General features: G+C 54.2%; 51 protein-coding genes and 4 pseudogenes (1 of these 55 running past the window's edge). 32 read left to right on the forward strand and 23 right to left on the reverse strand.

What is annotated here, in order from left to right:
* Positions 1–210 (reverse strand): Glu/Leu/Phe/Val dehydrogenase dimerization domain-containing protein (locus QFZ34_RS01620; RefSeq protein WP_307276029.1); only part of this gene is annotated, 210 nt, incomplete at its 3' end.
* Between the two features lie 141 nt (positions 211–351).
* Between QFZ34_RS01620 and QFZ34_RS01625 the strand changes: the two genes are divergently transcribed.
* The 4 genes from QFZ34_RS01625 to QFZ34_RS01640 all read left to right on the forward strand — a co-directional run bounded on the left by QFZ34_RS01625 (position 352) and on the right by QFZ34_RS01640 (position 4,366).
* Entirely contained in the window at positions 352–795 is a 444-nt protein-coding gene (locus QFZ34_RS01625) for an Lrp/AsnC family transcriptional regulator (RefSeq protein ID WP_307276031.1), read from the forward strand.
* Between the two features lie 470 nt (positions 796–1,265).
* Entirely contained in the window at positions 1,266–2,159 is an 894-nt protein-coding gene (locus QFZ34_RS01630; protein ID WP_307276033.1) for an MBL fold metallo-hydrolase, read from the forward strand.
* A gap of 12 nt (positions 2,160–2,171) precedes the next feature.
* Positions 2,172–3,164, forward strand: coding sequence for an alpha/beta fold hydrolase (locus QFZ34_RS01635; protein WP_307276036.1), 993 nt, complete (start codon positions 2,172–2,174; stop codon positions 3,162–3,164).
* A 266-nt stretch (positions 3,165–3,430) separates the two neighbouring features.
* Complete coding sequence (locus QFZ34_RS01640) at positions 3,431–4,366, forward strand: LysR family transcriptional regulator (RefSeq protein ID WP_307276038.1); 936 nt, start codon at positions 3,431–3,433, stop codon at positions 4,364–4,366.
* Between the two features lie 128 nt (positions 4,367–4,494).
* Here QFZ34_RS01640 and QFZ34_RS01645 read toward each other — a convergent pair whose 3' ends face one another.
* Entirely contained in the window at positions 4,495–5,997 is a 1,503-nt protein-coding gene (locus tag QFZ34_RS01645) for an FAD-dependent oxidoreductase (protein ID WP_307278819.1), read from the reverse strand.
* A 47-nt stretch (positions 5,998–6,044) separates the two neighbouring features.
* On the opposite strand from QFZ34_RS01645, the gene QFZ34_RS01650 reads away from it, so the two are divergent.
* From QFZ34_RS01650 to QFZ34_RS01695, 10 genes and pseudogenes are all read left to right on the forward strand, one after another.
* Positions 6,045–6,530 carry a MarR family winged helix-turn-helix transcriptional regulator gene (locus tag QFZ34_RS01650; protein ID WP_307276041.1) on the forward strand — a complete coding sequence of 162 codons (486 nt, stop codon included), beginning with the start codon at positions 6,045–6,047 and terminating at the stop codon, positions 6,528–6,530.
* Between the two features lie 527 nt (positions 6,531–7,057).
* Positions 7,058–8,320 carry an MFS transporter gene (locus tag QFZ34_RS01655; RefSeq protein ID WP_307276045.1) on the forward strand — a complete coding sequence of 421 codons (1,263 nt, stop codon included), beginning with the start codon at positions 7,058–7,060 and terminating at the stop codon, positions 8,318–8,320.
* 63 nt (positions 8,321–8,383) lie between these two features.
* Complete coding sequence (locus QFZ34_RS01660; RefSeq protein WP_307276047.1) at positions 8,384–9,685, forward strand: patatin-like phospholipase family protein; 1,302 nt, start codon at positions 8,384–8,386, stop codon at positions 9,683–9,685.
* 170 nt (positions 9,686–9,855) lie between these two features.
* Positions 9,856–10,083: a hypothetical protein gene (locus QFZ34_RS01665; RefSeq protein WP_307276050.1), complete on the forward strand. Its 228-nt coding sequence runs from the start codon at positions 9,856–9,858 to the stop codon at positions 10,081–10,083.
* 30 nt (positions 10,084–10,113) lie between these two features.
* A pseudogene (locus QFZ34_RS01670) lies at positions 10,114–10,308 on the forward strand (GNAT family N-acetyltransferase); the annotation flags it as partial.
* 463 nt (positions 10,309–10,771) lie between these two features.
* Positions 10,772–11,080 carry a hypothetical protein gene (locus tag QFZ34_RS01675; protein ID WP_307276053.1) on the forward strand — a complete coding sequence of 103 codons (309 nt, stop codon included), beginning with the start codon at positions 10,772–10,774 and terminating at the stop codon, positions 11,078–11,080.
* Between the two features lie 58 nt (positions 11,081–11,138).
* A complete protein-coding gene (gene ligD / locus QFZ34_RS01680) occupies positions 11,139–13,802 on the forward strand; it encodes a DNA ligase D (protein WP_307276057.1) in 2,664 nt (887 codons plus the stop codon).
* A 26-nt stretch (positions 13,803–13,828) separates the two neighbouring features.
* Positions 13,829–14,710, forward strand: coding sequence for a hypothetical protein (locus QFZ34_RS01685; RefSeq protein ID WP_307278820.1), 882 nt, complete (start codon positions 13,829–13,831; stop codon positions 14,708–14,710).
* A 253-nt stretch (positions 14,711–14,963) separates the two neighbouring features.
* The gene (locus tag QFZ34_RS01690) at positions 14,964–15,272 is read left to right on the forward strand and encodes a hypothetical protein (protein WP_307276059.1); all 309 of its coding nucleotides are present in this window, start codon (positions 14,964–14,966) and stop codon (positions 15,270–15,272) included.
* Between the two features lie 512 nt (positions 15,273–15,784).
* Positions 15,785–16,318 carry a DUF4142 domain-containing protein gene (locus tag QFZ34_RS01695; protein ID WP_307278822.1) on the forward strand — a complete coding sequence of 178 codons (534 nt, stop codon included), beginning with the start codon at positions 15,785–15,787 and terminating at the stop codon, positions 16,316–16,318.
* A 726-nt stretch (positions 16,319–17,044) separates the two neighbouring features.
* Here the strand turns inward: QFZ34_RS01695 and QFZ34_RS01700 are convergent.
* Positions 17,045–17,428 carry a hypothetical protein gene (locus tag QFZ34_RS01700; RefSeq protein ID WP_307276061.1) on the reverse strand — a complete coding sequence of 128 codons (384 nt, stop codon included), beginning with the start codon at positions 17,426–17,428 and terminating at the stop codon, positions 17,045–17,047.
* A gap of 216 nt (positions 17,429–17,644) precedes the next feature.
* Between QFZ34_RS01700 and QFZ34_RS01705 the strand changes: the two genes are divergently transcribed.
* The 5 genes and pseudogenes from QFZ34_RS01705 (at position 17,645) to QFZ34_RS01725 (ending at position 21,287) form a co-directional block, all read left to right on the forward strand.
* Entirely contained in the window at positions 17,645–17,836 is a 192-nt protein-coding gene (locus QFZ34_RS01705; protein WP_307276064.1) for a hypothetical protein, read from the forward strand.
* Positions 17,837–18,420: 584 nt separating this feature from the next.
* A pseudogene (locus QFZ34_RS01710) lies at positions 18,421–19,246 on the forward strand (manganese catalase family protein).
* A gap of 140 nt (positions 19,247–19,386) precedes the next feature.
* Positions 19,387–19,896 (forward strand): ferritin-like domain-containing protein, encoded by a 510-nt coding sequence (locus tag QFZ34_RS01715; protein WP_307276067.1) that lies wholly within the window; start codon positions 19,387–19,389, stop codon positions 19,894–19,896.
* Between the two features lie 35 nt (positions 19,897–19,931).
* Positions 19,932–20,384 carry a hypothetical protein gene (locus QFZ34_RS01720; protein WP_307276070.1) on the forward strand — a complete coding sequence of 151 codons (453 nt, stop codon included), beginning with the start codon at positions 19,932–19,934 and terminating at the stop codon, positions 20,382–20,384.
* An 81-nt stretch (positions 20,385–20,465) separates the two neighbouring features.
* The gene (locus QFZ34_RS01725) at positions 20,466–21,287 is read left to right on the forward strand and encodes an MBL fold metallo-hydrolase (protein WP_307276073.1); all 822 of its coding nucleotides are present in this window, start codon (positions 20,466–20,468) and stop codon (positions 21,285–21,287) included.
* A 619-nt stretch (positions 21,288–21,906) separates the two neighbouring features.
* On the opposite strand, the gene QFZ34_RS01730 is transcribed toward QFZ34_RS01725, so the two are convergent.
* The 5 genes and pseudogenes from QFZ34_RS01730 to QFZ34_RS01750 form a co-directional block, all read right to left on the reverse strand.
* Complete coding sequence (locus QFZ34_RS01730; RefSeq protein ID WP_307276077.1) at positions 21,907–22,269, reverse strand: low affinity iron permease family protein; 363 nt, start codon at positions 22,267–22,269, stop codon at positions 21,907–21,909.
* A gap of 16 nt (positions 22,270–22,285) precedes the next feature.
* On the reverse strand, positions 22,286–22,519 hold the full coding sequence (locus tag QFZ34_RS01735) for a DUF6894 family protein (RefSeq protein WP_307276080.1): 234 nt from the start codon (positions 22,517–22,519) through the stop codon (positions 22,286–22,288).
* A gap of 125 nt (positions 22,520–22,644) precedes the next feature.
* Positions 22,645–22,959: pseudogene (locus QFZ34_RS01740) on the reverse strand (YciE/YciF ferroxidase family protein).
* Between the two features lie 347 nt (positions 22,960–23,306).
* The gene (locus QFZ34_RS01745) at positions 23,307–24,479 is read right to left on the reverse strand and encodes a zinc-dependent alcohol dehydrogenase (RefSeq protein WP_307276083.1); all 1,173 of its coding nucleotides are present in this window, start codon (positions 24,477–24,479) and stop codon (positions 23,307–23,309) included.
* A gap of 53 nt (positions 24,480–24,532) precedes the next feature.
* A complete protein-coding gene (locus QFZ34_RS01750; RefSeq protein WP_307276086.1) occupies positions 24,533–24,730 on the reverse strand; it encodes a hypothetical protein in 198 nt (65 codons plus the stop codon).
* 262 nt (positions 24,731–24,992) lie between these two features.
* On the opposite strand from QFZ34_RS01750, the gene QFZ34_RS01755 reads away from it, so the two are divergent.
* Positions 24,993–25,244 carry an HAD family hydrolase gene (locus QFZ34_RS01755; protein WP_307276088.1) on the forward strand — a complete coding sequence of 84 codons (252 nt, stop codon included), beginning with the start codon at positions 24,993–24,995 and terminating at the stop codon, positions 25,242–25,244.
* A 177-nt stretch (positions 25,245–25,421) separates the two neighbouring features.
* On the opposite strand, the gene QFZ34_RS01760 is transcribed toward QFZ34_RS01755, so the two are convergent.
* Positions 25,422–25,847 carry an ester cyclase gene (locus QFZ34_RS01760; protein ID WP_307276091.1) on the reverse strand — a complete coding sequence of 142 codons (426 nt, stop codon included), beginning with the start codon at positions 25,845–25,847 and terminating at the stop codon, positions 25,422–25,424.
* Positions 25,848–26,467: 620 nt separating this feature from the next.
* Between QFZ34_RS01760 and QFZ34_RS23400 the strand changes: the two genes are divergently transcribed.
* The gene (locus QFZ34_RS23400; RefSeq protein WP_442439615.1) at positions 26,468–26,656 is read left to right on the forward strand and encodes a hypothetical protein; all 189 of its coding nucleotides are present in this window, start codon (positions 26,468–26,470) and stop codon (positions 26,654–26,656) included.
* Positions 26,590–27,021: a hypothetical protein gene (locus QFZ34_RS01765; RefSeq protein ID WP_307276093.1), complete on the forward strand. Its 432-nt coding sequence runs from the start codon at positions 26,590–26,592 to the stop codon at positions 27,019–27,021. The genes QFZ34_RS23400 and QFZ34_RS01765 overlap by 67 nt, the downstream gene beginning before the upstream one ends.
* A 2-nt stretch (positions 27,022–27,023) precedes the next feature.
* On the opposite strand, the pseudogene QFZ34_RS23405 reads toward QFZ34_RS01765, so the two are convergent.
* The 3 genes and pseudogenes from QFZ34_RS23405 to QFZ34_RS01775 all read right to left on the reverse strand — a co-directional run.
* Positions 27,024–27,158: pseudogene (locus QFZ34_RS23405) on the reverse strand (GFA family protein); the annotation flags it as partial.
* A gap of 548 nt (positions 27,159–27,706) precedes the next feature.
* The gene (locus QFZ34_RS01770) at positions 27,707–27,982 is read right to left on the reverse strand and encodes a DUF982 domain-containing protein (protein ID WP_307276098.1); all 276 of its coding nucleotides are present in this window, start codon (positions 27,980–27,982) and stop codon (positions 27,707–27,709) included.
* 309 nt (positions 27,983–28,291) lie between these two features.
* Positions 28,292–28,483 (reverse strand): hypothetical protein, encoded by a 192-nt coding sequence (locus QFZ34_RS01775; RefSeq protein ID WP_307276100.1) that lies wholly within the window; start codon positions 28,481–28,483, stop codon positions 28,292–28,294.
* A 1,280-nt stretch (positions 28,484–29,763) separates the two neighbouring features.
* On the opposite strand from QFZ34_RS01775, the gene QFZ34_RS01780 reads away from it, so the two are divergent.
* Genes QFZ34_RS01780 through QFZ34_RS01815 form a run of 9 tightly spaced genes read left to right on the forward strand, consistent with a single transcriptional unit; the run spans position 29,764 to position 45,821 of the window.
* Positions 29,764–31,539 (forward strand): alpha-1,4-glucan--maltose-1-phosphate maltosyltransferase, encoded by a 1,776-nt coding sequence (locus QFZ34_RS01780; RefSeq protein ID WP_307276101.1) that lies wholly within the window; start codon positions 29,764–29,766, stop codon positions 31,537–31,539.
* Positions 31,529–31,774: a hypothetical protein gene (locus QFZ34_RS23275; RefSeq protein WP_370878669.1), complete on the forward strand. Its 246-nt coding sequence runs from the start codon at positions 31,529–31,531 to the stop codon at positions 31,772–31,774. Before QFZ34_RS01780 ends, QFZ34_RS23275 begins: the two co-directional genes overlap by 11 nt.
* Before the next feature lie 2 nt (positions 31,775–31,776).
* Positions 31,777–35,043, forward strand: coding sequence for a maltose alpha-D-glucosyltransferase (gene treS / locus QFZ34_RS01785; protein ID WP_307276103.1), 3,267 nt, complete (start codon positions 31,777–31,779; stop codon positions 35,041–35,043).
* On the forward strand, positions 34,989–37,238 hold the full coding sequence (gene glgB / locus QFZ34_RS01790; protein WP_370878670.1) for a 1,4-alpha-glucan branching protein GlgB: 2,250 nt from the start codon (positions 34,989–34,991) through the stop codon (positions 37,236–37,238). Before treS ends, glgB begins: the two co-directional genes overlap by 55 nt.
* Complete coding sequence (gene glgX / locus QFZ34_RS01795) at positions 37,239–39,326, forward strand: glycogen debranching protein GlgX (RefSeq protein WP_307276109.1); 2,088 nt, start codon at positions 37,239–37,241, stop codon at positions 39,324–39,326.
* On the forward strand, positions 39,319–41,121 hold the full coding sequence (gene treZ / locus QFZ34_RS01800) for a malto-oligosyltrehalose trehalohydrolase (RefSeq protein ID WP_370878671.1): 1,803 nt from the start codon (positions 39,319–39,321) through the stop codon (positions 41,119–41,121). The genes glgX and treZ overlap by 8 nt, the downstream gene beginning before the upstream one ends.
* Positions 41,118–42,962 carry a 4-alpha-glucanotransferase gene (gene malQ, locus QFZ34_RS01805; protein ID WP_307276115.1) on the forward strand — a complete coding sequence of 615 codons (1,845 nt, stop codon included), beginning with the start codon at positions 41,118–41,120 and terminating at the stop codon, positions 42,960–42,962. Before treZ ends, malQ begins: the two co-directional genes overlap by 4 nt.
* Positions 42,963–42,965: 3 nt before the next feature.
* Positions 42,966–45,557, forward strand: a complete 2,592-nt coding sequence (gene treY / locus QFZ34_RS01810) for a malto-oligosyltrehalose synthase (protein ID WP_307276118.1) — start codon at positions 42,966–42,968, stop codon at positions 45,555–45,557.
* Positions 45,558–45,617: 60 nt separating this feature from the next.
* The gene (locus tag QFZ34_RS01815; RefSeq protein ID WP_307276121.1) at positions 45,618–45,821 is read left to right on the forward strand and encodes a DUF2934 domain-containing protein; all 204 of its coding nucleotides are present in this window, start codon (positions 45,618–45,620) and stop codon (positions 45,819–45,821) included.
* Between the two features lie 782 nt (positions 45,822–46,603).
* Here the strand turns inward: QFZ34_RS01815 and QFZ34_RS01820 are convergent.
* The 8 genes from QFZ34_RS01820 to QFZ34_RS01855 all read right to left on the reverse strand — a co-directional run bounded on the left by QFZ34_RS01820 (position 46,604) and on the right by QFZ34_RS01855 (position 54,421).
* The gene (locus tag QFZ34_RS01820) at positions 46,604–47,107 is read right to left on the reverse strand and encodes a DUF2243 domain-containing protein (protein WP_307276123.1); all 504 of its coding nucleotides are present in this window, start codon (positions 47,105–47,107) and stop codon (positions 46,604–46,606) included.
* 127 nt (positions 47,108–47,234) lie between these two features.
* Positions 47,235–48,242 (reverse strand): zinc-binding metallopeptidase family protein, encoded by a 1,008-nt coding sequence (locus QFZ34_RS01825; RefSeq protein ID WP_307276126.1) that lies wholly within the window; start codon positions 48,240–48,242, stop codon positions 47,235–47,237.
* A gap of 300 nt (positions 48,243–48,542) precedes the next feature.
* The gene (locus QFZ34_RS01830; protein WP_307276128.1) at positions 48,543–49,016 is read right to left on the reverse strand and encodes a DUF2269 family protein; all 474 of its coding nucleotides are present in this window, start codon (positions 49,014–49,016) and stop codon (positions 48,543–48,545) included.
* Entirely contained in the window at positions 49,016–50,305 is a 1,290-nt protein-coding gene (locus tag QFZ34_RS01835; protein WP_307276131.1) for an SDR family oxidoreductase, read from the reverse strand. Before QFZ34_RS01835 ends, QFZ34_RS01830 begins: the two co-directional genes overlap by 1 nt.
* Positions 50,302–51,813, reverse strand: coding sequence for an FAD-dependent oxidoreductase (locus QFZ34_RS01840; RefSeq protein WP_307276135.1), 1,512 nt, complete (start codon positions 51,811–51,813; stop codon positions 50,302–50,304). Before QFZ34_RS01840 ends, QFZ34_RS01835 begins: the two co-directional genes overlap by 4 nt.
* 5 nt (positions 51,814–51,818) lie before the next feature.
* Positions 51,819–52,352 (reverse strand): hypothetical protein, encoded by a 534-nt coding sequence (locus tag QFZ34_RS01845; RefSeq protein WP_307276138.1) that lies wholly within the window; start codon positions 52,350–52,352, stop codon positions 51,819–51,821.
* Between the two features lie 43 nt (positions 52,353–52,395).
* Positions 52,396–53,001, reverse strand: coding sequence for a DUF4142 domain-containing protein (locus QFZ34_RS01850; RefSeq protein ID WP_307276142.1), 606 nt, complete (start codon positions 52,999–53,001; stop codon positions 52,396–52,398).
* A gap of 22 nt (positions 53,002–53,023) precedes the next feature.
* Positions 53,024–54,421, reverse strand: a complete 1,398-nt coding sequence (locus QFZ34_RS01855) for a cytochrome B6 (RefSeq protein ID WP_307276145.1) — start codon at positions 54,419–54,421, stop codon at positions 53,024–53,026.
* 367 nt (positions 54,422–54,788) lie between these two features.
* Between QFZ34_RS01855 and QFZ34_RS01860 the strand changes: the two genes are divergently transcribed.
* On the forward strand, positions 54,789–55,037 hold the full coding sequence (locus QFZ34_RS01860) for a hypothetical protein (RefSeq protein ID WP_307276148.1): 249 nt from the start codon (positions 54,789–54,791) through the stop codon (positions 55,035–55,037).
* A gap of 73 nt (positions 55,038–55,110) precedes the next feature.
* Here the strand turns inward: QFZ34_RS01860 and QFZ34_RS01865 are convergent, their stop codons facing one another.
* The 3 genes from QFZ34_RS01865 to QFZ34_RS01875 form a co-directional block, all read right to left on the reverse strand.
* Complete coding sequence (locus tag QFZ34_RS01865) at positions 55,111–55,494, reverse strand: response regulator (protein WP_307276151.1); 384 nt, start codon at positions 55,492–55,494, stop codon at positions 55,111–55,113.
* Positions 55,495–55,506: 12 nt separating this feature from the next.
* Positions 55,507–56,970 carry a sensor histidine kinase gene (locus QFZ34_RS01870; RefSeq protein ID WP_307276154.1) on the reverse strand — a complete coding sequence of 488 codons (1,464 nt, stop codon included), beginning with the start codon at positions 56,968–56,970 and terminating at the stop codon, positions 55,507–55,509.
* 436 nt (positions 56,971–57,406) lie between these two features.
* On the reverse strand, positions 57,407–57,671 hold the 3' end of the coding sequence (locus tag QFZ34_RS01875) for a protein adenylyltransferase SelO (RefSeq protein ID WP_307278824.1). The gene runs 1,238 nt beyond the window's last position; only the last 265 of its 1,503 coding nucleotides appear in the window; the start codon falls outside the window, past its right edge; it ends in the stop codon at positions 57,407–57,409.

Genomic DNA, 57,671 nt, shown 5'->3' on the forward strand with positions numbered 1-57,671 from the left:
AGCATATTTATAGCTCATTCCCCGCGAGAGTCGAAGGACATCGCTTAAGGCTTCCGCATCGTTCTCATAGGCTCTCATCCGACATCCACCCATACCGGGACCGAGACTCGTGTTGTGGACAGCGATAAATGCGCGAAGACGTGTGGCTTTATCTGTGCAAAACACAACCATCTCATGCTCATCGAAATCCGGGTGTGCTGCGATGTCCATACTTGCTCCTTTGCAGTACAAAATTTGATAATGTGGGATCTTAACGTAATATTATTCGGTAGATCTCGAGGGAGCAAGGAATTGGGTAAAGATACGAAAAACGTTCGGCGAAAGCGGCAACCTGAGGACGGGTTGGACGCAATGGACCGAAAATTGTTAGGTCTTCTGGCTCAAAACGCGGAGTTAAGCTACGCGGAGCTGGGCGATGAGATTCATTTATCGCCGCCCGCCGTTCATGAGCGGGTGAAACGCCTCAAAAGAGATGGTTTTATCCGTGCAACAGTTGCCTTGCTTGACGGACCGAAAATCGGCAGGAATCTTCTCGCTTTCGTGCATCTGGAGACTAGCAACTGGGATACAACACGCAAAGTACTGGAAATGAGAACTTTCAGCGAGATCGAAGAAATCCATACCGTCGCGGGCGACACAGCAATGATTCTGAAGGTAAGAACGGAAAGCCCCTCGACACTTGAAGACCTTCTTGGGATGTTCCACCGCCTTGAAGGCTTTAAAAGCGTTAAAACCTACGTGGCTCTGGGTACCTATCTGGAGCGTGGTCCGCTGATGACCGATCGTGACTCCTAAGTGACTTTCGTTCTTCCTTTATCGCGACGTCCAGCTTGCGCGTAAGGCGCACAGGTTCATTGACGTCACGCTCCTCCTGTGGAGAACGGACCATGCATATCCATCTGCAGCGGGCCGTTGGCGCTTACCGGCTCTGACCAGGGCTCGGGCAATTTCCGACGATATCATACACGAGCTCCCGGGCGACGAGGACATTTGCCGTTCTTTGGGGACGGTGTTGGCCGTCGCATTGCAGTATTTCCAATGATGTTTGATACCCGGCTCCGCTGGCGATGGTGCCTCAAATAAACACCTTTATTGCTTTTAGTGACATCGCACGGACCACACCAAAGATTTCACGGTGAATTGAAATTATCGATAGCAACTATGCCATCCATCGATTTGATCGTTTCATGTACGGATCGTAGAGTTTCAGCATATCGGCCCACTGAGTAAGGGCCTCTGCAATAATTCCAAGAGGATCCAGTTCGATGAGCGATCATGTGAAAGAATATCGCGTTGGCGATAGCACGATTGTGAAAATAACAGAGCAGCTGCTGCGAAACGTTGCTCCTGCTTTTCTCTATCCAACAGCCGCGCCAGGTCAATTTGACGACATCGCGGCGTTTCTGGACGCTGCGGATCTAGAAGACTCCGGATCCGAAGTTCCGCTGAGCATTCACACCTGGCTTATTAGGACTCCCGAACACGTCATTCTTGTAGACACAGGTTCCGGCAATGACAAGGAACGGCCACTCAATCCGATGTTCCATCGTCAGTCCATAGAATACATCGAGCGCCTACAGGCGGCGGGCATCGCGCCGGAGGACGTTGACTATGTTTTCAATACACACCTCCATGTCGATCATGCAGGCTGGAACACCGTTTGGCGCAATGGCAGGTGGGTACCTACTTTTCCGAACGCGCGATACGTGTTTCCGTTGGCCGAAGAGCAGTACTATTCTAGTACGGCGAGCCATAACGAGGCCAATATTCCTAGCCGTGGCGTCTATGAAGACAGTGTGCTGCCAGTCATCGAAGCGGGATTAGTCGACCGGATTGCGCCGGAGGGCGGTAAGTTCCTGGATATTTTTGAGTTTATCCCCACGACCGGTCACAGCATCGGCCACATGTCGATTAAAATGTCATCAAACGGCGAAGTAGCTATCTTTGCCGGTGACGTCATGCACCATCCGGTCCAGGTTTTGCGGCCGGAATGGAACACTGTGTTCTGCGAATTTCCCGATGACGCAAGGAAAGCGCGGAGACGTGTCCTCGAATATGTTGCCGACAACAACGTCCTTTATTTTGCAACCCATTTTCCAGGTAGCTCTGCCGGCCGCGTGCAACGCAACGGTGAAGCCTTCCAGTGGACCTACGAATAAGCGGAGAAAGACATGAGTTCTACCTCAATCAATAACAGCGTAATTGTTTTCAGCGAACATCGCATCCCCAGCGATACTCCTGGAATTGATTTGTACGTACGCAACAAGCGACTTAATGGTCATGAGGTTTTCACGGCCGAGAAAACAATCGTGATGGTGCACGGCGCAACTTTCTCGTCAGGAAGCCTATACGACGTTCCGCTGAGTGGGCTCTCATTCATGGACTATCTTGCCACTGCCGGATATGATGTTTTCGCCGTTGACGTAAGGGGCTACGGTTTGTCCACGAAACCGGAAGCAATGGAAGTGGAGGCTAATCTGAACCCTCCTCTCGTCAATACTGACACGGGCGTGGCCGACTTTACTGCGGCTGTGAACTTCGTTCTCAAACACCGCGGGTTGACCAAGGTGAATATATTCGGAATGTCATGGGGCGGAACAGTCGCTGGCGCTTTCGCTGCCCGCAACCAAGACAAGGTCGTTAAGTTAGCGTTATTGGCTCCGCAATGGCTGAGCGATAAACCGATACCAATTGATGGTGGCGGCCATCTGGATTCCTACCGACTTGTTCCGGTCTTGGACAGCAAGGCGCGCTGGCTGAGCACGGCACCGGAGCAGGCTCGGGACGGCCTGGTGCCGGAAGGCTGGTTTGAGCAGTGGGCACAGTTCTCGCTCGCCGAAGATCCGTGGAGCGCGGAAAGGGCACCCAATAAACTTCGTGCGACAAACGGACCAATTCAGGATATCCGCGACTACTGGCGATCGGGAAAACCGTATTATCAACCTTCGGACATTACTGCTCCGACATTGCTCGTGCACGGCGAATGGGATATCGATGTTACGATTGATCTCGCACTCGCCTACTTCAAAGAACTTCGTTCAGCGCAATACCGTCTGTGGGTCGAAATTGGTGAATCCACCCATCTCGCGCTGATGGAAAAGAACCGGCTCTTGGCCTTCAAATCAATCCGCGATTTCTACGGTGAAGAATTTTCGCCCGGATAAAATGCCAACAGCGGCCAGCCATCCGGCACGTGGATGCAGCCCTATTGAGAGATGGCGCTGAGATCAAATGCATAGAAAATGAAAGGCCTCTCTTGTTCTTGCATCGGCGACTGGTTGAATGTCCAAAGGCAAGAAGTGCGCGACCCTCCAGATTCTTCAGGCGGGCGGAGATGCGCAGACGTCGGCATGCTTGTTGGGGTGTCTCGCTGGAATAAACGAACAACTCCAGGTGGATCTTACGTGGCAAATATGCAATGATTAGCTCGATGAGCAACACAGCAACTATTGATCATTTCAATTTGTGGTCATTCGATCTCAACCTGTTAGTCGCGTTCGATGCTCTCATGCGAGACCGAAACGTGACGCAGGCGGCCTCGCGGCTGAAGTTACAGCAGCCTGCCATGAGCCATAATTTGGCTACCCTGCGGCTTCTGTTTCAGGACGAGTTGTTCGTCAGGGTCGGACAAGTCATGCAGCCGACCCCCAGGGCGCACACACTTTCCGTTCCCATTCAGCAAATTCTCTCGCAGGCGCACCAGGCACTTATCTCAAAGGACGAGTTTGACCCCTTGAGTGAAACTCGCACATTCAAGATTGGCTTCTCCAGTGAGCTCGAAGTTATTTTGATGCCGGACTTGGTCGCGGTCTTGAGAGAAACGGCGCCGGGTATTAAGCTTCTCGCTCGTCCGGCCAATCCAGATCAGATTCATCGCATGCTCGACGACGGTATAATCGATTTGGGGGTAGGATGCTATGACGAGGGCGGCAGCCGGCATCGGCGTCGGTTGCTTTTTGAGCAGTCATTAATGTGCTGCTACAATAAAGATCTTCTGCCTCTCGAAAGTCCGCTGGATAGAGCTACCTATCTTCGCCTTCAACATGCGCTTGTTTCGCAAAAAGATGCCATCGAGGGATGCCTCGACACTGCCCTCGAAAAGCTCGATGTGAGATTAGACGTTACGATGGCCGCGCCGGAATTCTTGACAGTTCTGAGTGCAGTAACAAAGACCCCGCTCGTCGCCACGCTGCCGACCCGGATCATACAGCGCTATGCAAAGATTTTTGGCCTAACGGAAAGTCCCGTGCCTTTGGATCTGGAGGTCAGCCCGATCGCCATGGTCTGGTCTGCTCATTCCGATCGGGAGCCCGCTGCCAAATGGCTTCGCGATCAAATTGGACCGCTGGTCGAAAACTTCGGCTGAAGCACAGCTTATCAGCCGTAAATTCCTGATGGTAAATCCCAACAAACGATCGAATCCACTCGAAAGCATCTGTCAGCTCTCGTCGGGCCGAAGTTCGCCACGGTCTTCCGACACACTCAGTGGTATAATCATTGGATACCCGTCAGCCCCACCTCCGCGAAGAATGCCTGGAGCACGGAGGCTTCATCTGGGGTTACGATCGTAGCGACATAGCCATCAGGCCGGACGAGCACCCATTCGCCGGGTATCAGTTCGTAGGCATCGCGGAAATGACCATCCACATCCTTTAGCTCGCAGCCCGCTCCGATCCGGTGAATGTGCAGATCTTTTCGCCCCTTGATGATATCGCGCTCGGTCTCAAAACCGATGAGCGACCAGTGCGGACCGGTAAACAAGTCAAACAGGCGCCGGGAACATCCGGCCGCACCACGAAGCGGAGCGTCGGGAGCGCGATCTCCGGCAAGCAGAGCTCTCACGCATCCGGATGTGCTGAGTGTAAGCGGCGAGCCCGGATATCCGATGTCGAGCTGGTGCACTTCGCGGCCGCGCCGCATCTCCCCTCGCTTAGCGGCCTCGAGAAGGCCAGCGGCAAGCCCGAGCATCGATTCCGCGACCGGGCGCCGCTCGCTTTCGTAGCTGTCGAGCAGGCGATCCGGAGCGCCGGTGATCACCGCCGCCAGCTTCCATCCCAAATTATAGGCGTCCTGAATGCTCGTGTTTAGGCCCTGGCCGCCGGTCGGCGGATGGATATGGGCAGCGTCGCCGACAAGGAGTACGCGACCAATTTTGTAACGATCGGCAAGCCGCGCATTCATGGAGTAAGCAGAAGCCCAAGCCACTGACTGGAGCTTCACGTCATTACGCGCGGTTCTTTCGAGGATCATTGCTTCAATCCCCTCAATAGACAGATCGGCCTCGCCGTCCCGCGGCATGGCTGCCTGGATCTGGAAAAGATCAGTTCCGGCGAGCGGGCAAATCGAGAGCATACGCTCCATGTTGCCGTTGTTGAACTGGTGCCAGACCTCGCGGTCGAGACCGGTCAGCGCGGCATCCGCCACCATTGCCCGAACGCCGAGCGTCTTACCCGGAAAATCGATGCCGAGGGTATCGCGAACAAAGCTGCGGCCGCCGTCAGCTCCAATGAGGTAGCGGCTGTGCACGACCTCTTCGCCGGCAGGGCCGATCAGACGTGCGGTTACACTATGCTCATCCTGCTCGAAGCCCGCAAGTTCGTACCCAAATTCAACCTGATGGCCGAGCTCCACGAGCCGCTCCCGCATTAGCCGCTCCGTCTGGAACTGCGGGATCATCAGCGCGATGTGATAAGGCTCAGCCGACGTCGGATCGTCCTGCCCGGCGATGTCCCTATCGGTATAGGTGCCATCGTTCTGATACTCGCGCATCCGGGGATAGGTGCCTCCCGCCGCGACAACCCGGTCAAGGATACCCAGATCCTCGAACACTTCCTGGGTTCGCGGTTGGATGCCCTTCCCGCGCGAGCCGGAGAAGGGTTGATCTGTCTTCTCGATCAGCCGAAACGGAACACCGCGTCGCGCAAGCTCGATAGCAAGTGTAAGCCCGGCTGCGCCGGCACCGCAGATCAGGACTGCGAGAGTGTATTCGTCTTCCATTGTCACCTCCAATGTGTATAATGCACATATCATCAGGAGACCTCGGCTTGTCAACAAAAAAAGTGTATAATACACATATCAAGAAAAAGTTGCCCGAATTGCACCGCTCGCTCATCGACATCGCCAGCCTTATGAACCGGCCTGAGCGTGATGCGCGGTTGCTGGAGCTGGCTGGCCTTACACTCGAGCGAGCGCTTTTTCCACTTCTCGTCACGATTGAGCGGCGGGGACCGATCGGCGTTGTCGAACTGGCCGAGGGCGTCGGACGCGACTACACAACTGTCAGCCGCCAGGTTGCGCGTCTTGAAGCGCTTGAACTCGTCGAGCGCCGCCCGGGCTCTACCGACAAGCGGGTGCGTGAGGCGGTGATCACACCGCGGGGAAAGGAAGCGGCAGACGCCGTGGATGTGGCGCGGGAAAAAATGGCCCTGGCCCTATTCCGGGATTGGCCGCGCGAGGACTTTGATGAGCTGATCCGGCTTATGCGGAAATTCGCCGATGGCATGAGCGGGCGGCCGGCTACCGACAAATAGGTGGCTGATGTAGAAGCGCCCGCTGGCGACTGCCATCATACCAGGCAAATAACCGAACGCTTGGTGTTGCGCCCAGATCCCGCGTCCACCAACATCGAGCGCGATAGTGAACACGGTGCGGTTCTTTTTGCCGTCCTCATCCCAGGCGAATTGCCGTCGCCGAGCGCTATTGGCGCAATTTTGCAAAGTTACTAGGCACTGTCACTTCCAGCGCGCATTCACTGCGCTGCTAGCGGACCTCAGAAATTGTAATTGTCCGCGAATGGCCCGCTCCGGCTCACTGCCGCAGCCCTCGGGGCACCCTTATCTCGCCCCACGGTCGGATCGGAAAGATCTATACAAACTGCCGGTTTCCCCAAGGCCCTGACGAACAAGCGTCGATTTAAATGTGTATTATACACTTTTATGTTGCGTGCCACCGCAATTCATATTATGTGCATAATACACATTCAACAGGTAGCGGCAAAGCCTGTGCGGCGAATTGATCATCCGCGACGCATGTGCGGTCTACAGCAGGGAGTCGCGAGATGAACGTCAACGCATCTAAAGTAGCGAATGATAAAACAACGCCAAAACTTGATTGGCGCATGATGCTGCCGGTCTTCCTCAGCGTCAGCTTCTATGCAGCAAGTGCTGCTGCTGCCTTGCCGATTTTACCGTTCTATCTCAAGCAAATGGGTGGAACGCCGCTTATTTTCGGTCTGGTGATCGCGACCGAAGCGCTCACCCAATTTGTGGCCGCGCCTCTTATCGGCCAGCTTTCCGATCGCTTGGGACGCAAAAAAATCCTGCTCGCAACGCAAGGCGCTGCTTTTGCCAGCTTCCTTTTGCTCGCGTTGGCCACGGCGGTGTTTCCCGTTCTGTTGGCGCGCATGCTGTTCGGCTTTACGGGAGGGACATTCACCGCTGCCGCCGCTTATGCCGCAGACCACAGTTCTGCAGCTAATCGGCGCCAGGCAATTGGCGTTTTGAATGCCGCTGTCGGACTTGGTGGTATCGTGGGAGCAGGCCTGTCAGGTTATTTGTCCGGCATCTCGCTGGCCGTTCCGATATACGCCGCCATAGCGCTTTCGGCGGCCAGCCTCCTGGTAACTGCTATCTGGATCAAGGGCAGCCAGACCGCATCCCATGGCTGCGATGAGCCGGCTGAAAATGAAGCCTCCGTCGACAAGGTCTCTTTCAGGTCGATCGTCAGCTCTCCTTTGATCCGTGTGCTTGTGATTGTGCTGCTTTGCTACTTCTTTGCTTATGGTATGTATGGCTCCCAGATCGCCAACTATCTTCAGGCGACCTTCACCAGTGAAGGCAATTCGTTCGGGCCACGCGAACTCGGCTACATAATGGCTGCCGACGGTGCGATTAACATTCTTGTCCAGTTGTTCCTGCTGCAATGGCTCGGGCGATACTTCACGGAGCGTCGGCTGATCGTGCTCATATGTGCCATTGTGGCGGTCGGCTACATCACTGTTGGCTTTGCGATGACGCTTCCTGTTATTGTCTTCGCCCTCCTTTGCGTGAGTGTCGGTGACGCCTTGGCGCGCCCTACCTTCATCTCGGCGCTTTCCGTTCATGCCCCGCGCGAACGTCAAGGTATCGTGCTGGGAACGACCCAGTCGCTGCTTTCTGCTACGGAGGCCGTCTCTCCCGTAATCGCCGGCTTCCTCATTGGCCAGGCACTTTATGGTGTTTGGACCGGCATGATCATTGCCTTCGTTGCGATTGCCGCAGCAATCGCTTGGAAAAGACTTCCCCTCACTGATCCGGAGGCGGAGGGGCAGGCGAACCTGTAAAGATATGATCGCCGCTGCAACAGCCGCGCTCCTAACCTAACTCGGCTCGAGAGAACCACCCAAATGACAAGCCAAAATATATCGGCAAACAGTAACGATATGCGGTCGGCGGGAGACACAGCAACGGGTTCCGCCATGGAGGATGACCTCTTTCGCATCTATGCAATGGCGCTGGCTGTTCGCTTCGTGATCACGCGATCGATGCGGACATTAATATCGATTTTGCCCATCGCGTTGGTTTTGTCTGGATGCACACACGGTCAAGAGCGCGCTTTCGACGCCCTTGAGGCGGATAATGCTTTGATCGCGGGATATGGTGAAATCCGCACCTACCGCTATTCCCCACGCAACGAAGCGCTTGCAAGACATCGCGACTGGATGGTCAAGACCCAGTCCGAAAACAAAAATATACTGATGATCTCCGGTGGCGGCGGCAGCGGCGCTTTCGGTGTCGGCGTACTCGCGGGGTGGACTGCCACGAAAACGCGTCCGCTTTTTGATGTCGTTACCGGCGTCAGCACAGGCGCCTTGATTGCCCCATACGCTTTCCTGGGAAGTGCTTACGACAAGACGCTGGTACATCTGTTTACGGGCGGTGCCGCCCAGAAACTTGTCGCGTTCAACGGTCCCTTCGGGGTGTTTGGCTCAAGCCTGCTCAAACCCGGGCCGCTCAAAGGTCATGTCGAACGTTTCATCACACCCCATGTCCTCCACCAGATTGCTGCCGAACACCGCAAGGGGCGACGGCTGCTTGTTCTCACGACAAACCTCGATACTCAGCGCGGCGTGATCTGGAACATGGGTGCCATTGCTGCAAGCGGGAATCCGGATGCCCTGAAGCTGTTTCGTGATGTTATCGTCGCCTCGGCAAGTGTCCCAGGCATCCTTCCCCCCGTCATGATCCAGGCGACGTCAAACGGGCGGCAGTTTCAGGAATTGCACTCCGACGGAGGATCAACGTCTCAGATCCTGACGCCACCTCTTCTCGTTGAAAACGCGCTTTTTTCCAAGAGACCCGTTCAGCAAAAAGTTCATCTGTACGTGATCGTCAACAACGCGCTCATTCCCGAGTTCAATGTCACGCCAAACAGGACAGTGTCATCACTCGGTCGAGCATACTCGACCTTCCTGAAGGCTCAGGCTCAGAGCGAATTGACTGCTCTTTACAACCATGCCCGACGCACGGGGGCAAGTTTCCATGTTGCGTCAATCGAGGTCCAGATTCCGTATTCGATGCTTAACCCGCTCGACAGCAATTACATGCAGGCCGTGTACAGACTCGGCTACGAACAGACGATCTCCGGCGCAATGTGGAAGCATATGCCAGTCTTTCCGTTGCAACTTTTGCAGCCCGTTGCGCGGTGATTTTCGTCATCGAGAAACGCGGAGCTAACCTTTGTCAATCTCTCATATCGCGCCTCATCAATCCACCGTCGATTAAAGTGGCAACTTCAAAAAGTGTATAATACACTTGTTTATTGACACGGGGCAGCCTCTCCTAATATGTGTATAACGCACATGAAGGTAGATTTGGGATGACAGATGTAGTTGATAAGTCGCGCTCGGAAGAGGCGCGTGGAAACGGCCTCCTTCCCATTTTCGCGATCGTTGTCGTGGATACTGCCGGCGCAGGTCTTATCCTGCCTCTTCTACCATTTTACGCCCGGCATTTTGGCGCCACGCCGCTTGACGATCGGTTTTCTATTGGCAAGCTTTGCCATCTGCGAGTTTTTCGCTGGGCCGATCTTGGGAAACGCCTCTGACAGATTGGGACGCAAGCGGTTGCTTTTGGTCAGTCAAAAGGTCACGGTGACGCCTTGATGGCGTACGCACTTGCACGGTGCGATCTTGATCACGCGCCAGCCTATCTTGAATCCTCGAACCCGCGCAACATTCCCTTCTACCGACGCTACGGCTTCGAACAGCTCGGCGCGATCCAGGTCGGTTCGTCGCCGACGCTCGTCCCGATGCTGCGGCGGGCGCGTTGAGCGTCAACTCGGTCACGAGTTGTGGCCTAGAGCGTCATGCGCGGCTCAGCCGCGCAACGAAGATGGAACGCCTCGGCGAGACCATCTGCCGGTGCCTAACGGGCAAGACAAACACGCTTTTAATCGGGATTGTAGACATGTGGGCTACAATTCAAAAGGCCCGAAAATCCGCTGTTATCGGCATTTTCAAACGAACGTTTTCTGATGGGATTGTCTTTTGTACAAACGATGAACTTAACCCAGAGCTGTCGACAGGCGTCGCGCCTTACACATTCGCGGCCAACCGTGCCGCCAATGCCAATGGTGGTGCCAGAGGAACGACGAGTTTACATTCACTTTCAAACTCAGAAGGCTAGCGCGACAGAAAAACTTTCTTACGATGCCGCTTGGCGTCAAGCCTTGCGAGAGCGCAACCACTGGGGCCTTGCGGCGTTGTTCCTGTGACATAAAACAGGAGGATCTGATGTCAGACGACAGCACCACAACAATCCGGGGAACTTTCGAGGCACGTGCAGCGGCCGAGCTTTCGGTCGAACATCTCGTTGAGCGCCACGGCATTTCCAGACCGGACATCTTTATCCAGCCGGCGAGCGACGAGAATACCGCTGGATCGGGACCATCCGGCGGTGACGCTGAGCATGATGGCGGCGCTCGCCGGGACGGGGCGCTTGGAGGCGAGATCGAGGTCTCCACGGATATCGCCGCCGAACAGGTCGCCGCCGTTCAGCGCAGCCTCAGAGAGGCCGGGGCGATCCGGGTTTCAGGCAAATAGTTATTTGTGGGTCGTCGTAAAACCGGGCCTGTTTGTCTTTGCATGAGGACTAACAATTATGGGTAACAATCTTTCGACATACCGCGCCAAGCGCGATTTCGGGAAAACCGCCGAGCCGAGCGGCGAAGCAAAGGTCAAGGCATCCAACCGTCGCCGTTTTGTGATTCAGAAACATGACGCCACGCGGCTGCACTACGATCTGCGGCTTGAGCTCGACGGCGTGTTCAAATCCTGGGCGGTGACGAAAGGCCCATCGCTCAATCCCGGCGACAAGCGTTTGGCCGTCGAAGTCGAGGACCACCCGCTCGATTACGGGGATTTCGAAGGCACCATCCCGAAAGGCCAATATGGGGGTGGCACAGTTATGCTTTGGGATCGGGGTTACTGGGAGCCGGAAGGGAAAAAGACACCCGAAGAAGCGCTGGCCAAGGGCGATTTCAAGTTCACCCTTGAGGGCGAACGGCTGCATGGCAGTTTTGTCCTCGTTCGAATGAAACATGACCGCGACGGCGGCAAACGCACAAATTGGTTGCTGATCAAGCATCGCGACGACTTTTCGGTCCAGGAAAACGGCGCTGCGGTACTTGAGGAGAATGATACATCCGTGGCGTCTGGCCGAACAATGGAAGCGATTGCGTCTGGCAAGGGAAGAAAGCCGAAGCCCTTCATGCTGCAAGGCGGCGCGGCCGAAGCGGATGCTGTTTGGGACAGCACTCAGGGTCTCGCAGCAGAAGAGCGCAAGGGAGGGACAAAAATAGCCGTCAGGCCAGCAAGGAAGGCACCGGTCGCGAAAAGGACGAAATCCTCGATGCCGGACTTCATCACGCCGCAGCTTTGCAAAACCTTGACGCGCCCGCCATCGACAGATGGCTGGATCCATGAAATCAAGTTCGACGGCTATCGTATCCAGATGCGGGCACAAAATGGCGCTGTCACCTTGAAGACCCGGAAGGGCCTTGACTGGACCGCGAAGTGGCCCGCAATCGCTCAGTCAGCCTCTGCTCTGACTGACTGCATCATCGACGGTGAAATCTGCGCCCTTGACGAAAACGGCGCTCCCGATTTCGCCGCTTTGCAGGCAGCGCTGTCGGTAGGCAAGACAGATGAACTTGTCTTTTTCGCCTTTGATTTGCTTTTTGCCGGGAGCAAAGACCTTCGCGATCTGCCTTTGACCGAGCGGAAGGCGAAGCTGGAGGACTTATTATCGGATTTGGGCGGCGATCCGCTTCTCCGCTTCGTCGAGCACTTCGAGACCGGTGGCGATGCGGTACTGAAGTCTGCCTGCCGGCTTTCTCTGGAGGGCATCGTTTCCAAACGGGCTGATGCACCCTACCGGTCGGGCCGCACCGAGACCTGGGCGAAATCGAAATGCCGTGGGGGCCATGAAGTGGTCATCGGCGCATATGCCACGACCAATGGCAAATTCCGTTCGCTGCTCGTCGGCATCAATCGCGGCAGCCATTTCGTTTATGTTGGCCGCGTCGGCACGGGTTATGGTGCAAAGATCGTCGAGACACTTTTGCCGAAGCTGAAGAAGCTTGAGACCTCAAGGTCGCCGTTCACAGGCATCGATGCGCCAAAGAAATCGTCTGACATCGTCTGGCTCAAACCTGAACTCGTGGCCGAAATTGAATTTGCGGGCTGGACAGGGGAGGGCCAGGTCCGGCAGGCAGCGTTCAAGGGTCTTCGGGAAGACAAACCGGCTGACGAGGTGGAAGCTGAGGAACCTGCGTCTCCGGTCGAAAACGAGGTGCCCGATCCGCAGACCGCCAAGCCGCCGTCCAATCGCTTCCGCAAGGGAGCAAAGGCGCAAGTCATGGGTGTGATGATCTCCAGCCCGGACAAGCCGCTCTGGACAGACGCCGGCGACGGTGAACCGGTTACCAAAGTGGATCTTGCCCGTTATCATGAAGCTGTCGGCGCTTGGCTGATCAAACATATCAAGGGACGGCCTTGCTCGATCATTCGCACCCCCGATGGAATTGGGGGCGAGCAGTTCTTCCAGCGCCATGCTATGCCCGGCACCTCCAACCTTGTGGAGCTTGTCACGGTCTTTGGCGACAAAAAACCCTATCTGCAAATTGATCGTGTCGAAGGCCTTGCGGCCATTGCCCAGATTGGCGGCGTGGAACTTCATCCGTGGAACTGCGAGCCCGACCAACCGGAAGTGCCAGGACGGCTTGTCTTCGATCTCGATCCTGGTCCGGAGGTCGAATTCTCCATTGTCGTTGAAGCCGCGCGAGAAATCCGCGACCGTCTTGAGGACTTGGGGCTTGTCAGCTTCTGCAAGACAACTGGCGGCAAGGGCCTGCATGTCGTTACGCCCTTGGCCGTGCCCAAGGGCAAGAAGCTCAGCTGGCACCAGGCGAAAGGTTTTGCCCACGACGTTTGCCAGGACATGGCCCGCGACAATCCGGATCGTTATCTGATCAAGATGGCCAAGAACCAGCGAGGAGGCCGCATCTTTCTTGATTATCTGCGTAATGACCGCATGGCGACGGCCGTCGCACCCTTGTCCCCGCGCACCCGTCCCGGAGCGACAATATCGATGCCGCTCAACTGGAGCCAGGTGAAAGCCGGCCTCGATCCCAGGCGGTTTACGATCCGAACGGTGCCTGATCTGTTGAAGAAAAGCACCGCTTGGCAGGATTACTGCGATGGGCAGAGACCGCTGGAGCAAGCCATCAAACGGCTGGCGAAATCTCGCAAGGTGGCGGCGTAGGTATGGCGGTCACAGGCAATAGCGCCATGGAAAGAGACACGACCAGCAGTGGAAAAGCCGATCTACCCGTCGGAGCAACGACGGACCTTCCTCATGATCGCATCACGGTTCAGCGGTTTCGCGAGTCGTTTCCCCGCGCAAGATGGAGCGATAGGCTGAACGCCTGGTTCGTGCCTGGTCGCACTGCCGGCAAGCGCATCGGACGCTGGTTGGCCCAGATGGAAGCGGAATTCGATGCCTTTGCCGACGAAAAGGGCAGGGACGACTTTGCCTTTGATCCGATCAAAAGCCCCTATCTCGTTGCTGCCCCGTCCGGTTTGCAGATCCGGACGCCCTATTCACGGACAGTCATCACCGAAGTCCGGGAAATCCCGCTGGCTCGCTGGGATGCTGATTGCCGTCTCTGGACAGTCCCTTACCGGTCACTGGATGACTTGCGCCGAAGGTGGCCAGCGATTGAGGCGGCCGCCGAGCGTAACGAGCCAGCTGTTCGAAAGGCACGGCTTGAGATTTTTAAAGGCACCAGCGAAGAGGAAGCCGCAACGGCAAAAACGCGTGAGCGTCGCCGAAAACGTTACCCCGTCCCGGTCGATGACGTGCCACCATTCGGGCGCGCAATCGCAACGCATGCGGGCGTCGTTATCTTCACCGGTACGCATGGCGAGTTGGCAGACCCTGAAACTGTCACGTCGTTCTATTTTTACCCTACATCAAACGGGGAATATGTCTGGGCTGCCTGGCGGCCAGGGTCGCTTGAGGAATTGATCACGACCTGGCCAGCCCGTATGCCCCCCGGCCAACGGGAGGTGGCTCGCGGCTGGTGGGTGCCGGATCTGGAGGAACTGCGGACGGCGCGGCAGAAAGCCAGATCGAAACGGCGCGTACAGCAACGACGGCAAAAAGATTAGGTTCGATTGGTAACACCGTGGAGCGGGTAGACGATGACGGAGGGCATTGAGGTCGCCGAGGACTACTCGCACACCAGTCTTACCTCCGGGCGCACCTGAAAGACGTCGCCGTGTGGAATCGTCCCTTACGCCGGGGCAATGGAACAACGCGACGGAAGGTGGCTTCGGACAGCTGATCTGATTCTAGTGCGTCAGCGGCCGGGATCGGCAAAAGGCGTTATGTTCCTGACGCGGGAAGAGGAGTCGGGCGTCAATGCCGTGGTCTGGCCATCGCTTCGAGCGCCAGCGGCGTATCCTCATTACCGCGAGCACAATGGCCAATGCCCGTATCCAGCGGGAAGGCGAGGACGGTCATATGCGTTGCGCAGCGCAGCGCCCATTGGACTTATCTGCCGATCTGACAAGCGTTGGTGACGGGGACGGCGGCCTTGGCGATTTCCCGCTTCCGCACGGTTGTGGCGACCAGGTCAAGCACGGGGCGGCCCGGATCAACGCGACAGTCCCAAACCCGCGGTGCAGGAACGGGATATCTGTACTTGTGATCTTCATATTGATAATTTGAAAATCAAATCCAGAAACTTCCAATGAAGGCCCGACTTGCCGCGCCTGTTTGCAGACACCAGAAACCTCGCGGAGATTATCGCCGGGTTCGCGATTCGCCTTGCAATCGGCGCTTAAGGTGCCGAGCGAACCGGCCCGCCGAGGCGGGTTTTGTTAGCTCGATTGAGTATTGACGCAGGCCAACTTGAATTCTTCCGGTGTCATCGGTCCGAATCCCTCAACGTGTACCTTCCAGACAGAATGGAAGTCTATCACTTCAAGGGCATCAACGACGTTATCAAATGACATTACGGCCGAGGTCGTAATTTCGTCGGGGACGAAAAGCTTAACTTTAGAATTTGGATGAATCATCGAACGCTCTCCTGCTTCTACGTTAGTAATGGCCAACTATGAATATCGTTTCAAAGAATCACAGCAGCAGGGAGCGCGAGACAAATGGCCCTCGGGAAAATGACAGAAACTCAGGAACCCCATCCCAATTCCATCGTTAACAACGCGATGGAGGTACTTAACATGAAAAAATTTCTTATCACAGCGTCAATGGTTCTGATGGCTACAACAGCCATGGCACAACAATCCACCACTGAAGCGACAGGGGTCAATTCGGCTCTTGGTATCGCGCCGACGACGGAAGATTTCGTAGCACAAGCTTCGATGAGCGACATGTTTGAGATTGAATCAAGCAAACTCGCTATCGAACGCTCCGACTCCGCCACCAAAACCTTCGCTGAGCACATGGTGAAGGGGCATGAGAAAACGACGACCGAGCTTAAAACCCTTGTGGACGGCGGCAAGGTGAAAGCCGCCCCTGCTACGGCAATGTCGGAGGATCAGAAAGAATCGATCGAAGCTTTGAAGAAACTTCAGGGCGCCGACTTTACGGCCCAGTATCATGACGATCAGGTAGAAGCTCATGAAGATGCTGTTGATCTGTTCAAACGATATGCTGAAGGTGGTGACAACGCAGACCTCAAGGCTTGGGCAGCCAAGACCGTTCCTGAACTTGAGCACCATCTCAAGATGGCCCAGGACCTGAATAAAGAATAGCCTAATGTCTCGAAGTGACAGAAAAACAGCGGCTTCAAGGGCCGCTGTTTCTATTTCGATTGCACCTAGCAGGCTTACGAAGCGCGTCATTTATTCTGCTGCCAGTCTTCGCCATCAGATGTGAATTTAGCGTTCCCATCCTTGGAAGCGAGAGCGCGCCGCGCTCCTCGCAACCTGGGCGCAAGCAATCATGCTTGAGAGTTCCGGCCGAGGTCTTGCCGATCGGGGCCGCGTATCCTTGATTTTCAGTGTTTCAGACATCTGGGATTTTCAGTGTTTCAGACATCTGGCCTCTTCATCAATCTGGATAAACAGCTGGCAACGAACAACGCTACACTCTCGTCCAGCGCCAAAGAGGTACTGTCCGCAACGTCGACAATCGCAGCTAGCATTTCTGCTTTACTCCAGTCCGCAACATGACCATGTCAACGAAGGCGAGAACGGCGTCTTCAACGGCCGCCGCGGTTATTTTCATTAGCCATTATCTTGCTCCGTGTTGTTGTCTCCCGCGTATGCTCAACATGGCAGCGATGGGTTCCGAAATTTCTCAGTTTGATTGGTCGAGCGCGTGAGGTGAGGGTTGCGAATCTGTCGACCTGTTGCGCAGCGGAATCATTACAAGAATAGCGACAATCCCTGCGACAGCGACTCCTATCAAAATCCAAGCCATGGTCTTTGTCATGTTGGATCCTCGCTACGCTCATCTTGCCCCAGGCAGTTCTCAGCTCAGGTACGGGATCCGCTCAGCCAGCTATCGTGCCTTTGGAGGATCGGTGTCTTAATCCGTGGGTTCTTGCCAGTCCACAAAGCGGCTTCTTTTCTGGTGGAAAAGGTAGGGCTGATTGGGCATCCGTCGTCATCGCAAGCTGCAAATCCACCTGTTTCGGGAAGCGAGAGTATCTTGTAACCGGCGGTATCTATGACGGCCAGATCTCCCGGCAAGACTTCCTCTAAGGTAGCGCGGGCTTTGCTAATCATGTTATTCAAATCGCTGTGTTTATCGCCGACCACACAGATGGTCACGCTTTCTCCTGCATCGGATACAAATTCGATGTCGTATTGGAATTGGTTTTTCTTGGACGGTGTGATCACGCTACGGATTACTTTCACAACTTTTCTGATGCCTCCTGACCAGTGATTGGGAGGCTTGACGCTGGGTAGTCTTCGACGGAGAGCATCAAGCCTGCTGCCTCCGGTTGTCAATGCCTCAGCAACAGAGCTCAAATTCGGTAATCTCATAAATGTTCCGCAATTTCTTCTAGACGCAGCACTGCGGTTGGGAACTGAGGAGCCATCCAATGGTTGAAGATGTGGAGGATGGCTTAAATGTTGTACAGGTACGAGTTTTTCGAGGGCACTGAGCGTGACACAGTTGCTGATATAGAGTTGGAAAATGACCTCGCGCCAATCGAAGAAGGTTATAAAACCGCTTATGAGATGGTTGAGGACGGTGTCAAAATAGGCGTTGATCGCTCTGGTTGGTCAATCCAGATTTTCAAGACGGGAATACATTATTAGGGACGATAAGCCTTGCCGATGTGCTCACGCAACGGCCCTCGGAATGGAAGGATTAGCTGTCAGGCTTTTCTTTCCATCTATCCGTCTTTCAGTTTGAAGACGCCGACTGATAAGGATAACGGTGACGCCGACTCGCATAAATCATGGCCACAACCGATTTAGCTGGCGAGCCCCTTGGGACGGTGAACCGCCTTATCAATGGTGTGGCCTTGCGGTCGCTCGCGCGGGGTCATCCATCTCAGGCCGATTGACCACCGTTCTGTTTCCGCGCGCGCCGGTAGGTCCAGGTGACCCACAGGTATCTCGCCGTGACGCCGGTGACACACGCCAGAGGCGGTCCCGGTGGAAGCAACAGGATTAGAATATCCTCCATCGCGTCACCTTATGGATTCATAGCCTACACGTTCTTGGAGATGCGTAACGTTAACTGGGGATCACAACGACGAACGAGCCGCAAGGTTCCTGTTTTTAAACGGTGTGAGAACGCGAGCATTTGAGATTCAAGTTATTTCAGAACGATCAGGCAAATCTTGCGGTTCGCTATGTCTGGAGCATCAAGCCGGGTAGTACCAAAAGGAGCTGATATGTACTATACCGACAGAAACTTCAATTTCCTGTGCGGGTGGCAAAGCTCAATTCGGTTTTCGCACGCCCATTGCAACAGACAATTGGTGGAGTGGAAGGAGAAATTCGCGTCACGTTGCAGTATTTCTTTCAGGCGTGGGGCGCTCGCGGTCCGGCGAAATACCGCGATATGCTCCTGAATTCCGCAACAGAAGAATTATCCAACATAGAAATGTTGTCGACAGCCGTCGCCCTTAATCTGGAAAATGTGCCACTCTCCCTTCAAGAGGAAATGTCGGCAGATTCCATCGGGGGTGGGATCTCAATGGAATGAACTTCAGGCACTTGCTGTCGACCAGATTTGCTGCCCTGCCCGAAAATTCCAACGGTGTTCCGTTTTGCGCTTCGCATGTCTATGCAAGCGGAAATCTTGCTGCCGACATGATGGCAAATGTGACTGCTGAAAGCAGCGGCCGCGTGCTCGCCGTTCGGCTTTATAACATGACAGACGATCCGGGTATGAAGGAAATGCTGTCCTTCCTCATCGCCAGAGACACCATGCACCAGTAGCAGTGGTTGGCTGCCATCGAAGACATGGGCGGATTGCAGGCTGCGATGCCTATCCCCAACTCGTTCCCACAGGATCAAGAGCAAGAAGCTTTCAGCTACGCGTTTGTTAACTGCTTCGTCGACGGAGTGGAGCCTCCGGAAGGGCGTTGGTCCAGTGGAAAATCACTCGATGGAAAAGGCGAATATAGTACCGTTGCGGCCGAGCCATTGGGAGATGTGCCGGTACTTGCGTCACCGCGACCGGAAGGTGGAGCGCAGTTGGAGCAACTGAGATAGTTGGACGTCAGGGTGCCGTGGTTTTGCAAGCGGCGGCACCCTGCCGATCTGTCTCGATTCCGAAATATGTGGCGAAAACTGGAACCATTGCCAAACAGACCTGTTCCATTTTTACCTAAGAACAACGATGGAGACTGAATATGCCCACCTCAGACGAAATCCTGAACGATTGGTTGCGCGACGCTCATGCCATGGAAGAGCAGGCCCTGACTATGCTGAAAGGTCAGCAAAGCAGGATTGAAAACTATCCTGAGCTGAGGGAACGCATCGCAGAGCATATCCGTGAAACGGAAGATCAGGCAGACTCGATCCGCAGTTGCCTTGAGAGGCGTCAGACAGACACTTCGATAATCAAGGATGCCGGCGCAAAGCTGACTGCATTGGGACAATCTCTCAGCGGTCTGTTTGTTGGCGATGAGGTCGTTAAGGGATCGCTTGCAAGCTATACATTTGAGCACATGGAAATTGCCAGTTACAAGATGCTCATCGAGGCGTGCAATGTCGTCGGCGACAAACAAACGCAGGCTGTTTGCGAAAGCATATTGAAGGAGGAAGAAGCAATGGCCCAGTGGCTTGCTGATCATGCCAGCGACATCGTCGTGACCTACTTGCGGCGTGAGCAACAGGGATCGGACGCAGCCAAACGCTAGGCGGGGCTCGGCAAAATTCAACTGGAGGCAGGTCAATGGCCAACTCTGCACCCGATATTCTCCGGCACTTTCGCAAGCGTGAGCATTGTCTAGAGGGCTTACTGGTTTCGCTGTTGAAACGAATGAGAGAGCAGTCTGACGATGCGCTTTACCGAGCCCGACTGACGTACTGCCTTGAGAAATGTCAGGAACGCGCCGAGATCATGAAGGAAACTAAGAGTATTCCTATGAAAAAGCGCGTTCCAGCCGGGGTCCGGTATCTTAAAAGTTTGCATGAAACGTCAACTTACCGAAATCCTTCACAGGACGTAGCTTACCTCGAACTGGTTTATCACCAGTTGCTGACCACCTACCGCACTCTTTCAAATCTTTACTACTGTTTGAATAACAAACGGACTGCTGCTGATCTGCGTTTATGTGAAAAGCTCGTGAAGGATGAACTTCGCAAGATCGCTCAATTTGAGGAAAGCGTCATTCACGTCCTCTGAAGCGCGCATTGGGTGGTCAAGCAGTTCTCGCGTTCATGTCGCGATATCGGAAACAGCAAAAACGAAAAGAGGAGTGAGGACATGACGGAGCAGATTCCATTACCGGAACGCCTCGTGAATGAAGGTTTGCGAAACGAAGCGGGGATTGTAGAAGTCAGAAGCGATCTGGCTTATCTGACAACCGGAATCGTCAACGTGGCATTTATCGGGTACCCGAAAAGCGATTGGGTTTTGGTTGACGCAGGTCTTCAGGGCTATGGTGCGAAGATAGTGGAAGCTGCCGAGTCGCGCTTTGGAAGTTTCGCCACCCCGCGATGCATTTTGTTGACGCACGGTCATTTTGATCATGTTGGATCGCTTGAGTTCTTGCTGGGACATTGGGAAAATGTCCCGGTCTTCGCGCACCCGCACGAGGTTCCGTTTCTGAACGGAACGACGTCTTATTCTCCACCGGATGCTCGCGCAGGCGGGGGTATAATGACTTTGCTTTCGCCGCTGTTTCCTAGAAAGCCAATTGACGTTTCCAGCAGGCTGGCGGAGGTTCCCCTACAAGGTGAGGTACCAGACTTGAAGGATTGGCAGTGGCTTCATACACCTGGACACACGCCCGGGCACATCTCGCTTTGGCGGGAACACGATCGGGTTTTGCTGGCTGGGGATGCTTTCATTACAACGCGGCAGGAATCTGCATATCATGCTGTTGTGCAAACAGCCGAGCTCCACGGGCCACCCCGTTATTTCACACCGGATTGGGCATCAGCCCACCAATCGGTTCGCATGCTCGCTGACCTCGAACCCTATTTGGCCGTGACCGGACATGGAAAATCCGTGAGCGGCCCTGAACTTTCCGTAAACCTGCATCTTCTGGCTGACAACTTCGTCTCGATCGCCGTTCCTTGCTGAATTCATCACTCTAGCGGAACTCATCATCCCACCAACGGTTCAGCTTCGTTTCAATCAGTATAGCGATCTTCGAGACAGGAGCTGACCGGGATCTACATCAACACAGCCTTTGCCAATTGATCAACGAGACAGCTGGTATTTCATCGAATCTCAGTCAGGTGGCGGAGAAATCGCTGTGCTTGTGACATCGAAAATGGCTGCTGAAAGTGACCTTGCGCACCAAGATGACCAAGTTCTCTGTTGGCAGCCAGTGCTGCGAGTTCATCTTCGCCGCTCACGCCGCTGTCGAAAAGAGCCATGACGGTTCGTGCGAGCTCGTTACACCGCTCATGGGTTTTGGGACACGATCAAGCATCCGGGAGGCCTTGTCATGGGCTCGTTGCAAGGTCTCCCAATCACTGGTGGCGAATATTCGTCTGTCTTGATCTAACAATGCCATCACATGCCTCCCTTCATTGGCCGCGAGCAGAAACGTCCAGCTGGGTGTCGCCTTGGCATTTAAGTTCGTTCGCTCGAAACCGGACAAACCTTTGTCGACTTGGGACAAAGGCGTTTCGTTCAATCAACTACCCGCCGTCATAGTTTCGCTCGGGAAATTGACACATATCGGGCGCAGAGGTCATGATGCAGCGTTGGCGGCCTGTTCGCACTTCTTGCGAAATTCCTCCACTTCGTTCTCCGATAAATGTTCAATTCCTATGAATCTGTTTTGTCCTTCACCAACCCGTAACAGTTCATCCAGTTTGGCCTGGATTGCGGCACCATCTCTGTTCTGTGTGTTTTGAATTAGAAAAACCATCAAGAATGTGATGATCGTTGTGCTCGTGTTGATGATGAGCTGCCACGTTTCCGAAAAACCGAAAAGCGGGCCACTTATTGCCCATAGCACCACCATAGAAACGCATATGCAAAAGGTCAGCGGTTTGCCTGATGCCATCGCAACCTTGGTGGCTACTTTATTAAAAGAGGCGCTCAACGACATCGTGGCCCTTCCGTCTTCAGTAGCGGGCGACTAGATCAGAAAAGTAGATTGTCTCAACGGCTTGATCTTCGTCGCGAAAGACCCTGATCATCCACTGGCTTCGAACTTGATCACCGAGAAAACCTCTCTGTAGAAGTTCGCCTGCGATACGGTGTGCTTCTGCAATCGCTTCAGCGTCGTTTTGCAGCTCGATGTCAACAACGTCGTCTGTTCCAATCCCTTCGAAAAATTCCAATCGATACTTCGTCATGGTTTTCCTGCGATATGAAGACAATCGCGAAGGCAGCGCTGTTGCCAGCGCTTGCCTCAAACAATTCAACTATGCCGCCTGAGCGGCCTTGTTAAGCGAATCCTGCCAGAGTGGATAATGCTCCATCAGTAGCTTCTTCCTCCGCCAGCGTGGCTGCCAAAAGTTATGCGCGTCCGAGTATCCCAATTCTTTCGCCCAACGCGCCAGCTACTATACCTGGCTATCTCATTGTGCTCGACTGCTTGGGCGGCAGAATCCAAGCCGGCGTCAAGTGCTGGTTGCCCCTTAAAACCTTCCAAAATTTCTTCGCCTTCAGCGACAATTCCCCCAAAGGCTTCACGTTTTGCCTTGTGCGCGTTTGACTATAATTTCAAAGACCTGCTGCAGGCCATCGACGTGCACCGGTGCTTTTCGAAAGCTGCCTTAAGCTCGGGTGACACCGCTCCTTTTTCAATTTTCTTCAGCGCGGTCAAGATTTTGCGTTCCGCATAGTAGAGCCTTTAAGTGTTTCATAAAAAAGGGTTTGAAGTGTTTTCTCAGCCATTTCGATCTCATTTTGTCAACTTACCATGAGACAAAAAGATCTTGTTCAAAACAGTTCCCCTCTGATTCATTGGAGCGAACCGGGTCGCATAATGCCCGCTTCTGCGAGGCGGTGACTGCTTCGTGTCCAGTCGACCTCGCTCAGCCATCGGCATGCGCAAGGTAAGTGGCGCGTCGCAGCATTCACTATCCCGTTCCTGTGACAAGCGAGCGGACGTTTGGAATTATGCATGATCGTTTCTCCTTAGTTAGGTTTAAGGACCACCTTGATGCAGCCATCCTTTTTGTCCCGAAATGTTTTATAAAATTCGGGGCCCTCTTCGAGTGTTGCCCGGTGGGTGATAACGAATGATGGGTCGATCTCACCCTTTTCGATCCGGTCCAAAAGCAGCGGAAGATAGTGTTGGACGGGCGTTTGCGCCATGCGGAAAGTCAGACCGCGATTAATGGCCGAACCCATTGGGATTTTATCGACGAAACCGCCATAGACCCCAACAATGGAAACGGTGCCAAAGTTGCGGCAGCAATGAATTGCTTGCCGGAGAACATGCGGTCTGTCGGTGCCCATGAAAGTTGCAACCTTGATGCGGTCAACGATTGAATCGAAACTTGCCATGGTATCGGGTTCAGTACCGACGGCATCAATGCATGCGTCAGCTCCCCTGCCATTGGTCAACTCCATTATACGGTCGTAGATGTCTTCGTCACGGAAATCCAACGTTTGCGCGCCGCTTTCCTTTGCTAAAGCCAGCCGTTCAGGGACCGTGTCGATCGCAATTACCCGATCTGCTCCAAGCAGGAATGCGCTGCGTATAGCCATTTGTCCGACTGGACCGCAGCCCCAGATGGCGATTGTATCGCCTTTCTGGATGTTGCAGAAATCCGCCGCCATATATCCGGTTGGAAATATGTCCGACAGAAAAAGCACCTGCTCATCCGACAGGTGGTTGGGGACCTTTATAGGACCGACATCGGCGTAGGGAACGCGGAGAAACTCCGCCTGTCCACCACTGTATCCGCCGAGCAAATGGGAATATCCAAAAAGTCCCGAAGGCGAATTTCCCCACAACTTCGCGGCTTTCGCTTTATTGGGGTTGGAACGCTCGCAACCTGAATAGTAGCCTTTCTGGCAAAAGAAACATTCACCGCATGCAATTGTAAATGGAACGACGACGCGGTCACCAACCTTCAATGCTTTGTTTTGTGAACCAACCTCGACAACTTCTCCCATTGTCTCGTGACCGATAATGTCGCCATGCTCCATTGACGGAATGATGCCATCGAATATGTGCAGGTCCGAGCCGCAGATTGCGCACGCTGTCACTTTGATAATGGCGTCGCGGCCGTGCTCGATTTTAGGATCGGGAACGCTTTCGCAGCGCATGTCGCCTTTACCGTGCCAAGTCAAAGCTTTCATTTTTCCACCTCAAAGAGAAATTGCCCGCCAAAACTTGACGGGCAATTTACACATTAGCGATTTTTATGACTTTGCTGGCCAGCCTTTACGTGCTGTTCATGCGAGCCACCCTGTGAGGAACCTGCTCCTTGCTGGCCGCCGCTTTTCCCCGAATCCTGTTTCTGTTGACCCGGTGTATTCTTGTGGCTTTGCTGGCCTGCTTTTGACTGCTGGTCGCGATCATCGCCACGGTTGTTCTGATTGTTTGGCATTTGTCGTCTCCAAAGTTTCTTAACCCCCGCGCTGAATCCAATCCTGCAACTTTGCGATGGTTCCAAAAAAAATCAGAAGGATACAATCCGTCCGCCAGTAGACAGAAATTGCCACGACCTGACTGGGCGGAACGATACGCTTTTGTGGCGCGACTAAAGGCTGTAGAGCTGATGCCTTCCAGCGCCTGCAGCCGCCTTTGCCGAGCACGGCCTAACGCCCAGAGAAGACGGGATCGAACGCATCGCGTCTTCGCCAAAGAATATGGGGCCGCACCCCGAATTGCCGGATGTCCTGCGGCGGCTGCGCGAGCGCTATAAGCTTGCGATTTTCACGAACTCCGACGACGATCTCATCGCTCTCGCCGTTGCGCGCATCGGTGTGCCCTTCGACTACGTCTTCACCCCCGAACAGGCGCACGCCTATAAACCACCGCGACAACTCTGCGAGTATGCCTATCGTAGGATAGATGTCACACCGGCCCAAACCGTGCACGTTGCGATGGGTATGTATTGAAAGCGCGTCACGAACTGGGCTTGCGGGGTACCTGGGTGAACCGCCGGGGAGAATCCCGGCAATCCAGACTGGCTGCCTTATGCGGAAGTGTCGGATTTGAACGGAGCCGCCGATTTGCTCCTTGCCCATCAAGACTGATTTACAGGTGACGTCCCCGCGGGACGGCAAACCATCTTTCTAACGGGTCCGCCGCTTGTTCGCGGGTGCCTCGCACCAGGATCGGGCGATCTGGGCCGCGATCGTCGCTTTGTCGAGCACCGACCATACTCTGACAATCTTACCGCCTTCATATTCATAGAACACATTTTCGGAAAACTTCACGCGTTTCCCGTTGACGGGAAGACCTAGGAACTCGCCGCTCGGACTGATGTCGAATTCGAGGCGGCTCGCCACCGTTTTCTGGTCGGATACCAGAATGCGTACTTCAAAATGCAGGTCGGGGTCGCGAAATTCCTTTTCGCGGGCCTGTCGATAGGCATCAAGTCCGATCCTCTTTCCATTATAGGAAACCTCGGCGCCGACATAGTCTCCAAGGTTGCCCCAGTCCTGGGAGTTGAGACAGTCGATGTAACCTTGGTACACGTCGCTCAGATTGATCGTCATCGATTTGTTCTCCCTTTCTCTCACGTCATTCGCTCGTGAATCCCAATGACAGCATCAGCGAAAGTGCCGGAAGCTTGGGATATTTGGGCTTCGCGAAGGCCTTACTGACAACTATCCACCCAGGCCAGCCCAATTTAATTGGCCGCCACAGATCCGTGCAACTGATAACGGAAATGCTGCGTCGAATCGCAGGTGAAGAAAATCCCAGCGCTAATAAGGGCTAGTTAAATCAGCGCTGGGATGAGGCCAGCTCGGGGGCGCTGGTATAAACCAGTAAAATGCAACTGTGTGAAACGATCAAGACCGGCGGCCTAGCTCAATGTATTTAGACTCGCTGCAATCGAGGCCCAGTTCCAACCAATTTCCTACCACAGATAACCCCATCGTGAGCAATTGCGCTTACACGGTATCCCGGCTCGTGCTTAATCGAGCAGAAACGACCCAGAGTAATAGAGGCGCGGCATAGTAATGCGACTGCCAGCAAATATGGCCAAACCCGAGTGAGGTAATGTTTGTCTTCCGGGTCCATGCTCCCTGATCCCTGGCTGACCAATCTGCATCAAAGCTTCTGATCCAGCAATATAATCCAATAGTTCTAGATTCAACCTCAGGTATTCATCGTGAAACTGACAGCAGAAATGCTGCGTCGGATCGCTATGGCGTCTCCGAACGCGAAAATCGTCGCCTTGATCATTGACGGCATCAACTCCTATGGCGAGGTGGTATCGATCAGCCTCACCTGTTGGCCCATTATCTCGCTAGTATTGCACTGGAAAGTGGTGGATTCACGCGCCAGACTGAAAACTTGAACTACACGAGTGCGCAGCGGATCTACGATGTCTTCAAGGGATCAAGCAAGAACCATCGGTTCAAATCCGTTGCTGAATGCCAGCCGTATGTTCGCAATCCAGAGAAACTTGCCAACAAGGTCTATGGCAACCGAATGGGCAACACCAAGCCCGGCAATGGTAGGCTCTACCGCGGTCGTACGCCAAAACAGATCACTGGCAAAGCGAACTACGCAGCTAATCCGGCAGCAACTGTTGCGGTGATCCAACTAGATCGACCCGCATCAGAACGGATCGAAGGCAATGATGCATTTACGCCCATGCGATTGTATGTCGGATCGATCGACACCCAACTAATGGTGCAGCCGCACTGGCCGCAGAAATGAAATTGGAGTTTCGTGTCGCCCCAGCAGTATATCAATGTCCTGCCAGTCACCACAACTTTATCGACGGGAAAATACGCCCATAGCGCGCCGCGCTTCTGGCAATGCTCACATTGGCAATCGTTCAGCTCCTCAGTCACCGACGCAATCTGAACAGATACCGCGCCGCAATGGCATGACCCGCCCTGGCATCTCGCCTAAATAACCCTGTATTGAAGCGGAGCCCAGCAACACTTCTTTGGCCAGCGTGACTTTAATATGCAGGCGTTAGATCGTTTGCAGCGAGTAGAGCGCGACCGGCGTCGAGGCTCACCGCCGAGATAAAATGAAGCCCGGCGCGCTTTCAGGTGAAAGATGGGGTGCCGGGCTTCATGCCGCCGCCTTGTGACCGCGGAGACTTCATTATTAAAATCTGGCTACCCGAGCCTGTCAATAAATCAGCCTGGCGTCCTAACAGATGCCGGGGTTGAAAATATTCCCTTCAACCGGGTCGAGTTTGGGGTGGAAATCCACGCCGCCCCAAATAAATATGACTCGCTTTTTCGATTTGTTTGCCGACTATCGTAAAACGTGATTTCACAAATCAATGCAGCGGCTGCCGCGACGAGAAGTCCGACAATTGCAATTGCAACCAAAGTCAATGTAGCTTTCCTAGTCACGCCTTTAATGCGCATGTGATTTCCACCTCTTAGGCTTCAAGGCGGGGGTTGCGCTTGCTCCACTTTTCAAGTTTGCCGGTTGATGATGGGCGGCCAACTGCCTCGACGTAGATGTCGGCTTCCTTGGCGGCCTCGATGAAAGCCATGCGAGCAACGCCGGGTGACAGCTTGCCATCGTAGCATTCAAGCAGTGCGTGCTTGGCAATATTAAGCCTTTCAATTTCGGTGCCCCGCCACTCATTCATGAACTCTGCCGCCTGCATAATGGAGGTTATGACCTTCGTCTTACCGATCCGGCGGGTCATTACAGTTAATTCCTTGACAGGTTTATCGTCCAAGAGTCGGTGAATGACTCTTGCAGCGGGTCGGTTCCGTTCAAACTTGACCGTAGGCCGAGGTTATTCGAATAGGAGCGTTCCCCAAGTCTCATCCCATAATTTGATGTCATCGATGATCCCACTAGGCGAAGAGCACGTAACATCTCTCAAGCATCAACCGCCAGTTCAATGCTTTGTGTCGGTGCCGCATTGAGTGTACGCTTCGATTTAAAACAATCTACCCTTAGTCCAGAAGTGGACAAAGCTAAGGCTGTGGGCTGAGAATGCAGCAGACGCTTACTCGGCCCGATGTTCTTGCTGCTTCCGCGATCTTCCTTTTCTGCGTCCGATCCTTGCCAACCTTTCCGTTCGCCGCGCCAGTTTGGCGGCTTTAATCTCGAGCGCTTTTTCCCTGTTCGCCGCCAGTGTGCTCAGCACGCCGGGATCCCGAATTCCCCGATAATAGAAGTCGATGATTGTCTGAGCCATCCGCTCACCGTGTTCGTGGGTTTTGGGGGTGACGATTCAAACTGTGAGAAGCGAGGCGATACGCTTCTGACAATATCTGCTCATGGATGTCGGTATATCCTAGTTCTCGAAAGTTTGAGAAAGACACCAGTCCTCTCCTGTGAATACGCTTGTGGAAAGGCTCGGTGCCCGTCATCGTTGTGGGAGGGAAGGCACCGAGCCCACGCTGGCGGTGGAGTATCCACAACACCGACAACACAGGTGAAATGCGATCCTGTCGCCGGATGTTCCGCAATCACCGACTTCTGTCCGCCAGTGGACGGGAACTTACTCGCAAGGTCGAGGTTCGTCATTTTTGAAGGAGAAAGCTTATGTCCGAAGAATTTGCGCCTGTCCGCGTCGAAGGTTGCTCTGGCCTTGAGCGAATGCCGCCCTCACATTAAGCAAGTTGTTGGCGACGTCGTCCTTAACGGTGTCGGAGTCTAAGGTAAAAGGTCAAGCCTGGGATCGAGTTCGGCGTTCCAGCGCGTTTGCTTCCAGTCCTGTGGCGGCCGTACTGCCGTTTCCGTTGCCGACCATCACTGACGGTCTGGTCATGCGTTGGTGAGACTTCATCGGCTAGGCAGGGATTGTCTGGTGGTGGACGCAGGATTGAGAGCGCTGTTCAAACATGGAATGCTCTCCTCTTGAAATCTACCGGGAGGTTATCATGGGGCAAAAATCGATCAGCGCTCCAGAGTGTGTAGAATGCCGAGCCACCTATTTGCGTATCCCTCCAGACGTGATCAGCAATGATCAGATATTCTGTAGCAAATGCTGCGGGTACATTGGGCGCTGGCATGAGATTGAACAGTGGTTTAAAGGCCAAGGCAGCGTTTTCCGGCTGCAAAGTGGGCACATCGTACCCATTGACCGGAACGACGAGATAAACGGCTTCCTTCGCGCGCAGGAGCTTTAGCGGTTATTGCTTCGTTCAAGACGCGCTCGAGTTCGGAACGTTCTTCCGCCGAGAGCATCATTCGGTCGACCATACCAGCGTATGCGAGTCATTAGTTCCCGGGCGTTGCAGAGCAACAAGGACCCGGAAAATGGAGCTTGTCGAGGCGTCGGTGGCACCCTGCAACAACCCGATCAGGGCGTGATGACGTCGTGAGCTCCAAATCGATACTTGGCCCCTTCAATGCGGCCCGGAAACCAGAATTCAGAAAATTTTTTACAGCCGGAACTTTGTGCGACTCACGCGGTTGTCATCTCAACGCTTTCGATCGTCCCGCTTGGCGATCCCAGATGAGGCTACTGTATTGAACCGAAAAACTCCTACAAAAGATCGCGTCGATGTCGTTGAAAAGAAACATACGATAGACGCGGTTTCGTTCTTCGAGGATCATCGCAGGGTTGTTATCGAAAACGTCTCGCCGCAGGTTAATGGCGGGCGGTTCCCGGCAAAATGTATTATCGAGCGCCCGTTTACCGTCAGTGCTGATATCTTATGCGATGGCCACGACGTTTTAAAGGCCTGTGTCCTTGTCACACGTGGCGATCGCACGGACGTAACCGCGATGCAGCTGGTCGGAAATGACAAATGGATAGCCGATATCGTTCTCTCCGAGCTCGGATCCCACAGTTTCAATGTCCAAGCGTGGATAGATCCCTTTTCGACCTGGCTTCGGGATTTTCGGAAGAAGCGCGAGGCCGGCCAGGACATTGAACTTGAAATGATCGAGGGCCAGGCCTTGATCGAGCGAGCCCTCTCCAAAGGGCAACTGGATGACGCTTCCCGGCAGACATTGACGAACGCGCTCAATGGCTCGAGCGATCCTGGATCGTTGATTGCTCCGGACGTCATCGAGATTATGTCACTGGCTGGTCCGCGCGATCATCTGGCTCGTTCAAACCCAGCTCTGCCGCTGCTTGCAGAACGGTTCCGTGCTGGCTTCGGCGCCTGGTATGAACTGTTCCCCCGCTCCCAGTCTCCAGTTGAGGCAGTGCACGGCACCTTCAACGACGTAGTGCCAAAACTTTCCTATGTGAAAGAGATGGGGTTCGACGTCCTTTATTTTCCGCCGATCCATCCGATAGGACGAACTAACCGCAAGGGGCCGAATAATAGCCTTACGGCAAGTGAAACCGACCTTGGCAGTCCGTACGCGATAGGCGGGCCGGCCGGGGGGCATGACGCCGTTCATCCGCAATTGGGTACGATTGAAGATTTCGACCGGCTTGTCGGCGCTGCCACGCAGGCAGGCTTAGAAATTGCATTGGATTTCGCAATACAATGTTCTCCGGACCACCCGTGGATCAGCCAACATCCACAGTGGTTCAAGCGCAGACCAGACGGGACCATTCGTTTTGCAGAAAATCCGCCGAAAAAGTATGAAGATATAGTCAATCTGGATTTTTATGGCCCCGCAAAAGCTGAAATCTGGCACGCTTTGCTCGACGTCGTGTTGTTCTGGATTGCACATGGCGTCAAGATATTCCGCGTTGACAATCCTCACACAAAACCTTTTCCTTTTTGGGAATGGTTGATCGCCGAAGTGCGGCATGAGCATGAAGATGTGATCTTTTTGGCCGAGGCCTTCACCCGTCCGAAGATCATGAGTCGATTGGCAAAAATCGGTTTTTCTCAATCCTATTCATACTTCACCTGGCGAAACGAAAAAGCAGAGTTGCAAGACTATCTGACCCAACTCACACAGGGCGAAGATCGCTTCGTTATGCGCCCGAATTTTTTCGCCAACACACCAGACATCAATCCCTTCTTCCTACAGGAGAGCGGCAAGGCAGGCTTCCAGATCAGACTGGTTCTTGCGGCCAGCCTGGTTGGAAATTACGGCATCTATAGTGGCTTTGAGATTTGCGAGGCGGCGGCCATTCCGGGCAAGGAAGAATATCTCAATTCGGAAAAATACCAGTTACGGCAAAGGGACTTCGAAGGATCGGACAATATCATCGGCGATATCGCCCTGATCAATAAATTGCGGGCCACGCACGCAGCGTTCAAAGCCTATAGCAGCTTGACGTTCTACAATGCCTGGAAACGACAAAGTCCTGTACTACGGAAAAATGGATTTTGACGAGGAAAGCTATTTGCTTTTCCACGTCACGCTCGATCCTCACAATCCACAGAGCTTCCATTTTGAAGTGCCTCTATGGGAATTCGGATTGCCCGATGGAGCATCGGTCGAAGTGGAGGACCTGATCAATGGAGGCCGATTCACTTGGCATGGCAAAGTCCATTCTTTGCGATTGGACCCGTCCGTCCGACCCTATGCCATCTGGCGAATTTTTCCTCCAGGAGCAAAGCGATAATCATGGATGTTTCTGTCAATGCTAATGCGCCTGCAGGGTCAAAATCGCCCGACTGGTATAAAGATGCCATCATCTATCAAGTCCATGTGAAAGCCTTCCAAGACTCAAACGACGATGGAATTGGCGATTTTGCCGGGCTTATTCGCCGTCTGGATCATATAGAAACACTCGGCGTGAACACGATCTGGTTGTTGCCTTTCTATCCATCTCCTCTTCGCGACGATGGCTATGACATCTCTGATTATAGGGCGATCAATCCCAGTTACGGAGACATGCGCAGCTTTCGCCGCTTTGTAACGGAAGCCCACGCTCGGGGCCTGCGCGTGGTAACCGAATTGGTCATCAATCACACCTCCGACCAGCATCCCTGGTTCCAAAGAGCACGCCGGGCAAGAGTCGGGTCGAACGCTCGCGACTTTTATGTCTGGAGCGACACAGATGCAAAGTTCCCCGAAACCCGTATAATCTTCACCGATACGGAAAAGTCCAACTGGACGTGGGATGAGGTGGCCGGCGCTTATTTCTGGCACCGTTTCTACTCTCATCAGCCCGACTTGAACTTTGACAATCCAAATGTTTTCAAAGAAGTCATCAAAGCAATGCATCATTGGCTTGAGATCGGGGTCGATGGTTTGCGGCTCGATGCCATCCCCTATTTGGTGGAACGAGAAGGAACTAACAACGAAAACCTTCCGGAAACCCATGATGTTCTCAGGCGAATTCGCGCCGAGCTTGATGCGCATTATGATGACAGGATGCTGCTCGCTGAAGCCAATCAATGGCCTGAAGACACGCGGCCATACTTCGGCGAGGGCGATGAATGTCATATGGGTTTTCATTTCCCCATCATGCCTCGCATGTACATGGCGGTAGCCCAGGAAGATCGCCATCCACTGACCGATATCATCAGGCAGACCCCCGATATTCCCGAGAACTGCCAATGGGCAATTTTTCTTCGAAACCATGACGAACTGACATTGGAAATGGTGACGCAAGAGGAGCGCGATTATCTTTGGCAGACCTATGCCGAAGATAGCCGCGCACGCATCAACCTTGGTATACGCCGACGTCTTGCGCCCTTGATGCAAAACGATCGTCGCAAGATTGAACTAATGAATTCGTTGCTCTTGTCACTTCCTGGATCTCCCGTGCTTTATTATGGCGACGAGATCGGCATGGGCGACAATTATTATCTGGGCGATCGGGACGGGGTGCGCACACCGATGCAATGGTCGAGCGACAGAAATGGCGGGTTTTCCCGAGCCGACCCACAAAGGCTCTTTCTGCCCGCAATCTCGGATCCCATCTACGGTTACCAGGTCATCAATGTCGAAACGCAGAACCGCGATACTTCCTCCTTGCTCAACTGGATGAGACGGATGATGGCGGTCCGAAAGGAGCATTTGTCGTTCGGGCGCGGAACAATGACGTTGCTCTACCCGCTGAACCGCAGAATCTTTGCCTATCTTCGCCAGCACGGGAACGAGACGATCCTGTGTGTTGCCAATCTCTCCAGGACAGCAGAGGCAGTTGAACTTGAACTTGCTGCATGGAAGGGATGTGTGCCGATCGAACTGAACGGCCGCTCGACATTCCCGCCCATAGGCGATTTGCCCTATCTGCTCACGCTTGCTCCCTACGGCTTTTACTGGTTCCGGCTGGCTCAGGAGTTCGACGCGCCGGCCTGGCACCGCAAGATGCCCGAGATATTGCCGGAGTTTGTTACACTTGCCGTCCGTGACGGGCGCGCAGCTTCGGTATTGAGCGGCAGAGAAAAGACGCAGCTTGAGCAGGATGTACTTCCCAAGTTCCTTCCTCTTCAGCGATGGTTCAGCCACAAGGGCCAAAATATCGAAAGGATAGAGACACGCAACCTGATCGAAATCGCCGGCGGTGATTGCGCATGGGCCCTCGTCGATATACAGATCGCAGGTCAGGTCCACACCTATTCCTTGCCCGTATCTGCAAAATGGGGTGAGGCCAATCTGGCTTTCGGTTCGCCCAAGCTGTCCTACACAATGGCAAAGATCAGGCGAGGTTCTACCGTAGGCTCGTTGATCGATGCGGCGTATGACGAAAAATTTGCCGCCGAGCTCATATCCAGGTTGCAAAATGCCGATGAGGCCCGGTCTGAGGACGGTTTGATATTTCACGCTTCGGATCGATTGAAGCAACTGGACGAACTGCAACCGCCGCGCGTACTTACCGCTGACCAAAGCAATGTTTCAGTTGCGTTTGGAGACAAGCTAATTTTGAAGCTTTACCGGCAGCTGCGGCCGGGCGTGCAGCCGGATGTCGAGATTGCTCAGGCGCTTACCGAAAGGACCGGCTTCAAGAATACGCCCGCCTATCTGGGACATATAGAGGTTGCGGAGCCGAACGGCCAGCCTGCGACCTTGGTGGTAGTGTCAGTCTTCGTCAGCAATCAAGGCAATGCCTGGGATGCGATCGTATCAGCGCTCAAGCGTTCCGCAGGCGAAATTTTCACCGCGAGCGGGGCTGGAAGTTTTTCCGGGACGATCGCCGAGCAGCTGCCCGTCAATATCGCAGAAGTTCTGGGGCAACGTACGGCTGAGCTTCATCGTGCATTGTCCGGCATCAGCGAAGTGCCGGCGTTTCAGATTGAGCCGATGACAACAAACTATTTGAAGGGCGTTGTTGACAACACCATGGAGGATCTGGACCGCCTGTATGCGCGCCTCAACAATGTTCCCATGGTTTCCGCTCTGGAGGACGTGCAAAAAATCCTTGCAGCGCGCGAACCCTTGACAAGGTTGATCGAGAGTCTGAGCGATCTTGGCCCGTCCGGCGGCCTATCGCGAATTCACGGCGACTATCACCTTGGCCAGGTGCTTATTGTCGAGAATGACCTGGCAATCATCGATTTTGAAGGCGAGCCGCGCCGACCATTGGATCAGCGTCGGCACAAATCATCTCCTTTGGTCGATGTAGCCGGCATGTTGCGGTCATTCGATTATGCTGCCGAAACAGCAATTGCCGAGTCGCTCAAGGCTGCCGGAGCCGATGCCGCCGTAAATGCGATATACGCCTGGCAAAAAGACGCGGTTGCGGCCTTCATGACCTCTTACAACCGCCATATGGCCGGTTGTTCGACCTATTCTCAGCCGAACGGTTTTTCCAGGCATCTCTTGCAGGTTCTGCAAATCCAAAAGGCCGCTTACGAAATTATCTACGAACTCGACAACCGGCCGCAATGGGTGGGAATCCCGCTGCGTGGGCTGGCAAAACTGCTGGAGGCAAAGTTTTGACGATCGATTCGAGCTTGTCCTGGCAGATTGAGGCTGTGATACGTGGATTGCACGATGATCCTTTCTCATTTTTGGGAATGCATCGTGACGTCGATGGAACGTTGTATGTAAGAGTTTTTGCCCCTCAAACAGCGTCAGCTCAAATTGTCGACAAGGCGACAGGAGCGGTGCTGGGGCCCTTGGATGCCATAGGCAATGAAGGCTTTTTCTGTGGCCGTATCGCTGACCGACACCAGCCCTTTCCCTACCTCTTACAATTTTCGGCAGGCGAAAAGGTTTGGACCGTTGAAGATCCGTATCGGTTCCCACCTGTATTGGGAGATCTTGACGAGTATCTGCTTAAAGAGGGCAAACATCTTGAACTTTCCCGACGCCTGGGTGCGCACCCTGCCGAGCTCGAAGAAGTGCCGGGCGTGCTTTTCTGCGTTTGGGCTCCCAACGCCCGGCGAGTAAGTGTCGTCGGCAACTTCAATGCCTGGGATGGCCGACGTCATCCGATGAGAAAACGGCACGGCTGCGGCGTCTGGGAAATCTTCATACCAGAGGTTGAAGCCGGCATACTGTATAAATATGAGATTGTCGGTGTTTACGGCGACCTGCTTCCGCTCAAGTCAGACCCTGTTTCGTTTTCGCAGGAAGCGCCTCCCGCTACCGCCTCGGTTATTGCAGGGTTGCCCATTCACACATGGAGCGACGACACGTGGATGCAGCAACGTGCATCTTGCCAAAGTGCTGCTTCCCCCGTGTCGATCTACGAGGTTCACCTGGGCAGTTGGCGCCGCAGGGATTGCGATCAATTGCTAAGCTATGGCGAACTTGCTGATTATTTAATCCCCTATGTCAGCGACATGGGTTTTACCCATATCGAACTGCTTCCGGTGACAGAGCACCCATTCACCGGCTCCTGGGGCTATCAACCGATTGGACTGTTCGCACCGACCAAGCGCTTTGGGACGCCCGAGCAGTTTTGTGACTTTGTTGACCGGTTTCATCAGGCAGGAATCGGTGTCATCATTGACTGGGTTCCAGCCCATTTCCCATCCGACGCCCATGGGCTGGTGCGGTTCGACGGAACCGCGCTTTATGAACACGAAGATCCTCGTCTCGGTTTCCATCAGGACTGGAACACATTGATCTACAATTTCGGCCGTCCCGAAGTGGCAAATTATTTGCAGGCAAGTGCACTTCACTGGCTCGGTAATTTCCACATCGACGCGCTGCGGGTAGATGCCGTTGCCTCCATGCTCTACCTCGACTACAGCCGCAAAGAGGGCGAATGGCTCGCCAACAGATTTGGCGGAAATCACAATCTGGACGCCGTCGATTTCCTGCGTAGCACCAACGGTAACGTTCACGCCAGACACCCGGGCGCTTTGATGATCGCAGAAGAATCGACAGCCTGGCCAGGCGTCAGCCGCCCCGTAGCGGAAGGGGGCCTGGGTTTTGATTTCAAATGGAACATGGGATGGATGCACGACACTTTGAAATACATGGCCGAAGATCCCATCAATCGCCATTACCACCATTCACAGATGACGTTTGGACTTCTCTACGCCTATTCAGAAAAATTCGTCCTGCCGATTTCCCACGACGAGGTGGTTCACGGCAAAGGTTCGCTTCTGCAAAAAATGCCGGGCGATCGCTGGCAGAAATTTGCAAACACGCGTGCATATCTGGGTTTCATGTGGACCCATCCGGGCAAAAAGTTGTTGTTTATGGGATGTGAATTTGCTCAGGAGCGCGAATGGAACCATGACAGGTCGCTTGATTGGCATCTCTTGGCCGACCCGTTGCATCGGGGGGTCCAAGATCTCGTTCGAGACCTTAACAGACTATACCGCACACTGGGCGCGCTACATGAGCTCGATTGTGATCCTGCTGGTTTCGAGTGGATAGAGCAGAATGACCACGAGAACAGTGTCTTTGCCTATCTTCGCAAGGGCCAGGGAGGCGCAGAGACCGTTTTGGTAGTCTGCAACATGACACCGGTGGTGCGGACAAACTATCGTATCGGCGTGCCATCACCTGGGGGTTGGACCGAGCTGCTCAATACAGACGCCCAGCACTACGGCGGTTCCAATGTGGGCAATGCGGGTTTTCTTCAGGCCGACGATCTGCCCTGGCATGGAAGGCCCCATTCCCTTTCCATAACGCTCCCACCTTTGGCGACACTGTTGTTTAAAGCAGGAAACTAGATGCACAGGAAAAAAACCATCATCAGATCCGGTTCATCATTCCCCCTGGGTGCGCATTGGGATGGCGCCGGCGTGAATTTCGCCATCTTTTCAGCCAACGCAACCAAGGTTGAACTTTGTCTTTTCGACAATGGCGGCAGACGGGAACTTGAACGTGTCCAGTTGCCCGAATATACGCATGAGGTGTGGCATGGCTATTGCCCCGATATTCGACCGGGTCAGCTTTACGGCTACCGGGTTCACGGACCCTATGCACCTGAAGCTGGACATCGGTTCAATCCCAACAAGCTCCTTCTCGATCCCTATGCGCTTGCCCTTTATGGAGATATCAAATGGCACGACGCGGTGTTCGGATATCGCGTTGGTCATTCTCGAGAAGATCTTGCCATGGACCGAAGGGACTCGGCTTTCGTCATGCCCAAATGCGTGGTCGTCGATCCCGCGGTCACATGGGGCAATGACATAAGGCCCGACGTGCCTTGGTGCGAGACCATCATTTACGAAACACATGTCAAGGGAATGACGGCGCGAAACCAGGATCTGGGGGAACGCGTCAGGGGCACTTTCGCAGGACTGTCAGATGAGCGAGTGATCGAACGTCTCGTCAAGCTTGGCGTTACGTCGATCGAGTTGCTCCCGGTCCAGGCCTTTTTTGATGATCGTTATCTGGTGGAGAAGGGACTCAGCAACTACTGGGGCTACAATACGATCGGCTTCTTTGCACCGGCTGCGCGCTACATATCACCCGGAGGAAGTATTCACGAGTTCAAGATGATGGTCCGGAAACTGCATGAGGCCGGGCTGGAAGTAATCATGGACGTAGTTTACAACCACACCGCTGAAGGCAATCATCTCGGCCCGACATTGTCATTTCGCGGTATCGACAATGCAAGTTACTATCTTCTGGGCGATGATCCTCGTTTTTACTTTGACACGACCGGATGCGGCAATACCGTCAATCTTCGCAATCAACGCGTTTTGCAAATGGTGATGGATTCCCTGCGGTATTGGGTTCAAGAATGTCATATCGACGGCTTTCGTTTCGACCTGGCGTCGGCGCTTGGCCGCGATCGGGAAAACTTCGACCACAACGCTGTGTTCTTCGAAGCGGTACGGCAAGATCCGGTTTTATCCATGGTCAAACTCATTGCCGAACCGTGGGATATGGGACCTGAAGGCTACCAGCTTGGCAATTTTCCGCCCGGCTGGGCAGAATGGAACGATCAGTTCCGCGATACCACGCGCTCGTTCTGGAAAGGTGATGAAGGAATGGCCCCGGCGCTGTCGAGCAAGTTGCTCGGATCGTCGGAACTGTTTGAAAAGCGGGGTCGCCGACCCTGGGCGAGCGTCAACTTTGTCGCCGCCCATGATGGCTTCACGCTCAACGACGTCGTCAGCTACAATGAGAAGCATAACGAACCCAACGGCGAAGACAACAATGATGGCCATTCCGCCAACTATAGTTGGAACTGCGGCGCGGAAGGGGAGAGCAATGATCCAACCGTTTTGGACCTGCGTGACCGGTTAAAACGGGCATTGATTGCAACGGCACTCTTGTCCCAAGGCACTCCCATGCTTTTGATGGGCGATGAGATCGGGAGATCACAACAAGGCAACAACAACTCCTATTGCCAGGACAATGAAACAACATGGCTGAGTTGGGAAAAGGGATCGGAGCGAGATGAGGCATTCCAAGTTTTCGTTCAAAAGCTGATCAAGGTCCGGAAGTCCCGCAAGCTGCTCCGGCAGGAAAAATATGTGCATGACCAACCGGCACACGGAACAAGTTCGACCGAGCCGCAATGGCTTCGCCCGGACGGTCAGGCACTGGAGGCAAAGGACTGGAATGAGGCGCAGATGCGAACGATGGGACTTCTGCTGTCAGGACCGACAGAGCGGATCTGTATCCTTCTCAATGCTCATTTTGAAGATATCCCCTTCACAATGCCACCGTCAGAAAGCGGCTGGTCGGTGTTGGTCGATACTTCGTCAGGTGAAGCGTCAGTCAATTCGGTGCGTCCTGTTTCAGACGCGAGCCTGATATTGCCCGCCCGATCTCTCATTGTAGTGGAAGACAACAATGGATAGGCAAGATATTCCCTTCGCCTGGGGCCCTTGCAAAATGCCAGGCGGAAGCGTTCGGTTCAGAATTTGGGCGCCTGGCTTGGACGCGCTGCGACTCGACGTCGACGGGCAATGCTATCGGATGGACCGAGCCGGTGACGGCTGGTTTGAAAAACTGATCGCTGATTTGCCCGTCGGAAGCCCATATTGTTTTGTCCTCGATGACGGGAGAAACATGCCTGATCCTGCCAGTCGCAGGCAGGAAACCGACGTGCATGGGCGATCGATCGTCTGTTCGGGTTCCTATGAATGGCGTCATACTGAGTGGGTCGGACGGCCCTGGGAAGAGACGGTTATCTACGAGCTTCATGTCGGAACGTTCACAGATGAAGGCACGTTCGAAGCGGCAATGGCAAAGCTGCCATTACTGGCGGAAATAGGCATAACTGCGATTGAGATCATGCCTGTCGCCCAGTTTGGCGGCAATCGCGGTTGGGGATATGATGGAACATTGCTTTACGCCCCCCACACCGCCTATGGAAAACCAGACGATCTAAAGGCGTTCATCGACGCGGCTCATGGCCATGAAATCATGGTTTTTCTCGATGTCGTTTATAATCATTTCGGGCCGGACGGAAACTATCTGCCGGTCTTCGCACCAGACTTTTTCGACAAAAGCCGCGATACACCGTGGGGGCCGGCGATCAACTTTGCAAAGAAACCGGTCCGCCACTATTTCATCGACAATGCGCTATATTGGCTCGGTGAATTCCGATTTGACGGGCTTCGTTTTGACGCCATTGATCACATCGTTGATACTACGGATCCCGAAATATTGGTTGAGGTAGCACAGCAGATCCGGTGCCAGTTTCCACACAGACATATACATCTTACGACTGAAGATAACCGGAACATCACTCGCCTTCATCATCGCGAGGGAGGAAAGGCTGTGTTGCATACAGCAGAGTGGAACGACGATTTTCACAGTGTAGCCCATGTGATCGCCACGGGTGAAACAGAAGGCCATTTTTCCGATTTCAAGGATCAGCGATGGGACAAACTCGCAACGGCGCTGACGGAAGGCTTCGTCTATCAGGGGCAGCCCTCGCAATACCTCTCGGGAAAGCGCCGCGGAGAACCCAGCAGCGCCCTTCCATTCAGCGCTTTTGTCGATTTCCTGCAGAACCATGACCAAATCGGAAACAGAGCTTTTGGCGAGCGACTGGCGGTGCTGGCGGAGGATCGCCTGCTCCACACATTGACGGCGATTTTGTTCCTCTCTCCTCATATTCCTCTGTTCTTCATGGGGCAGGACTGGGGCGAAACGCGCCCCTTCTGCTTCTTTACTGACTTTCACGGGACGCTTGCCGATCTGGTGCGGGACGGGCGGCGACGGGAGTTTTCAAGTTTTTCCGCGTTCAGTGAAGGCAATTGCGATATTGAAAATGTTCCCGATCCCAATGATGAAAACACGTTCGCGATGTGTAAACTGGACTGGGCCAAGCCCTCGTCGCCCGAAGGGCGAGATTGGAGAGCCTACTTTCACAGGCTGATTGCTCTTCGCCGGCGCTACCTTGTGCCTCTGCTGGCCAGCGGTGGCGCGGGTGTTGGTCGCCGGATACAGGTGGAACAGGCAGCCATTGCCATTGATTGGTCGTTCGACGTCAACCGAACGCTGTCACTGCGCGCCAATTTAGGTGCCTCGGCTGCAAATGTCGTGAAAGCACCATGCCAGCCATTTTTCGCTTACCCCCACACGGATACCAGAGCTGAACAGGGAATGATGGTCCCTGTGTCGGTTGAGGTTGCACTGACATGAAAAAGCCCGAGGAAAGCGCAGCGGCGCTCGGTATTTCGATGCGTTATGAAGGAACCGACAAAGCGGTTCACGAGGTACCCTGGGAGACGGTCGAGAAGCTTGCGCATGAATTGAATGCTTTTGAGTCGCAGACGGAAGCCGCATTGCACGATGGGTCCGTCAACAATCAATGCTATATGCCTGAATGGCTGGATGGGGGGCGAAGTTGGGGATTGTCGTTGCAGCTCTATGAACTGCGCTCGCGCCGAAATTGGGGAATAGGCGACTTTGCAGACCTTGCGGCCGTGGTCAAAACCGCAGGCGGGCTGGGGGCTGATTTCATAGGTCTTAACCCCCTCCATGCACTTTTTATGGCTGATCCGGATCGTAACAGCCCGTTCTCGCCGTCGAACCGGCGCTTTCTCAACCCGATCTATATTGCCGTCGATCATGCTCCTGGTTATCAGCCGGCCGCCGATGAGCTGGAACAGGCGGCAGAACTTCGCCGCGGCGAACTCGTCGAGTACCTGCGGGTTGCAGAGCTCAAACTCAAAGCCCTGCGGCGCTGCTGGCATACCTGGCTCATGGATTCGTCCGACGCTGCCAAACAAGAGCAGCTCGCTCTTGACGCTTTCAGGCGGGAGGCTGGCCAGGGACTGTTTTATCATGCTCTTTTTGAATGCCTGTCAGCTGAGATGAAGTGCGCCGGTTTGGGGGCCGGTTGGCAGAGCTGGCCGGAGGCGTTTCGTGATCCTCAAAGTGATAAGGTCGCCGAATATGCAGTCACATCGACCGGTGAAATCGATTTTCATTGCTGGTTACAATGGGTTTCGCACAAACAACTGAATATGGCCGCTGATGCTGCGCGAACAGCCGGATTGCGATTGGGATTGTATCTGGATTTTGCCGTGGGCGAAGTCCCCGACGGATCATCGGCCTGGTCTTCCGGCAAAGATTATCTGCGCAGTTTTCGCATTGGCGCTCCGCCGGACTTCTTCAGTACCAATGGCCAGGACTGGGGGCTTGCGCCGTTCTCGCCGCAATCAATGGTCCGCCCGGATAGTTCCTTTCGCAAGGTGCTGGATCAACTGATGAGCCAGGCCGGTGCGTTGCGCATTGACCATGCGATGGCTTTGAAACAGCTCTTCCTGGTTCCTGATGGAAGCTCTCCATCCAACGGGACCTATCTGCGGTATCCGTTTGACACGCTCGTCCAGATTGTGTCGTGCTTGTCACGCCTGCACAAATGTATCGTCATCGGCGAGGATCTTGGTAATGTTCCGCGCGGCTTTCGCGAGGCAATGACGCGGGCAAATGTGCTTTCTTACCGCGTTCTGTATTTCGAGAAGACGGACAGGGCTTTCACCCCCATGGCACATTACCCAAAGCTTTCCCTGGCGTGTCTATCAACGCACGACCTCCCGACACTGGCTGGATGGTGGCTGGCGAAAGATATCGAGCTTCGCTGCCGGTTTCAGTTAATTGACGAAACAATGGCCGCAGATCAGCACGCTGTCCGGTTGAAGGAGCGGCACGCATTGCTTCTTGCGCTCGCCGAGGAGAACGCGATTTCGCAACAGGAATATGATTCGCTATCGCGAAACTGTGCCGAAGCATCGATGCCCCTGCCACTGGAGGTCATGATTGGTGCACATCGGTTCTTGGCACGCTCCCCCTCTCTCCTGACTTCCGTACGATTGGCCGATGTCGCGTGCCAGCTGGAGCCGACCAATATGCCAGGAACAGCGCCTGACGTCTACCCGAACTGGCGGCGTAAGCTCTCGCTCGAAATAGAAGAGCTGGGACAGAATATGTATTTTCAATCCATATTGGCGGCGGTGGCCGCCGAACGACCGAGGTAGATTATGCTTCCCCTGGCGACCTATCGTCTGCAGTTTCGCAACGGGATGAACTTCGATCGCGCCCGCAGCCTCATTCCGCATCTGAAAAATCTGGGGATCAGTCATCTGTACTGCTCACCTATATTTTCGGCAACCAGCGGATCAACCCACGGCTATGACGTCGTCGACTGCAACACGATTGATCAGAACCTTGGTGGCAGAGCGGGCTTTGACAGGCTTTGCGCCGAACTCACTGCTGCGGGTCTGTCTGTGATGCTGGATATAGTGCCGAACCACATGGCAGCGTCACCCGAGAATGGCTGGTGGCGCAGCGTCATCGAGTGGGGCGAAAGAAGCCCCTTTGGCGGCCATTTCGACATCGATTGGCAGTCGAAACTTGTTCTTCCCGTTTTGCAGGACAGCTATGCTGAATCCGTGAACGAAGGAACTGTCGTCTTGATGAGACCAGGCAATGCCGGATATTTGGCACTGGTCCACGCCGGCCTTGCCTATCCGATCCACCCTGTGTCATACGAATTCGTGTTCAGAGGTTTTGATGATCCGGTTGGCGACCAGCTTGTTCAGGCAGCCCGCGAAGCCGACCCCCTGAGCTCGGAAAGCTTTCACGACAAGATCACGCAAATCCTCGCGCCGTCGTCCTCTTGCCGCCGGATCGATGCATTTCTCACCCGTTTTTCTCGCAATGCTGCTCAAATGATAACCTTGCATGAAATGCAGCCCTGGAGGCTTCTTTCTTGGAAAGAGGCTGCGTTTCATCTCAACTATCGCCGGTTTTTCGACATTGATGGCCTGGTTGGACTGCGTGTGGAAGAGCCCGCTGTCTTCGAAGATGTGCATAGACTGACATTTGAGCTCGTTGCGTCCGGGCAGGTTGACGGCTTGCGAATTGATCATATTGATGGCCTCGCCGATCCATGTCAGTACCTCTCGCGTCTGCGCCAAAGAATAGGAGGAATGCGCTATCTGGTTGTTGAAAAAATACTGCAAGCCGGTGAAAGACTGCCCTCGGACTGGCCGGTTAACGGCACAACCGGTTATGAGTTCATTTCTGCATCCGGAGGGGCTTTTGTCGATCGCAAGGGATGGGACGTTCTTGGCAAAGCCTATGCTGATCGCTCAGGTGGGTCAATCGACCTCAAGCACGAAGAGGAAGTTGCAAAACGGAAGGTGCTGCAGGAAAACTTTGGCCGGGAATTGCACTATCTGTCCAGGCTGGCTGAGCAGCTTCTTGGGCCTGATGCCTCTTCCGGTGATCTGAAAACCGCTTTGATGGATTTGATTGTCGCGTTTCCCGTCTATCGCACTTACGGTACCAAAATTGGAATGAGCCCGAATGATGTGTCTTTGCTCGGCCTGGTGCTTCGTGACGCGAAAGAACAGTCGGATCGCTCTTTTTCTAGTCTGCTGGAAGCTTTGGTCGGTGTGCTTGATGGCTCCACCGCCAAACGCGACGACACGGTCTGGGCTCTGCGCAGAAAGTTTCAACAATTGACCGGCCCGGTGATGGCGAAGGCTGTTGAAGACACTTTGTTCTATCGATACAACCATTTCCTGCCGCTGAACGAGGTTGGCGGTGAAATGGTGCCAAAAGCTGACGCCATTGATGAATTTCATCGATTGATGTCGCGCCGTGCACAAACTGGGGATCATTCCCTGTCGGCTACGGCAACGCATGATACCAAGCGAGGCGAAGATGCCAGGGCACTTTTGTATGCCTTGAGCGAAGCCCCTGACATATGGCTGGCGGCCGTTGAAAGATGGAGCGCAATGAACAGACAGTGGCGCATTCATGACGATGGACACCAGCTGCAACCCGATGCTTCAACCGAATGGCTGATTTATCAGGCTTTGGCCGGGGTTTGGCCGTCTGTCGACCTTGGCAAGCCTGACGCGACGGCAGACTTGACGTCGCGTTTCCTTCCCTATTTGGAGAAGGCCATGCGGGAGGCAAAGACGCACACGTCCTGGCGCCAAGTGAATACGGCGTATGAGGACCGGATCAAGCGCTTTTTATCCGGTATTCTTTCTCCAGCCAACACAAACTTTCTGGACGATTTCGCATCGACAATTGAACCGTTCAGGCGCGCTGGCGTGGTGAAAAGCCTTAGTGCCACTTTGCTCAAGCTTGTAGCGCCAGGTATCCCCGACTTCTACCAAGGAGCTGAGAACGGAGACTTCAGCCTCGTAGACCCGGACAATAGGCGACAAATAGCCCTCGACCAGCCAGACGAGATGGGGAAGCAAGCGCTGATTGCAACAGTTTTGCGGTTGCGAAACCACTGCCGTGCAGTTTTCGAAACAGGGACCTATACCCCCATCCGGATATCAGGGGAGGGAAGTTCAAGGTTCTTGGCATTCATGAGAGAAAAAAACACCATGGTGACGATCTGCGTCGCGACCATGATATCGCAGTGCTTCATCCGTGAAAAGCGCTCGAACGAACCGGTCCTGGAGATGCCCAGCAGGATTTTGTCGCGCACGTTCAAAGACGCGTTCTCCGGGCGAGCTGTTCGCCTGACGCGCCACATGCCCGTCTGGGATATGATGCAAGAATCTACCTTCACCCTAATTTACGCAGATGGAGAAAAAAATTGAACTTTTTGCTATTTTGCCGGTTGGAATTTGACGAGCGAAATCTGACATTCGAGGCTGACAATGGACAATGACAAAAGCCAACTCATCAAAAACCGCGCCTATGAACTATGGGAGCTGGAGGGCCGTCCCGAAGGTAAGCATGAACATCATTGGCGGACAGCGGAGCAGGAAGTGGCGGAAAAGGGAAATGTCCCACCGGTCAAACCGCGGGCGACCGCACCCGTCCCCAAAGTGACTCAACGCAAACCTCGCAAACCCATCTAATGCGGACGCGACCGTCGATACTGATGCACGAGCGGACGGGTCCTTAACGGGCCGATATGACTGTCCATCGCTATCACCCTTGCGACTGCCAGTCGCTGGCGTTGGAGCGCGTCTTTTGTAGTCCGCTACTTGATCTTTGTGTCGGATGCCTCTTTCATCTAACGATGTGTTGTCAATTGCAAAGACCACCACTCTGGCATCGGACGTCGTTTTATTTACGACTGTCAGCTGATGGCGAAAAGTCTGGAGAGGCTTGTTGCAGGATCGGTCTTTCTGCAACCGTCACCCACCAATAGTGTTACTCAATTTGCTTTACCGGATTTCCACGCGCATCATCTGTGGAGCGATACATCTTGTTCGTGGTGATCAAACTGAGATTATATACTCGATCTCGGGCGTGCATTGTTCCACAGATTCATGGACTTGACTCAGCGGCTCATTCCATAAGATGTCGCCGAATGTTGTTTTAACACCGTGTTTGATCCTGAACATCGCCGCTCGTACCTGTGTGCCGTTCCATCGCCTATCATGGGATCATAGGTTTAACGCATCAAGCGGGAAAACTTCCTATTAAGCCGGCTCATGGTCTGCCTTTTTCAATGTCCGCAAGGATCGACCGTATGACCAACCACAGCAACTTTGATCAATTGAAGTAGCTTTGGCAAATAGTTTCAACTCGGCCGGCAAAGAACCCCCATACCGGTTCGGTCGCAAATATGATGGCAATGGCGAAGCCCAGCCAAATCGCGAAGGGCGGAACCGGAAAAATCAAGCGCGCGAACTTATTCAGCACGGTCCGATACCGCTTTTTGCAGGCGGCCTTTGCGAACAAACATCAATCCTCCGAATACCATGCATACGCCCCAGATGAGGAACCCGATATCCCACAGGAAACGACGGTCTGCCGTGGTGACTTCATTGACGTGATGCATGCCCAATAAATGGTGGTTGATCAGACCCTCCATGCAGTTGAAAACACCAAAACCCATCAGGACTGTTCCAAGCAGCAATTTGTTCGACCAATAAAAGTGCTGTCTGTGCGACGAGCGCCAAAGCACAAACAACCCGGCAATGACGAAGAGATAAGTGGCACTGTGAAAGATACCGTCCCAAAACGTGTTGAGCTGCAAGTTCTCGACGGAGTTGACCGGATACCAGCTACTCAGCATATGATGCCATTGCAGAAGCTGATGCAGCACAATCCCGTCGAAAAAGCCGCCCAGGCCCAGTCCAAACAAGATGCCCGCAGCAGCGGGAAATTGTCGTTTTTTGGCGGTCACAGACATTGCTTTCCTTTCGATACTTGGTTCGTGCTCGCCAATTGCTCTTGCAACATCATCCAGCTGTTGCGCCAGCTCCCATGACTTGGTCAATACCCAAAGAGCATTGCCCGGCCGCTCGGGTTGGCAACCATCACCAGTCGCGCAGGCTCGGGGTAAAGTCAGTCAATTCTGTTACATCCGAACAATACGTCGCGAGCAGCTTGATGCACATCTCGAGATCATGTGTGCTGACAACCTCGCTTGGCGTGTGCATATAGCGCATTGGAACGCCGATTAACCCCGTTGCCATACCTGCCTGGTTGACTTGCATCTTATTCTCATCAGTGGGAGCGGTCCCCGGTATTGCGGTCACCTGATAAGGAATATCCTCCCGCCGGGCTGCATCAATTAACATTCGATATACAACCGGGTTTGTATTGGCGCCACGCGAAATTGTCGGCCCCGACCCAAGGTCGCGCTGCCCGAATTCCTGCTTTCTTATCAGCGGATAATCTACAGCCTGTTCCATATCAACGGCTATTCCCGTCGTGGGACAAACCTGAAATGCAGCCGTCTGCGCGCCGCGCGACCCGATCTCTTCCTGCACCGTCGCAACAGCAAAAACGCCAACATTGGCATTGAGACTGAATTTTGTGCGCAGCAGACGCAGGGTTTCGGCTATAATAAAAACACCGGCCTTGTTATCCAGCCCGCGAGCGGCGATACGGTCACCGGCAAGCTGCTGATAATCATGCTGGAAAGTTATGACGTCGCCAACCGCTACCAGTTCCTCAGCTTCCGCTTTCGATCTGGCACCAATATCAATCCATAAATCGGACAATAAAGGTTTTTTACCGGACTCTTCAGCACTCATGAGATGCATTGCCTTTTGCCCGATCACACCGGGAATCTGGCTGCGGCCATGTAACCAGACGCGCTGGCCGACGGGCACGGCACCGTCATTACCTCCAATACTGCTAAAAAACACGAAACCCATCTCGTCGATGTAATGGATCATGAAACCGATCTCGTCCATATGCCCGGCTAGCATGATCTTCATTGCGGCGTCTGGGTTAATCGCTGCGACGACATTGCCGTGAACATCAGTGGAAATACTGTCCGCAAAAGGCTGCACATAGTCGCGGTAGATCTGCGCCAAGCGCTGTTCATATCCGCTCGGTGAGGGTACTTTACATATATCTTTCAGAAATTTTAGCGACGACTCTAGCATTTCCAGATCTCATATTGCGTTTCTATTGCTGGCCCCCTGTTTGAAGAGCGGGCCGGAAAGTGGCGATGCCTAAGGGCGATCCGGCCGCGTTTGCGCCTTGACGATATTGACGCAACACTGCGGCGTTTCAAAAGTTCCGTTTGTTGATTTCCGCCAACTGAGCCTGTGCGGAGAGCTGCCCACTTACCGGATGAAGCATTTTTGGCACGAACGCGCCCGAGGTGACGATCACCATTCCAGGACTGGTCTTGCTATCATGAGCCAGAAAATTGCCAGAACCGCAGCGAAGGCAGGAAAGCCGAACGCAAACCAGAGCTTGAACAGGTGATGATAGCGGACCGGCAAGGGTTGGTTGTTTGCAGCGGCGGTGATTGCAAGATTTCGCATTTTCAACTGCATCCACACCACTGGCAGCCAGAAAACTCCCGTCACAATGTAGAGTATCAAGGAGATGACGATCCATCCCTCGGTAAGCCCATAGCCAACGTGCCAGGCCAGCGCTATGCCCGTAACTGGCTGGACGATGACAGCCGTGGCGGTGAACAGAAAGTCGGCTATCACGACGATTCGGGCAACTGCTGCGATGGTTGACGCCTGGCCAGTGCGATGCGCGAGCAGCATAAAAAAAGCGATTCCAGCGCCGGTGCCGAGTAAGACTGAAGCGCCTATTATGTGAAGATACTTAAGAATGAAATACGTCATCACCGCTCCTTCAGGATTGCCAAAGCCACGAAATGCAGGAGCAGTATCGGCCAAATTTTTAGCAATGGCCCGAGCGGCTCGCGCCATAGTTCCGGGAGAATTATCGTTCCTGCAAGAGCGTAGAACAGGCAAAGAAAGATTGCTCCGCGCAATCCCCATCTTGTCAACGGCCGATATGCCATCAGTGCCCCCACAGCTATATCGGCAAGAGCTCCAGCAATGACAGCAGGCGCGGAAAAAATCCCAGCGCCACCTCGCTGCATAAGCTCAATTCCGATCTGGTAACCAGACGACAACGAGATCAGACCTGTGGCTATCCAGAACATCGGAAGGATGACGAATATGACAGCCTTAATGAAATAAAGCTTTGCGAACCAACGTTCCTGCACGGAGGCAGGTGAAGACCGAAGTGCTACCCCAAGGCTTGCAGGGCGAATCCCGGTCGCCATCGTCCAGGCGCCCGGATCGCCCACCGCACCTCTTGCAGCCTCCAGGGCCGCGGTCGATCGCATAGGCGGACGCCACCCGAGCGCGCCTGCCAGATCGCCCAAGCCGAAGAGAATTTTCGTGGCGAACGTTGGCAAGACGACGGATTTTGCAGGCGGCCATCCATACCACTTCCTGTACGCTGCGATCACCGCGGCGATGTCCATTGCCTCCGGACCAGCCAGATCAATGGCAAGACATCCCTCGTTTTCCAGACTGATGAAGTGGGAAACGGTGTCAACAACATCGCTTAGCAGCACAACTTGCAATTTGCCTGTGCCCGGGACAATGGGCACCCAGGGCAAAGCAGCCAGAGCGCGGAATAAAGCGCTGGCACCAAATACCCCGCTTCCCAGAACTACGGACGGGCGCAAGATTACCCAGTCGAGATCACTCGAGATCAGATTCTCTTCGGCCGCAAGTTTGGTGCGGGAAAAAGCAGTAGGTTGCTCCTTGTTGACGCCCATGGCCGAAAAATGAATGACCCGGCGGACTTTGGCCGCTGCGCAGGCGCCAAAAAGAGCGGCCGGTCCTGCGATGTGAACGCCTCGCGTGTCCTCGCCCGGACCATCTTGCAGCGTACCGGCGCAGTTGATGACAATATCAACATCGGAAAGAACAGGCGCCCACAGCTCGGGCTCAATCAGTTTGGCCAAGTCTATCTTAACGACGCGGGTGATCCCTGGAGGGAGGGGATCGGAAGTAGCGCGGACTCCGGCGACGACCTTGTGACCGGCGGTCACTAGATCAGCACAGATTGAGGAACCGATTAACCCGGTTGCGCCAAGCACAAGGATATTCATGGATTTTCTCGCAGATCGCGGCGTGCCAGTGGTAGGGTCGCAGGACCGGAGATAACTTGGCCATGCTTGTCAAATCGCGAGCCATGGCACGGACAGTCCCATGTTTCGTCAGCCTGATTCCAACCCACGATACATCCGAGGTGAGTACAGACCGCCGACAGGGCGAATTCTGATCCGTCTTCGCCGCGCCGCAACGCCACTTGCTCTCCATTATGGAGGATGATTCCTGCCCCGCCTGCAGGAACAGCGTTCTTGTCCTGGACCTGAGACCGGAAGAGCCTGTCTTTCAACAGGCGGACACCTGCTGCTGTATTGTTGGCAACGAAAGAACCGGCACCGCGCACAAGATCCATGCGCGTGGCATCAAAAAGCGCCGCGCATGGGTGAGCATTTTGCAGGATATTTCCGGTAACGATTTCTGCGGAAACGGCCGCTTGCGTTATTCCCCAAGCAGATAGACCTGTAACCACCTGCAGGCGCGGCTGGGACGCTTTGACAGGACCCACGAAGGGCAGTTCGTCCATGGTCCGGAAGTCTTCGTTAATCCAGAGATGCGAAAACATCTCGAGGCCAAAGTTTCGCTCCACGAACGTGTGAAGATTTTCAATAGCGGCGGTCTGCTCGTCGGCTTGTCCCGGTTTGAATTCAGGGCCAGCGGCAACGAGGTAGGCAATACCATTCTTTGTTGCCGTTCGAAATGAGTGAGAGGGCGAGCCAGCCGAGATAAACATGCCTTCAAATGAAGGTTCGCCTGTCATTGGGGCTGCGATAACGGGGTGCGCGAACGGATATGCCTTTGTGAAGTAATGCCCTTGCGAAATGATGGGCAACTGCGTTGCAACGATCACATGATTTGCTCTAACGTCGTGACCATTAATCTGGAGCACACACGGTTCACCATAATCCACCTGCGTGACACGGCTGTCTTCAAAGATATTCGCCTTCAAGGAGATATTTTCAGCAAGGCTGACGCAAAAGGCATAAGGATCCAGTTGATATTGGCCAGAAAGCTTGAGCGACGCTTCGGGATGAAATGGCAACTTGATGTCGTTGACGATGTCGTAGTGCAGTCCCAAAGATCTGGCTGCATCACGTTCACGCGCCAGCTGTTCTGCTTCCTGCGCGTTGGTTGCGTAAATGTAAGCCGAACGTTCTTCAAGTCCGCAAGAGGCGCTCATCGTCTGGGCGAGAGCTGCGAGTTCCTTGGCGGCAAGTTGATTGGCCAGAGCATAAATCTTCGCAGCTTCGCTGCCAAAACTATCAATCAGCCTGGCGTATTTCATACCGTGCTGAGATGTCACTTTTGCCGTCGAGCGACCTGTTGCCTGCCGACCGATGGTTCTGGCTTCAAACAAGGCGACCTTAAAGCCGGCTTGCTGCAAACGATGCGCTGCATAAAGGCCAACAATTCCGCCGCCGATGACGGCGACATCGACCGTCAGCGCCTGCTCAAGGGCTGGATAATGCCTGGATGGAACGCCCTCAAACCAAAGCGGCTGGTTCTTCATTCGGTTCACCTGTTGGTTGCGGGATACTTGCCGCCCGCGTCACGAATAGGGCCAGTTGTAAATATTGAGGCGGCGGATTTGTCGAGTTCCCGAAGCGAGGAGGAGAGCGCGGCGCCCCAGATAAGATGCACCGTCAGCATCAGCAGGTTGCGTTCAAGAGGGTGTTGTGTAGCCGGTTGTAAAATGCGCGCTGCAGGAACCCAGCCGAGATAACTCAGCCCCCAGATGATACTGCCGTACTGCAGTCCATTCAATTTCCTGTCAAAGACCGGATAGAGCGCTCCAGTAAGGCCTCCAAAAGCAAAATGCGCTAATACCGTCAAGGTTTGGTGTTTCTTTCGTCCCTGGTTGCCGATGACTTCATTGGTTATCTCGGACGGATGAAGCGGATACCGCTTGTCTTCGTCAAGTTGAAGGTACAGTTGGCGCATCGCAGCCGTCATCACCATAGTGGCGCAAACCCCAGACAGAACGCCGAATATAATACGTTGCATATCGCTGCCTTTAATTTGTTGAAGCGAAACCGCGGTTCGGCTCAATGGTTCCTTTTTGCACCGGTACAGGCTGGGTGCCTCAACATTCCTATTTGCTCCCGGTGAGCGAGCTGATTTCGCGGGAGGCCTGCCCCGTTAACTCCGCTGCGATATTTTGTGCAAGCCGAAGATGTTTCATCACCTTGGGTAAATTCATCGAAGCATATCGCTGCATCTGCACGTCCTGACCTGAACCGATTTCCCAAGTGAGCAACTGCGTAGTTTTTTGATGGTCGATGATTTGTGCCCGCATATAGGCGACATCGAAGGTTTCGCCATCAGCTGTCTCGAGCTTCCGTTTGACTGCGCTGTGATCTGGATCGAGCACTTCAGGCAACGGAATTTTCGCGGCCTCGGCCAATTTCTTTAGCCTCGCATTGGCGTCAGAGTGATCGTCGATCATCATTCGCGCAAAATTCTTGACGCCTGTGTTGCTGGCTCTTGTATTTGCAAGCTGTGAAAGTTCAACCTCAGCGAGCCCGCCTGCTGCTGCCAGCTGTGCAAAAAGGCGATCTGTATTGTTTGTTTGATGCGGAGCAGGAGTTCCGGGCGCCTCCAACCGGGTGTCAGGAGAAAGGTTGGCCGGATTGCCGATTTGCGCCAGCGCTGGTGCAAAAGGTATCACGACGAGAGCTGCAGCAAGATATTTGAGCATCGATTTCTCCTCATCTCTACGTTCAAAGCGTAAGCATATAAGCCACCAGTGAATCTTTTTCGTCCTGCGTCAGTTTAACACCGAGAACGAGATTGAAGTACTCGACCGTGTCTGCAAGCGTCATCAACCGACCATCATGCAGATATGGCGGCGTGTCCTTGATGCCTCGCAATGTGAAGGTTTTGATCGGGCCATCAGGAAGCGCGACAAAATCATTGGCGGTACCGCCCACATTGTAAAAGCGCTCAAGTTTCAAGTCGTGCATGTTGTTGTCGAGAAACGAGGTTTGCGGCACATGACACGTACCGCACTGACCCTTACCCATGAAAATTTCTTCGCCCTTCAGCTCTTGGTCAGTTGCTTTTGATGGGTCGAGCTTTCCAAGGGGGGCGAGTTTCGGCGCAGGCGGGAAGTCAATGATGTTCTGCATCTGCGCCATCATCGCCACCTGGTTGGGTCTGTCTGGCAGGTTGACCCCTTTGCGGGTGGCGCTGACGTGATCGCCATTGAAGTAGGCTGTGCGTTGCTCGAATTCTGTAAAATCCTCAATTGAGCGTAACGAACGCTTGGAGCCATGAATCTGCTGGTTGAACATGCCGCGCAGGCTCGTACTGTCGAGCCGGAAACGCGATGCCTGCGGCCGCACATCCGGTGTCAGGTGGAATGCTCCGTTGGTGTTAAAATTGGAATGACAGTCAAGACAGGCAACGCCCATGCTTTGCTGCGCCACTTTGCGATCTTCAGTCTGGTTGAATTCTTCCTGCGGGAAGGGTGTCAGGAGGAGGCGCAGGCCTTCCATCTGAACGGGTGTGATAATTCCATTCATGTATTCGTAGAAGTTTTTGATGGTCAAAAGCTCGCCTCGCGACACATCCCCAAGTTCTGGGCGGGTTGTGAGAAAGATCGGTGGCGGAAACTCCGGCATAAGGTGATCAGGAAGATCGAAGTCGACATCGAACCGTTTCAGGTCGCGTCCTTCCTGCTTCGCTATCTCATTAATCTGCCTTTGCGGAAAAACCTGTCCGCCAGTAGCCTGCTTTACGTGTGGCAGGGGTTTGAATCCGTCAGGCAGTAAGTTTTTATCGCGAATTTCTTCGGGCGCCATCTCAGCCAGAGCATTCCAGGTCACTCCGTCGGGTAGCTTCACCCGCACTCCAGCCTGCACCTTCTTACGTCCGCCCGACATATTGACGTCATGTATCGGTCTATTGGAAAGGTCGTAACGCTGGTTTAGAAGGTCTCGCTGTCGTTGCATCACTTTGGGCTTTTGGGCCTCATCGTCCGCCTTGATCTTGGACAGGGGCTGTGTTGGCAGCGGACGGTAGGTCAGATCAGGCGGCAGCGGATCAGAAATGGCAGCTATAGATGCGGCCGCAACGCTTACCGCACAGGAAAGCGCTAAGAGCTGCAGACGGGACATGGCGACCTCCACGAATCTGGTTGTTAGCGCTCAACCGGCCCGTATTCCATTTGGTTCCGAAATTTTATTGTCGAGCGAACCGTATCTGCATATTGCGGGGAGTTGGCCCGCCAGCCATCCGCCGTTACGTTGAGAACGCCGGATCGCGAAGGCCAACAGGTGCGCGCCGACGACTGTTCCAATGATGAAAGCTGAAAAAGGAGAAGACGTGCATTGTGTTGTCGTTTTCTAATATGGTTACCCAACCGTGGCGCAGATCCCCTACAGCCAGTTCGATACCTTGATGAGGGATGGCAACATCGCCAAAGCCCAGATCTCCGATCAGTTCATTTAAGGCCGCTTCACCGAGCCGCAAAACGGCCGACCGATGTTCATCACGGCGCGTGAAGAGCCCGGCCATGCACAGCAATTACAGCAATATGATGTGGTCGTAACGGTGCAAATTGCCATCCACCGCTCCGGCCGCCAAGTTGCGGTCGATGTCATGGACCGCAAAGGCGGTATCCGGGTTCTTACACTCTTCTGGCCCCATGCGGCGGTGGGATCTACACGCATCAGCGGGTTGATTGGGCCGAGCGGGTGCCGTCGGGTGGATGGTGAGTTCAGGCTTCTTTAATCAAAGCGTTGCCATGCGCGCTCTTCAAGGGCGGGGAGGCGACCTTTCCGGGCCGCACACATTGTCAAGTCGGTCAACGTTCCGAGCCGAGCCTCGCGATGAGGCTCGCCAAGAGCCTCTGGTCGATGGGCTTCTCGCAGCGAGGAACGCTTTCATATTCATCGGGAACCACGAGTGCATCGTAGCCGGTTGTGAAGACGAAGGGAACGTTACGGCTGGCCAAGGCATCAGCGACGGGAAACACCCGTCGACCACGAAGGTTGATATCGAGCACCGCGCCATCCAGTCCGTCATGCGATGCCACAAGCTCAAGAGCGTCTTCGACTGAGCCAGCTGGTCCCACGATTTCAGCACCAAGCCCTTCAAGAAAATAAGCAAGATCAATTGCAATCAGATATTCATCTTCGACGACGAGAAGTCGCTTGCCTTCAAGGTCGACGCTAACCGGGTCCACCATTCTGCTCTCCATTCAAGATTGATCAGCAGAGACTGTGATTGCGCACCGGACGCCGTCGGGTGAAAATTCAAGCCTCGTTTCTGCGTTGAGCTGATACGGCAACGCGCGCTCGATCAGTTCGCTGCCGTAACCTTTACGCTTTGGCTGCGCCACGTTTTGCATATTCACGTCCCGCTCGATCCATTCCAGGGTCACACGCCCGTCCGGCAAGACCCTCCAGACGACATCGAGCTTGCCGCCGTCTTGCGCGAGGGCCCCGTGCTTGACCGCGTTCGTAGCGAGCTCATGCAGTGCCAGTCCCAACGCTTGGGCTGAGGCTGCCGGCAGCGCTACAGACTGGCCTTCGATGCGGATATTGGGGTCTTCGGAAGAATTCACATGGGCGGCAAGCTCGGAATTGACGACGTCGCGCAGATCAACATTTTTTTCGGCCCGGGCAAGCAGGCCCTGCACCCTGCCGAGCGCGCGCAGCCGGCTTGCATATTCCGAACCGAACGTTTCGAGCGATGTGCTCGTTCGCAGCGTCTGGTTGGCGATCGACTGCACGACAGCCAGAAGGTTCCGTGTCCGGTGCTGAAGCTCTGCCATCAGCACTTGCTGCCGGTCCTTGAGGCCACGCAGATCATGAACGTCGGTCATGGTGCCTACCCAGTCGCCGTTCATGATGTCATCACTCTCGACGCGGCGCGCACGCGTTTGGTGCCATCGGTATTCGCCGTCCGAGTGGCGGCGAACGCGGTGTTCGACATAATAATTGCCGCTGGCGGCGGCATCGCGCCAAGCTGAGTGTGTGAGTTCATGATCGTCCGGATGAATGGCATCCATCCAGCCGTAGCCCACGCTTTCCTTCAGTCCGAGGCCAGTAAATTCCACCCATTGCGGACTTCCCCATGTCCTGTCGCCATCGGCGCGTGAACGGAAAACCAGTTGCGGAATGCTGGTGGCAAGAACCCTGAATCGTTCCTCGTTTTCTCTCAGGCGAGCTTCCGCCTGATGATGCTCGGTTCTGTCGCGCAAAATCTTGACGTATCCGAGGCTGCGATCCTCCAGCGGCATCGTCAATCCGGAGGCGAAAAGATATGAACCGTCACTACGTACCTGCCAACGGTCATCCTCGGCACGGCCCTGTGTTTGAGCGCTCTTGCGTTCCTTATCCGGAATGCCCGCTTGCCTGTCTTCCGGGGTGAAAATGACGTCTGCCGACTGGCCGATCATTTCCTGGTAGCCGAGCACCCGTTCGGCCCCAGGGTTCCAACTGGTAACCACTCCGTTCAGATCCATGGAAAAGATCGCATAATCCTTGGCACTGTCGATCATGAGACGAAGGAGCTCGTCGCTGCTCGGCCTTCCCTGAGCGCTCTTTGTATCTGAAACCACGAATTCCTCCTGTCCAGCGGCCGGCTGCAGGCTATCGGCTGTCGTTGTGCCTATGGTTCCGGTCTCGAAGGCAGCGTTGGAAAGATGCGTTGCCGCCATCCCGTTCTGCTCCGTTAGAATTTTCTAACGCCGGCGTCTTGCTTAGGTTCCTTTGTTTCGGAGGAGGTGCCGTGCATCGGTTCAAACAGGGGAACAAAATATGCCCTTGACGAGACAAAACAGGCTTTTAGTCGGGATTGTAGAAATATGGGTTACATTCAAAATTGCTCGAAATTTGTTTATTATCGGCATTTTTTAAGGAAGAGTTGCTCGTGTGCTCTCAGTTTGCACAAACCCTAAAATTCGAGGTGCGGGGATCGCCCGCCTATCAAAGCTTGGTTGCTCGATTTGGGTCCGGCCGCTACACCCACTGTAACGGCCAAAGCCAACTTATCGTGTATCAACCCATTCGCGCTTGCAGCGCCAAAGTGCATCCTGTGCCAATCACCTGCCATGGCAACGAGCGGATGGTGCTTCCGTGTCGGCGTAGCGGATGTCACGTTCCGCAGAAGGTCGCAAGCACCCGCTCGCTGGGCTTGGGCGGTTGCATATAGGCGGCAAAGCCAGGCTGGTCTTCAAAAGGCTTCGACAGCACGGCCAGCAGCGACTCGAACAGCGAGAAATCACCGTTTTCGACCGCGGCCTCGATCGCCTGTTCGACCCGGTGATTGCGCGGAATGAAGGCGGGGTTGACGCGCCGCATGGCACTGGCGCGCTTCGTCGCCGCATACGGATCGCGCGACAGCCGCTCGCGCCACTGC

Source organism: Phyllobacterium ifriqiyense (genome assembly GCF_030817885.1).
In the GTDB taxonomy this organism is placed as follows: domain Bacteria; phylum Pseudomonadota; class Alphaproteobacteria; order Rhizobiales; family Rhizobiaceae; genus Phyllobacterium; species Phyllobacterium ifriqiyense.

What these genes read in the sequence shown, in the direction of transcription:
- QFZ34_RS01625 (WP_307276031.1), top strand. Translation starts at nt 352, where the DNA reads ATGGACCGAAAATTGTTAGGTCTTCTGGCTCAAAACGCGGAGTTAAGC.
- QFZ34_RS01630 (WP_307276033.1), top strand. Translation starts at nt 1,266, where the DNA reads ATGAGCGATCATGTGAAAGAATATCGCGTTGGCGATAGCACGATTGTG.
- QFZ34_RS01635 (WP_307276036.1), top strand. Translation starts at nt 2,172, where the DNA reads ATGAGTTCTACCTCAATCAATAACAGCGTAATTGTTTTCAGCGAACAT.
- QFZ34_RS01640 (WP_307276038.1), top strand. Translation starts at nt 3,431, where the DNA reads ATGAGCAACACAGCAACTATTGATCATTTCAATTTGTGGTCATTCGAT.
- QFZ34_RS01645 (WP_307278819.1), bottom strand. Translation starts at nt 5,997, where the DNA reads ATGGAAGACGAATACACTCTCGCAGTCCTGATCTGCGGTGCCGGCGCA.
- QFZ34_RS01655 (WP_307276045.1), top strand. Translation starts at nt 7,058, where the DNA reads ATGAACGTCAACGCATCTAAAGTAGCGAATGATAAAACAACGCCAAAA.
- QFZ34_RS01660 (WP_307276047.1), top strand. Translation starts at nt 8,384, where the DNA reads ATGACAAGCCAAAATATATCGGCAAACAGTAACGATATGCGGTCGGCG.
- QFZ34_RS01665 (WP_307276050.1), top strand. Translation starts at nt 9,856, where the DNA reads ATGACAGATGTAGTTGATAAGTCGCGCTCGGAAGAGGCGCGTGGAAAC.
- QFZ34_RS01675 (WP_307276053.1), top strand. Translation starts at nt 10,772, where the DNA reads ATGTCAGACGACAGCACCACAACAATCCGGGGAACTTTCGAGGCACGT.
- ligD (WP_307276057.1), top strand. Translation starts at nt 11,139, where the DNA reads ATGGGTAACAATCTTTCGACATACCGCGCCAAGCGCGATTTCGGGAAA.
- QFZ34_RS01685 (WP_307278820.1), top strand. Translation starts at nt 13,829, where the DNA reads ATGGAAAGAGACACGACCAGCAGTGGAAAAGCCGATCTACCCGTCGGA.
- QFZ34_RS01690 (WP_307276059.1), top strand. Translation starts at nt 14,964, where the DNA reads ATGCCGTGGTCTGGCCATCGCTTCGAGCGCCAGCGGCGTATCCTCATT.
- QFZ34_RS01695 (WP_307278822.1), top strand. Translation starts at nt 15,785, where the DNA reads ATGAAAAAATTTCTTATCACAGCGTCAATGGTTCTGATGGCTACAACA.
- QFZ34_RS01705 (WP_307276064.1), top strand. Translation starts at nt 17,645, where the DNA reads ATGTTGTACAGGTACGAGTTTTTCGAGGGCACTGAGCGTGACACAGTT.
- QFZ34_RS01715 (WP_307276067.1), top strand. Translation starts at nt 19,387, where the DNA reads ATGCCCACCTCAGACGAAATCCTGAACGATTGGTTGCGCGACGCTCAT.
- QFZ34_RS01720 (WP_307276070.1), top strand. Translation starts at nt 19,932, where the DNA reads ATGGCCAACTCTGCACCCGATATTCTCCGGCACTTTCGCAAGCGTGAG.
- QFZ34_RS01725 (WP_307276073.1), top strand. Translation starts at nt 20,466, where the DNA reads ATGACGGAGCAGATTCCATTACCGGAACGCCTCGTGAATGAAGGTTTG.
- QFZ34_RS01730 (WP_307276077.1), bottom strand. Translation starts at nt 22,269, where the DNA reads ATGTCGTTGAGCGCCTCTTTTAATAAAGTAGCCACCAAGGTTGCGATG.
- QFZ34_RS01735 (WP_307276080.1), bottom strand. Translation starts at nt 22,519, where the DNA reads ATGACGAAGTATCGATTGGAATTTTTCGAAGGGATTGGAACAGACGAC.
- QFZ34_RS01745 (WP_307276083.1), bottom strand. Translation starts at nt 24,479, where the DNA reads ATGAAAGCTTTGACTTGGCACGGTAAAGGCGACATGCGCTGCGAAAGC.
- QFZ34_RS01750 (WP_307276086.1), bottom strand. Translation starts at nt 24,730, where the DNA reads ATGCCAAACAATCAGAACAACCGTGGCGATGATCGCGACCAGCAGTCA.
- QFZ34_RS01755 (WP_307276088.1), top strand. Translation starts at nt 24,993, where the DNA reads ATGGGGCCGCACCCCGAATTGCCGGATGTCCTGCGGCGGCTGCGCGAG.
- QFZ34_RS01760 (WP_307276091.1), bottom strand. Translation starts at nt 25,847, where the DNA reads ATGACGATCAATCTGAGCGACGTGTACCAAGGTTACATCGACTGTCTC.
- QFZ34_RS01770 (WP_307276098.1), bottom strand. Translation starts at nt 27,982, where the DNA reads ATGACCCGCCGGATCGGTAAGACGAAGGTCATAACCTCCATTATGCAG.
- QFZ34_RS01775 (WP_307276100.1), bottom strand. Translation starts at nt 28,483, where the DNA reads ATGGCTCAGACAATCATCGACTTCTATTATCGGGGAATTCGGGATCCC.
- QFZ34_RS23275 (WP_370878669.1), top strand. Translation starts at nt 31,529, where the DNA reads ATGGATTTTGACGAGGAAAGCTATTTGCTTTTCCACGTCACGCTCGAT.
- treS (WP_307276103.1), top strand. Translation starts at nt 31,777, where the DNA reads ATGGATGTTTCTGTCAATGCTAATGCGCCTGCAGGGTCAAAATCGCCC.
- glgB (WP_370878670.1), top strand. Translation starts at nt 34,989, where the DNA reads ATGGGTGGGAATCCCGCTGCGTGGGCTGGCAAAACTGCTGGAGGCAAA.
- glgX (WP_307276109.1), top strand. Translation starts at nt 37,239, where the DNA reads ATGCACAGGAAAAAAACCATCATCAGATCCGGTTCATCATTCCCCCTG.
- treZ (WP_370878671.1), top strand. Translation starts at nt 39,319, where the DNA reads ATGGATAGGCAAGATATTCCCTTCGCCTGGGGCCCTTGCAAAATGCCA.
- malQ (WP_307276115.1), top strand. Translation starts at nt 41,118, where the DNA reads ATGAAAAAGCCCGAGGAAAGCGCAGCGGCGCTCGGTATTTCGATGCGT.
- treY (WP_307276118.1), top strand. Translation starts at nt 42,966, where the DNA reads ATGCTTCCCCTGGCGACCTATCGTCTGCAGTTTCGCAACGGGATGAAC.
- QFZ34_RS01815 (WP_307276121.1), top strand. Translation starts at nt 45,618, where the DNA reads ATGGACAATGACAAAAGCCAACTCATCAAAAACCGCGCCTATGAACTA.
- QFZ34_RS01820 (WP_307276123.1), bottom strand. Translation starts at nt 47,107, where the DNA reads ATGTCTGTGACCGCCAAAAAACGACAATTTCCCGCTGCTGCGGGCATC.
- QFZ34_RS01830 (WP_307276128.1), bottom strand. Translation starts at nt 49,016, where the DNA reads ATGACGTATTTCATTCTTAAGTATCTTCACATAATAGGCGCTTCAGTC.
- QFZ34_RS01835 (WP_307276131.1), bottom strand. Translation starts at nt 50,305, where the DNA reads ATGAATATCCTTGTGCTTGGCGCAACCGGGTTAATCGGTTCCTCAATC.
- QFZ34_RS01840 (WP_307276135.1), bottom strand. Translation starts at nt 51,813, where the DNA reads ATGAAGAACCAGCCGCTTTGGTTTGAGGGCGTTCCATCCAGGCATTAT.
- QFZ34_RS01850 (WP_307276142.1), bottom strand. Translation starts at nt 53,001, where the DNA reads ATGCTCAAATATCTTGCTGCAGCTCTCGTCGTGATACCTTTTGCACCA.
- QFZ34_RS01855 (WP_307276145.1), bottom strand. Translation starts at nt 54,421, where the DNA reads ATGTCCCGTCTGCAGCTCTTAGCGCTTTCCTGTGCGGTAAGCGTTGCG.
- QFZ34_RS01860 (WP_307276148.1), top strand. Translation starts at nt 54,789, where the DNA reads ATGTTCATCACGGCGCGTGAAGAGCCCGGCCATGCACAGCAATTACAG.
- QFZ34_RS01865 (WP_307276151.1), bottom strand. Translation starts at nt 55,494, where the DNA reads ATGGTGGACCCGGTTAGCGTCGACCTTGAAGGCAAGCGACTTCTCGTC.
- QFZ34_RS01870 (WP_307276154.1), bottom strand. Translation starts at nt 56,970, where the DNA reads ATGGCGGCAACGCATCTTTCCAACGCTGCCTTCGAGACCGGAACCATA.